Annotated in this window: 35 protein-coding genes, 1 other RNA gene and 1 pseudogene; 14 read left to right on the forward strand and 23 right to left on the reverse strand. The window is 39.4% G+C overall.

The features are described 5' to 3' along the window. Window positions 1-354 precede the first annotated feature (354 nt). Window positions 355-1,506: a diaminopimelate decarboxylase gene (gene lysA, locus ABIB30_RS26300; protein WP_354305998.1), complete on the reverse strand. Its 1,152-nt coding sequence runs from the start codon at window positions 1,504-1,506 to the stop codon at window positions 355-357. A gap of 187 nt (window positions 1,507-1,693) precedes the next feature. Further along, window positions 1,694-3,007 carry an aspartate kinase gene (locus ABIB30_RS26305; RefSeq protein WP_354305999.1) on the reverse strand — a complete coding sequence of 438 codons (1,314 nt, stop codon included), beginning with the start codon at window positions 3,005-3,007 and terminating at the stop codon, window positions 1,694-1,696. Between the two features lie 248 nt (window positions 3,008-3,255). Between ABIB30_RS26305 and ABIB30_RS26310 the strand changes: the two genes are divergently transcribed. Beyond that, window positions 3,256-4,989, forward strand: a complete 1,734-nt coding sequence (locus ABIB30_RS26310) for a phospho-sugar mutase (protein ID WP_354306000.1) — start codon at window positions 3,256-3,258, stop codon at window positions 4,987-4,989. Window positions 4,990-5,038: 49 nt separating this feature from the next. Here the strand turns inward: ABIB30_RS26310 and ABIB30_RS26315 are convergent, their stop codons facing one another. Together ABIB30_RS26315 and ABIB30_RS26320 are read right to left on the reverse strand one after the other, a co-directional pair. Further along, on the reverse strand, window positions 5,039-6,052 hold the full coding sequence (locus ABIB30_RS26315) for a LacI family DNA-binding transcriptional regulator (RefSeq protein ID WP_354306001.1): 1,014 nt from the start codon (window positions 6,050-6,052) through the stop codon (window positions 5,039-5,041). A gap of 96 nt (window positions 6,053-6,148) precedes the next feature. After that, entirely contained in the window at window positions 6,149-6,979 is an 831-nt protein-coding gene (locus ABIB30_RS26320) for a hypothetical protein (protein ID WP_354306002.1), read from the reverse strand. A gap of 152 nt (window positions 6,980-7,131) precedes the next feature. Here ABIB30_RS26320 and ABIB30_RS26325 point away from each other — a divergent pair, with 152 nt between their 5' ends. Both ABIB30_RS26325 and ABIB30_RS26330 read left to right on the forward strand, forming a co-directional pair. Beyond that, window positions 7,132-8,043 (forward strand): DnaJ C-terminal domain-containing protein, encoded by a 912-nt coding sequence (locus ABIB30_RS26325; RefSeq protein ID WP_354306003.1) that lies wholly within the window; start codon window positions 7,132-7,134, stop codon window positions 8,041-8,043. 19 nt (window positions 8,044-8,062) lie between these two features. Further along, window positions 8,063-8,380, forward strand: coding sequence for a chaperone modulator CbpM (locus tag ABIB30_RS26330; RefSeq protein WP_354306004.1), 318 nt, complete (start codon window positions 8,063-8,065; stop codon window positions 8,378-8,380). Here ABIB30_RS26330 and ABIB30_RS26335 read toward each other — a convergent pair. From ABIB30_RS26335 to ABIB30_RS26370, 8 genes are all read right to left on the reverse strand, one after another. Then, entirely contained in the window at window positions 8,352-9,329 is a 978-nt protein-coding gene (locus tag ABIB30_RS26335; RefSeq protein ID WP_354306005.1) for a 2-hydroxyacid dehydrogenase, read from the reverse strand. The genes ABIB30_RS26330 and ABIB30_RS26335 overlap by 29 nt on opposite strands. 5 nt (window positions 9,330-9,334) lie before the next feature. Further along, a complete protein-coding gene (poxB, locus tag ABIB30_RS26340; protein WP_354306006.1) occupies window positions 9,335-11,059 on the reverse strand; it encodes a ubiquinone-dependent pyruvate dehydrogenase in 1,725 nt (574 codons plus the stop codon). Window positions 11,060-11,112: 53 nt separating this feature from the next. Next, window positions 11,113-11,784: a superoxide dismutase gene (locus ABIB30_RS26345; protein ID WP_354306007.1), complete on the reverse strand. Its 672-nt coding sequence runs from the start codon at window positions 11,782-11,784 to the stop codon at window positions 11,113-11,115. Window positions 11,785-11,889: 105 nt separating this feature from the next. Beyond that, window positions 11,890-13,467 carry a PepSY-associated TM helix domain-containing protein gene (locus tag ABIB30_RS26350; protein WP_354306008.1) on the reverse strand — a complete coding sequence of 526 codons (1,578 nt, stop codon included), beginning with the start codon at window positions 13,465-13,467 and terminating at the stop codon, window positions 11,890-11,892. A 1-nt stretch (window position 13,468) separates the two neighbouring features. Next, window positions 13,469-14,083: an SCO family protein gene (locus ABIB30_RS26355; RefSeq protein ID WP_354306009.1), complete on the reverse strand. Its 615-nt coding sequence runs from the start codon at window positions 14,081-14,083 to the stop codon at window positions 13,469-13,471. Further along, window positions 14,083-14,517, reverse strand: a complete 435-nt coding sequence (locus ABIB30_RS26360) for a hypothetical protein (protein WP_354306010.1) — start codon at window positions 14,515-14,517, stop codon at window positions 14,083-14,085. The genes ABIB30_RS26355 and ABIB30_RS26360 overlap by 1 nt, the downstream gene beginning before the upstream one ends. A 150-nt stretch (window positions 14,518-14,667) precedes the next feature. Further along, complete coding sequence (locus ABIB30_RS26365; RefSeq protein WP_354306011.1) at window positions 14,668-15,042, reverse strand: hypothetical protein; 375 nt, start codon at window positions 15,040-15,042, stop codon at window positions 14,668-14,670. A gap of 6 nt (window positions 15,043-15,048) precedes the next feature. Continuing rightward, window positions 15,049-16,050: a beta-ketoacyl-ACP synthase III gene (locus ABIB30_RS26370; protein WP_354306012.1), complete on the reverse strand. Its 1,002-nt coding sequence runs from the start codon at window positions 16,048-16,050 to the stop codon at window positions 15,049-15,051. A gap of 100 nt (window positions 16,051-16,150) precedes the next feature. On the opposite strand from ABIB30_RS26370, the gene ABIB30_RS26375 reads away from it, so the two are divergent. The 4 genes from ABIB30_RS26375 (at window position 16,151) to ABIB30_RS26390 (ending at window position 19,127) form a co-directional block, all read left to right on the forward strand. Further along, a complete protein-coding gene (locus ABIB30_RS26375; RefSeq protein WP_354306013.1) occupies window positions 16,151-16,804 on the forward strand; it encodes an SCO family protein in 654 nt (217 codons plus the stop codon). A 2-nt stretch (window positions 16,805-16,806) separates the two neighbouring features. Beyond that, the gene (locus ABIB30_RS26380; RefSeq protein WP_354306014.1) at window positions 16,807-17,226 is read left to right on the forward strand and encodes a c-type cytochrome; all 420 of its coding nucleotides are present in this window, start codon (window positions 16,807-16,809) and stop codon (window positions 17,224-17,226) included. Window positions 17,227-17,260: 34 nt separating this feature from the next. Beyond that, window positions 17,261-17,650: RNase P RNA component class A (gene rnpB / locus ABIB30_RS26385), an RNA gene on the forward strand. A 67-nt stretch (window positions 17,651-17,717) separates the two neighbouring features. Further along, window positions 17,718-19,127, forward strand: a complete 1,410-nt coding sequence (locus tag ABIB30_RS26390; RefSeq protein ID WP_354306015.1) for a sigma-54-dependent transcriptional regulator — start codon at window positions 17,718-17,720, stop codon at window positions 19,125-19,127. A gap of 60 nt (window positions 19,128-19,187) precedes the next feature. Here the strand turns inward: ABIB30_RS26390 and ABIB30_RS26395 are convergent, their stop codons facing one another. Next, a complete protein-coding gene (locus tag ABIB30_RS26395) occupies window positions 19,188-20,882 on the reverse strand; it encodes a serine hydrolase domain-containing protein (protein WP_354306016.1) in 1,695 nt (564 codons plus the stop codon). 183 nt (window positions 20,883-21,065) lie between these two features. Further along, on the reverse strand, window positions 21,066-21,548 hold the full coding sequence (locus tag ABIB30_RS26400) for a copper resistance protein NlpE (protein ID WP_354306017.1): 483 nt from the start codon (window positions 21,546-21,548) through the stop codon (window positions 21,066-21,068). Window positions 21,549-21,672: 124 nt separating this feature from the next. Here ABIB30_RS26400 and ABIB30_RS26405 point away from each other — a divergent pair, with 124 nt between their 5' ends. Both ABIB30_RS26405 and ABIB30_RS26410 read left to right on the forward strand, forming a co-directional pair. Then, a complete protein-coding gene (locus ABIB30_RS26405; protein WP_354306018.1) occupies window positions 21,673-21,891 on the forward strand; it encodes a hypothetical protein in 219 nt (72 codons plus the stop codon). Window positions 21,892-22,024: 133 nt separating this feature from the next. Continuing rightward, window positions 22,025-22,705 (forward strand): hypothetical protein, encoded by a 681-nt coding sequence (locus tag ABIB30_RS26410; protein ID WP_354306019.1) that lies wholly within the window; start codon window positions 22,025-22,027, stop codon window positions 22,703-22,705. Between the two features lie 62 nt (window positions 22,706-22,767). Here the strand turns inward: ABIB30_RS26410 and ABIB30_RS26415 are convergent, their stop codons facing one another. Together ABIB30_RS26415 and ABIB30_RS26420 are read right to left on the reverse strand one after the other, a co-directional pair. Beyond that, complete coding sequence (locus tag ABIB30_RS26415; protein WP_354306020.1) at window positions 22,768-24,264, reverse strand: gluconokinase; 1,497 nt, start codon at window positions 24,262-24,264, stop codon at window positions 22,768-22,770. A gap of 169 nt (window positions 24,265-24,433) precedes the next feature. Further along, window positions 24,434-25,666, reverse strand: a complete 1,233-nt coding sequence (locus ABIB30_RS26420; RefSeq protein WP_354306021.1) for an MFS transporter — start codon at window positions 25,664-25,666, stop codon at window positions 24,434-24,436. 173 nt (window positions 25,667-25,839) lie between these two features. Here ABIB30_RS26420 and ABIB30_RS26425 point away from each other — a divergent pair, with 173 nt between their 5' ends. Then, complete coding sequence (locus ABIB30_RS26425; RefSeq protein WP_354306022.1) at window positions 25,840-27,582, forward strand: hypothetical protein; 1,743 nt, start codon at window positions 25,840-25,842, stop codon at window positions 27,580-27,582. A 1-nt stretch (window position 27,583) separates the two neighbouring features. Here ABIB30_RS26425 and ABIB30_RS26430 read toward each other — a convergent pair. Further along, window positions 27,584-27,685 (reverse strand): annotated as a pseudogene (locus ABIB30_RS26430) (ecotin family protein); the annotation flags it as partial. 314 nt (window positions 27,686-27,999) lie between these two features. Here ABIB30_RS26430 and ABIB30_RS26435 point away from each other — a divergent pair. After that, window positions 28,000-28,410 (forward strand): MerC domain-containing protein, encoded by a 411-nt coding sequence (locus ABIB30_RS26435; protein ID WP_354306023.1) that lies wholly within the window; start codon window positions 28,000-28,002, stop codon window positions 28,408-28,410. 54 nt (window positions 28,411-28,464) lie between these two features. Then, a complete protein-coding gene (locus ABIB30_RS26440; RefSeq protein WP_354306024.1) occupies window positions 28,465-30,363 on the forward strand; it encodes a CocE/NonD family hydrolase in 1,899 nt (632 codons plus the stop codon). On the opposite strand, the gene ABIB30_RS26445 is transcribed toward ABIB30_RS26440, so the two are convergent. The 4 genes from ABIB30_RS26445 to ABIB30_RS26460 all read right to left on the reverse strand — a co-directional run bounded on the left by ABIB30_RS26445 (window position 30,360) and on the right by ABIB30_RS26460 (window position 34,992). Then, window positions 30,360-31,229, reverse strand: coding sequence for an aldose 1-epimerase family protein (locus ABIB30_RS26445; RefSeq protein WP_354306025.1), 870 nt, complete (start codon window positions 31,227-31,229; stop codon window positions 30,360-30,362). The two genes, ABIB30_RS26440 and ABIB30_RS26445, sit on opposite strands and share 4 nt — an antisense overlap. Window positions 31,230-31,265: 36 nt before the next feature. Then, window positions 31,266-31,628 (reverse strand): response regulator transcription factor, encoded by a 363-nt coding sequence (locus ABIB30_RS26450; protein ID WP_068400803.1) that lies wholly within the window; start codon window positions 31,626-31,628, stop codon window positions 31,266-31,268. 81 nt (window positions 31,629-31,709) lie between these two features. Further along, window positions 31,710-34,310, reverse strand: a complete 2,601-nt coding sequence (locus ABIB30_RS26455) for an ABC transporter permease (RefSeq protein WP_354306026.1) — start codon at window positions 34,308-34,310, stop codon at window positions 31,710-31,712. Then, window positions 34,303-34,992, reverse strand: a complete 690-nt coding sequence (locus ABIB30_RS26460) for an ABC transporter ATP-binding protein (protein WP_354306027.1) — start codon at window positions 34,990-34,992, stop codon at window positions 34,303-34,305. The genes ABIB30_RS26455 and ABIB30_RS26460 overlap by 8 nt, the downstream gene beginning before the upstream one ends. 94 nt (window positions 34,993-35,086) lie before the next feature. Here ABIB30_RS26460 and ABIB30_RS26465 point away from each other — a divergent pair, with 94 nt between their 5' ends. Further along, the gene (locus tag ABIB30_RS26465) at window positions 35,087-35,791 is read left to right on the forward strand and encodes an arylesterase (protein ID WP_354306028.1); all 705 of its coding nucleotides are present in this window, start codon (window positions 35,087-35,089) and stop codon (window positions 35,789-35,791) included. 12 nt (window positions 35,792-35,803) lie between these two features. Beyond that, the gene (locus ABIB30_RS26470) at window positions 35,804-36,331 is read left to right on the forward strand and encodes a hypothetical protein (protein ID WP_354306029.1); all 528 of its coding nucleotides are present in this window, start codon (window positions 35,804-35,806) and stop codon (window positions 36,329-36,331) included. 155 nt (window positions 36,332-36,486) lie between these two features. Here the strand turns inward: ABIB30_RS26470 and ABIB30_RS26475 are convergent, their stop codons facing one another. Both ABIB30_RS26475 and ABIB30_RS26480 read right to left on the reverse strand, forming a co-directional pair. Beyond that, window positions 36,487-37,491, reverse strand: a complete 1,005-nt coding sequence (locus ABIB30_RS26475; RefSeq protein WP_354306030.1) for a PorP/SprF family type IX secretion system membrane protein — start codon at window positions 37,489-37,491, stop codon at window positions 36,487-36,489. Then, on the reverse strand, window positions 37,491-42,232 hold a 4,742-nt coding region (locus tag ABIB30_RS26480), incomplete at its 5' end, for a CLIPPER-2 domain-containing protein (protein ID WP_354306031.1). The genes ABIB30_RS26475 and ABIB30_RS26480, both read right to left, overlap by 1 nt.

A 42,232-nucleotide genomic window follows, 5' to 3' on the forward strand; every position in this document is an offset into this window, starting at 1 on the left:
CATAACGTTTTCCATTTCTTGGAAGAGCTAATCCTCCACCTTTTTTATTCTCCATACACTGTTTTTAGTGTATAGCTTTTTTAGGAAGTGACAATCTAAACCTTTCCTATCCTTAATCAACAACGCTGCTCCTCAAAGCCAATCTAAACCTTTCCCCTCCTTGACCAACAACTCACCCCTTCACAATTATCATACTGACTTAAATGAAAGTGTGTCCTTTTAGTTATGTAAAGGGTAATTCTGAAAAATTAAGGTATAAAAAAAGCAACAAGCCATATTTCTGACCTTATTCCTAATTCAGGAATGCCGGCAGAAATATGGCCTGTTGCTTTTTTTATATACTATATGGAGAAACTACTCACTAAAAGCCACCCTTACATTTTCCCTCAGATTATAATGTGAACTCATCACCTCACCATAAGCCCCAGTACTCCTGATCGCCACTAAATCGCCCCTTTCCGTTTCCTGTAACAAAACCTCTTTCCCAAAACAATCTGTACTCTCGCAAATCGGGCCCACCACATCATACTTCACACCCAATTCTCCATCCTGTTTACTCAGATTCTCGATCTGGTGATAAGCCTGATAAAGAGCCGGTCTCATTAACTCCGTCATTCCCGCATCCAGAATTATAAAATTCTTGCTCTTGCCATTCTTCACATAAAGCACTCTGCTAATCAACGAAGAACACTGACCAACAATCGCTCTTCCCAGCTCAAAATGAACCTCCTGATTCGGTCTTTTCTCTAAAAAGTCATTGAAAATCTTAAAATAGGCTGCAAAATCAGGAATCTGTTGCTCAGGATTCTGATAGTCAATACCCAGTCCACCGCCAACATTTAACACCTTTACCAGGAAACCACGATCTTCGAACCATTTCGCGAACTCGTTGATCCTTACACAAAGATTCTTAAAAACATCTAAATTTGTGATCTGTGAACCAATATGGAAATGTATACCTATAAACTCTAAATTGGCAGAAACCTTTAGAACCTCCGCACAATCAGGAAGATCCCATGAATTCACGCCGAACTTATTCTCATCCAGTCCGGTTGTAATATTATGGTGCGTATGCGCATCCACATTAGGATTGATACGAATCGCAACTTTGGCTACCTTACCCCTCTTTACAGCAAGCTCATTGATCACCGCTAACTCCTGAACAGACTCTACATTAAAGCAGAAAATATCCAGGTCCAGTGCCTCATTAATCTCTCTATCCGATTTACCGACGCCAGCAAATACGACCTGTTTCTTGTCAAAACCTATTTCAATGGCCTTCTTCACCTCATTGCCACTTACACAATCAGCGCCTAAACCAGCTTCTTTAATTTTTTTCAGCAGCGTATCATTAAAATTCGCCTTCATTGCATAATGCACATGAAAATCATAAACCTTAGCCGCTTCAGCACAAGCACTTAAGCTATGCTGTAATAAACTCAGGTCATAATAATAAAAAGGCGTTTCTAAATCTGCAAACTGTGCTATATCTTTGTTAGAAAACATAATGTTTAAATATCTTATTGTATTTTGTCTAATTGGAATGCTGTTGATTTACCTGGGCAACTATTTCGATCTTCAACGTCAGAAAATCAACAAAAATGAATACGACAGAAGAGTCAGACTCTTTATCGTACTCATTTTCATTATTATAGCAGTCCTTACCTATCTCAAAAAGAGATAAACCGATTTTTTATTCGAAAATGCGGTTGTGTAAACTTCTCAGTACCTCTGTTTTATCTCCTGTATTAACTAATAAAGAGATATTATAATTACTGCCTCCATAAGAGATCATTCTGATCGGGATATGTTTGATAGAATCAAGCACTCTTGACGCAAAACCATGTTTGCTCGCACCAAAATCACCCACTACACAAACAATCGTTTGTTCCCTGTCAATCTCTACAGAACCAAAAGCATGTAGCTCTTCTACAATTTTATCCAGGTTGTCCGTGAAATCAATCGTCAAAGATACAGCAACCTCCGAAGTAGTAATCATATCAATCGGTGTCTTATAACGCTCAAAAATCTCGAATACCCTTCTCAAGAAACCATAAGCCAAAAGCATGCGGCTCGACTGCACCCGGATCGCAATCAAACCATCCTTAGCAGCGATAGACTTGATTTTGCCCTTTTCACTCTCCGCAGAAATCAATGTTCCCGCAGCAGAAGGCTCCATCGTATTTAATAACCTCACCGGAATCTTATATTTCTGTGCCGGAAATACCGACTGGGGATGAAGGATTTTAGCTCCAAAATAAGCAAGCTCCGCAGCCTCATCAAAAGAAAGATGAGAAATTGGTTTCGTACCCTTTACAATTCTTGGATCATTATTATGCATCCCATCAATATCCGTCCAGATCTGTACTTCTTCCGCTAAAATAGCAGCACCAATCAGAGAAGCCGTATAATCACTTCCACCACGGCGAAGATTATCTACCTCACCAAAACTATTTCTGCAAATAAAACCCTGTGTGATAAATAACTTATTGCCTTTATGTTTTTCCAGCAAAGGCGTAAGATTTGCCGTTGCAAAAGGAATATCAGGTTCATTATCTTCGTCAATTTTCATAAAATCAAGCGCAGGTAATAATACCGAAGGCACGCCAATAGATTTCAGATAAATATGGTAAAGTGTAGTGGACAATAATTCGCCTTGCGCCAAAACTACCTTCTCTTCAACCGGGGTAAAAATATCGTTGACCAGGGTAGATAAGAATTGAAAATGGTAATTCACCACTTCCTGCCCCTGCTCCCGGAAATCACCCTCAGGAAGAAGTTCAATAACGAATTCATTATATTTTTGATTTAGGGCGTTAATTAAAATTAACGCCCCCTGTTTATCTTCCTTTAAAAGTTTGCCTGAAATTTCTACTAAACCATTGGTTGTACCAGACACTGCTGATAAAACTACAATTTGCTCTTCTGCCGGATTAATAATATCCAGCAATTTCGTCATCCGCTCGGGGCTTCCGACAGAAGTTCCGCCAAACTTTAATATCTTCATGTTTCTAAATTGGGTTAATAATTAAACTAAAAACTCCATCTACAGTTAATTTATTTGTAACAGATATTTTTAATTCAATTAATTTGGTATATAATTGCATTAGGGCGTGAAATTAATAAAACGCCCTTAATAATCATGCTATAAACAAAATTAAATTTGGAGCATTTAGAATTTAAAAACAGTTCTTAAAAACATCCATACCCTTTCTTTTGTTTATAGACCAGAATAATCAAATATTAACGGAGAACATGCAATTAGAAGCAGCAATACAAAACACCATTAACGAGTGGCTTAATGGCAATTATGACCAACAAACAAAAGAAGAAATCCAAAAACTAATAGACAGTGAAGCATCCACAGAATTAGTAGATGCCTTTTACAGAAGTCTTGAATTTGGTACAGGTGGACTCCGCGGTATTATGGGAGCTGGTTCTAACAGGATTAATAAATATACCATTGGTACAGCCACACAAGGTCTGAGCAATTATCTGCTGAAAAAGTATCCGGGAGAGCAAATTAAAGTTGCTATTGCCCATGACAGCAGGAACCAATCAGACTTTTTCGCCAAAATCACTGCTGATGTATTTTCCGCTAATGGAATCCATGTATACTTCTTTAAAGAATTACGCCCTACTCCTGAACTTTCATTCGCGATCAGACACTTAGGATGCCGCAGTGGTGTAATGCTTACCGCTTCACACAATCCTAAAGAATATAACGGATATAAAGCTTATGGTGCTGACGGAGGCCAATTTACCTCTCCTGATGACAACATGGTGATGGATGAGGTTGCTAATATTAAAAGCATCGATGAAGTTAAATTTGAACGCAACGATAAACTTGTCGAACTGATCGGCGAGGAAATCGATACCTTATACCTTGATCAGATCACTGCACTTTCAGTTTCTCCGGAAGCAATCGCCAGACAAAAAGACCTTAAAATAGTTTACTCTCCGATTCACGGTACTGGAATCACTTTAGTTCCTAAAGCATTAGCTCAATTTGGATTTACCAATTTGACTTTGGTTAAAGAACAAAGTACACCAGATGGAAACTTCCCTACTGTGGTTTATCCTAATCCGGAAGAAAAAGAGGCAATGACTTTAGCTTTAAATAAAGCGAAAGAAATTGACGCAGACCTTGTTCTGGCAACTGATCCTGATGCTGACCGTGTTGGTATCGCTGTTAAAAATAACGATGGAGAATTTGTATTGCTGAACGGAAACCAGACTGGTAGTTTATTAATCAACTACCTGCTTACTGCATGGCAGGAAAAAGGTAAATTAGATGGTAACCAGTATATCGTTAAAACTATCGTGACCACTAACCTGGTTGAAGAAATTGCCAAAGCTAAAAACGTTGAATATTTTAATACGCTGACCGGATTTAAACATATCGGCCATCTGATCACTAGCCTGCAAGGCAAAAAAACCTTTATTGGCGGTGGTGAAGAAAGTTATGGCTATTTGATCGGTGAGCTGGTAAGAGATAAAGATGCGATTATTTCCTGTGCTTTCATCGCTGAGATGACTGCTTTCTATAAAGATAAAGGCAGCAGCTTATATGATGCGATGCTGGATATGTATGTAGAATATGGTTTATATAAAGAAGAACTGGTTTCTCTGACTAAAAAAGGAAAAACTGGTGCTGAAGAAATCAAGGCCATGATGGAGAAATTCAGAAATAATCCGCCATTGGAACTTGGAGGCTCTAAAGTAAAAACTTTAAAAGACTACGAATTAGGTGTGGAAACTAATTTAGATACGAAAGAGAAAACGAAACTTGATTTCCCTGTCTCTGATGTACTGCAATTTATTACAGAGGATGGAAGTATTGTTTCTGCCCGTCCTTCAGGTACAGAGCCTAAAATCAAGTTCTATTGCAGTGTTAATGCACCGCTTGCAGATAAAGCTCAATTCAAAACAGTTGATGCGGCACTGGGAGCTAAAATCAAATCATTGATGGACGATTTACAAGCGTAAATATCCTTTTAAATAAAAAAAGCGGAAGATGATCTTCCGCTTTTTTTATTTATCTTTCTATCAATCTGGAAGATAACACTACGTTATTCAACTCCTTTTTCTCAAAAGAATCTACCGAAGCCAGCTCTTTTAAAATAAAGTTGATTACGTTTTCAGCAATTTCCTCTATCGGCTGATCCACCGCACTGATTGTAGGAGAATGCAGTTTAAAAATGTCATGATCATCATAAGCAATGACCTTAAATGCGCCATTCAGCTTTTTATTCATCTCCCTGAAACTAAACAAGCCTCTTACCGCCAGATAATTTGTGGCAAAAAGTACAGCATCAATCTCTGGGTTATCTGTAAAAAACCGGGTCAGTTCGGCGGTGGTCTCATCTGCAGTATTATTAAAAGAAATCAGTTTGCAAAGTTTTGGATTTATCTTAATCTTATTTGCTTTTAATGCCTGCTCATAACCTTTATAACGGTCCTTGATCTGTTCCACATCCACATCGACAGTAACGAAGGCGATGTTCTTCATTCCTTTCACAATTAAGGAATCAGTAGCCATATAAGTTCCTTTAATATTGTCTACCAAAACACTGCTCACTTCCAATCCTGGTAAATGACGGTCAAATACGACTACTGGAGTACGGTCAGACAGCAATTCGCGGATATCTTCTTCCATACCCACCATTGGTGCGATGATATAACCGTCGACCTGTCTGGACTTAAACATCCTGATCAAGCCTTTCGCCTTTTCCAGGTTATTTTCGGTGCTGGAATAGATAATCTTATAACCATGTTTGTAAGCCTTATCCTCAATCAACCTTGCGATGGCAGCGAAAAACGGATTAGAAATATCTTCTACAATTAAACCAATTGTATTGGTATTTCCTGTACGCAGACTTCTCGCGACCTGGTTTGGCCGGAAGCCTACTTCCTTAATAATTGCCTCGACTTTTGTAATCATGTCCTGGCTAATACGCATTTTCTCTGCCTTACCATTCAATATGAAAGAGACAGTAGTAATAGATACATTAGCCTTCTTTGCGATATCCTTTATAGAGAGGGGTTTCATTTTGTTTTTTTGTTTAGAAAGCCAAGCTAGAAAAATAAAAACTATTAATGAAACAGTCTCAACTGTCTCCCCGATATTTTATTTCATCGCAGCTAATTAAAACTTAACGCTTATGTTGTAAACGGTACTTTTATCGCGATAAAATATGCTAAAATGATCTTTGCTCACCCCAACTAGTCTGTATTGATTCACTTTGTTCAATCCTTCCAGTTCGCCATCAATTGTAATAATACCGTTATCATCATGGACACTACCGATAAAAAAGTTTTTCATTAATTCTTTATAGCTGTAATCACTTGAACTTCCTGCTAAACGGTATTCCTCATAAGCAGCAAAATCTGTACGGCCATTAAGTAACTTTTTAAAATCTGCCAGAGCCGGCACCACATTACTGTAAGAAATTCCGGTAAGGTTAGTCTCTGCTGCCGAAGCCGCAGTATATTCAGTACCTCCCTTATTCCCCTCTGTACGCTGATTTGTCAGATAAACAATATTAGCACCCATCATAGCTGCTTGTATTTTGATTTTACGGTAAGCACGGTTTTTAACTCTTTCCTGGTTAGAAAGCGCTGTTGTTCCTACAGATTTAGAACTTACATCGCCAATCTTAAACAATCCTTTGATCTCACTTTCAACAGCCGTCACTGTTACCTTATCAAAATCCGATACCCCATTTACTGTTTTATAAGAAGAAGCCTCCGTAAAAATCTGTTCACGACCATTCTTAAAGACAATCCGTTGTATGCTGTTTTTATAAACCGTATTGACCAGATCTTCATTCGGGTAGGAATATTTAACAGCGCTCTCTGTTACCTCTTTAACTGTACAGGATATTTTTTGATTGTTTGAGTAAAGTGTGTCTGTCTGCCCGGCCGCGTTCAAAGAGAGAACGAGCAAAAAGCCTCCTGATAATATAATTTTTTTCATAAGAATATTGTTTAACCTAATCCATAAGCAATTTATAATAAATAAATCAGTTTGTGTTAGCTTTGAGTAGATTTTAACAAAAATGTTATTCAAAATCAATTTAACGTTGTTATCTATATAAAGCGTAAATTTGCATTACTGATATTTTTACTATGGCATACATTGATTATTACAAAGTCCTGGGCGTGGATAAAAAAGCAACGCAGGATGAGATAAAGAAGGCGTACAGGAAACTTGCACGTAAATATCATCCCGATTTAAATCCTAAAGACAAAGAAGCAAATAAGCTGTTTCAACAGATCAATGAAGCGAATGAAGCATTGAGTGATCCTGATAAACGCAAGAAATATGACGAGTACGGTGAGAACTGGAAACATGCAGATCAGGCCCAGCAGCAAGGTAACCCTTTTGGTGGCGGTGGCAGACGCGGTGGTTCTGGTGGTTTCGGTGGCGGATTTGGTGGTGGTTCAGACTTTGGCGGTGGCGATTTCTCAGATTTCTTTGAATCGATGTTTGGCGGTGGTGGCAGGCAGCAAAGAAATGCAGCAAAATTCAGAGGCCAGGATTTACAAGCCTCTTTGCAAATTTCTTTCAGAGAAGCAGCAGAAACCCATAAACCTACCATTACCGTAAACGGCAAAAACTTAAGAATTTCTATTCCAGCTGGTATCGCCAATGGCCAGGTCATTAAACTAAAGGGCCAGGGCAGTCCGGGCGCAAACAGCGGACCTGCAGGAGATCTTTTTATCACGATAACAATCACTGATGACCCTATTTTCAAAAGATTGGGAGACGATCTTTATTTAACAAAGGAAATAGAACTGTATACTGCTTTACTGGGCGGAGAAGCTACGATTGACACCTTGAGTGGCAAAGTAAAACTAAAAGTACCAGAGGGTACTCAAAATGGAACAAAAATAAGATTGAAAGGCAAAGGTTTCCCTGTTTACAAGAAAGAAGGAGAATTTGGAAACCTTTTTATAACTTATACAGTTAATATACCAACAGGCCTGACAGAGAAACAAAAAGAACTATTTAAAGAGCTGCAGGAACTATCGAAATAATGGAATAATTCAATATCCTATGGAAAACGAATTAATAACTATAAGAGATTACTGTGTTAATTATGCCATTGACCCTTCTTTTATTCAAAAACTGGAAGAGTCTGGATTAATCGTACTGACCATAATTGACGGGAACAAATTCTTACATTTTGAACAATTAATGGAAATGGACCGTTATGTCCATTTCCATTATGATTTAGAGATCAACATCGAGGGTATAGATGCGATCATGAATCTGTTGCAAAAAGTGAAACACCTGCAACATGAAATTGAGCACTTAAAAACTCATATCCATATCCACGAAGGGATTAACCTTCCTCATAAACTTCAGGATTAACCAGAAAAGGAGGCTTTTCCCCTTTTGATACAGCAATAATATTTTCCGCAGCGAGTCTCGCCATGGCATTCCTTGTACCTTCAGTAGCCGAGCCGATATGAGGCAATACTGCTACATTGGGCATAAACAGCAAGCGGTTATCGGGGTGCATTGGCTCTGGATTAGTTACATCCAAACCAGCTCCCCAAATCGTTTTACTTTCCAATGCCTCAATTAAATCTGCCTCGTTATGAATCGATCCTCTTGCAGTATTAATAAAAATTGAACCCGGTTTCATCTGTTTAAAGGCTGCATGATCAAACTTACCCTCAGTTTCTGAGGTTAATGCAGTATGCACAGTCAGCACGTCGCTTTGCGCCAATAACTCCTCAAAAGAAACCAGTTCTGCATCCAGCAAATCTTCAGCCTCTTCGTTTCTGCTGCGATTATGATAAATTACTTTCATACCGAATGCCCCTGCACAACGTTTAGCCATTTCTGTTCCAATCTTTCCGAGACCAAAAACGCCCAAAGTACAACCATTCAGCTCTTTTCCTAAATTAGCCGTTGGTTCAAAAAAGCCCCATTCCCCACTGGTAATCTTGCGGTTCATATAAAAAGCATTCCGTGCCGCTGCCATCATCAGCAGAAAAGCGGTATCGGCAGTTGCACCGCTTAAAACACCAGGCGTATTACCTACTGGTATTTTAAGTCGTGTTGCCGTTTCAATGTCTACATTATCATAGCCTACAGAATGCAATGCAATTACTTTCAAATGTGCGCTTGCCTCCAGAAACTCCTGATCCAGCCGCTGCCCTGCACTGAGCAATGCATCTGCCCAGGAGCATTCTGCAATTAACTCGTCACGGGTCATATTCCGCTGCTGTGTCCATTGTTTGATTTTCAACCCTGCCTCTTCCAGCAAGCGCAAACCTGATTCGGGAATTACTCTGGTTATAAATACATTCATGGGTGCTATTTACCTAAAAAATTTGAACTGATTGTATCCCATACTTCTTTTCCATCACCATTCAGTGTTTGTTTCAGCATGTAAATTCCAAATCCTTTAGCCTGTTCAAAATCTATTTTAGGTGGCATCGACAGTTCTGCCTGATTCACCACAACATCCACTAATACCGGTCCTGGATGGGCTAATGCCGCAGCAATCGCCGCTTCCACTCCTTCTGCTTCTTCTACCCTGATTCCTCTGATCCCAATAGCTTGCGCCATTTTAGCGAAATCCGGATTTTTAAGGTCTGTACCAAAAGGAGGCATGCCAATTACCTTCATTTCCATCGCGACAAAACCAAGAGAACTGTTGTTATAAACAATGATTTTTACAGGCAGATCATATTGATAGATCGTTAAAATATCACCCATCAGCATTGCAAAGCCACCATCTCCGGATAAAGAAATTACTTGCCTTTCGGGAAAGGCTACCTGTGCACCAATTGCCTGTGGCATTGCACTTGCCATTGATCCATGGTTAAAAGAGCCAATCAGCTTTCTGCCTTTTTTCATATCCACATAACGTGCAGCCCATACTGTTGGCGTACCAACATCCGCTGTAAATATCGCATTATCAGCTGCTTGCTCACTTAAGATACGGGTTAAATATTCCGGATGAATAGCTTTACCTGAGACCATTTGTGCATGTCCCATCAGGTTTTTCCGGTTTTCTTTATAACGTTGTTGACATTTCTCTAAAAATGCGATATCCGTTACTTCTTCTACAAAAGGCAGTAAAGATTTAATCGTTTCTTTGACATCTCCGGTCAGACCAAGGTCCAGTTTACACCTGCGCCCTAATCTTTCCGGCCTGATATCTATTTGTATGATTTTGGCTTTTGACGGAAACCATTCTTTATAAGGAAAATCAGTACCCAGCATCAGCAGCAAATCGCTTTCTTCTACCGCATGATAACCTGAAGAAATACCAATCAGACCAGTCATTCCTACATCATAAGGATTGTCATACTGAACATGCTCTTTTCCTCTTAGTGCATGTACAATTGGTGACTTGATTTTACCAGCAAATGCCAATAATTCATCATGTGCATCTCTGCAACCCGCACCACATAATAACGTAACTTTTTTAGCCTCATTAATAAATTGTGCCAGCTTTTGCAATTCTTCATCGGCAGGACGGATCGCCGGACGACTAACAAACAAAGGATGATCTAATTCCTCATTCTCCATTTTCTCCATCGCCACATCACCAGATAAACTGATAACTGCTACCCCATTCTGCCCTATAGCATGCTGCATGGCAATTTGTAAAACTCTCGGCATTTGTCTTGCCGAAGCTATTGTTTCACAATAATAGCTACATTCACGGAACAAAGATTCCGGACGCGTTTCCTGAAAATAAGAAGTACCTACCTGCTCACTTGGAATATGTGCCGCAATAGCCAATACCGGCGCATTACTTTTATGCGCATCATATAAACCATTGATCAGATGCATATTTCCAGGGCCACAACTTCCCGCACATACCGCTAGTTTACCTGTTAACTGCGCTTCGGCGCCAGCAGCAAATGCTGCCGCTTCTTCATGCCGGTAATGAATCCATTCGATGTCTTTAGAATTACGGATCTCATCTACAATTCCATTCAGAGAATCGCCAACTAAACCATGTACACGCTTAACTCCTGCTTGAATAAGTATCTCTACTAATTTCGCTGCTACTGTTTTTGCCATAATATTTTTGATAAAATAAAAGCCGTCCTATTGGGACAGCTTTCACAGGATGATTATTTTTTCACAACTTCGTTATATCTGCGTTCCACTTCTGGCCAGTTCACCACTGTCCACCAAGCAGTAATATAGTCTGCACGTTTGTTTTGATATTTCAGGTAATAAGCATGTTCCCAAACATCCAATGCTAAAATTGGACGTCCTTTTTCAGCAACCGCATCCATTAATGGATTATCCTGGTTAGGAGTTGTTGTGATTTTCAACTTGCCATTCTGCACAATCAACCAAGCCCAGCCTGAACCGAAACGTTTGGCAGCACTATCTGCAAAAGCAGCTTTAAATTTCTCCATGGTACCGAAGTTTGCATCAATTTCCTTCAAAAATACAGGTGATGCAGCTTTTGGTTTAGGAGCCATAATCTGCCAGAATAAAGAGTGGTTATAATGTCCGCCGGCATTGTTGCGGATAGCAGCCGGGTAAGTAGAAGCGACAGCTAATATCTGCGCCAGACTTTTACCTTCTGCTGCAGTACCTTTTATAGCAGCATTCAGATTGGTTACATAAGCCTGATGATGTTTAGTGTAATGTATTTCCATGGTCTGCTTATCAATAGCAGGTTCCAATGCGTTGTAAGCATAAGGTAATGGCGCAAGTTTGAATTGTGCGCTCAGGGTCTGTGTGCCTGCAAATAACAGAACGATAGGTAAAAAGCTCTTGAATAATTTCATCGTAATCAATAGGGTTATTTAAAAAAGCTGTTTAAACCTTGCAAATGATTACGCAGGTTTAAACAGCTGTCTATTTAAAACGATTATTAAATTAATTTGTTTTCCCTATTTGGTTTTAATGAAGAGTATTAATCCTAAAACACTTACCACCAGCACACCAAATGCAGAAAAAGCAGTTAGAAAATCCCGGAAGTTTTTCCCCGCAAAGTCCACGAGTAAAAATTTATGGAATACAGCAAAGCTTAAGCCCTCCCTTCTGTCCGAATCCTGGACTTTCGCCGCTAATCTTCCAGTAGCAGTTTCCAGATAATAAGTAAGATGCTGCGGTGTACTTAAAGCTATTTTCACAACTGGTAAACGCTTATTGACAAAGCCATAATCATTATCAAATTTGGTCAGGTAGTCTGAAGACGAGATAATCAGCGGAGCCGATTCATCTGCTGCCGCATTGGCCATCATTTCACAGCAAGCGGCTTCTCCATCAGCAGCTCCCTGAGCTACAAAATGTTTGACCAGACTATAACTATATTCCATAATCCCATCTGGCAAGAGCTGCCCGTTAGCGGCATAATAATAAGCGATGTCGGGTTTTGTCTTTTTATCTTTCTCTCCAAACATGGTTTCGGCTTTTGCAACCTGCTGCTTTTTCCAGCTATCGTTTTCTTTTTTAACCAGGTAAACCTGATAATAAGTCTTATCATTAAACCTGGCCAGAGAAACATTGCTCACTTGTTCCCAATTGACAGGTAAAGCAGAAGAAGCGACAACCAGATCGCGCGCTTTTACTTCAGGCTCAAACACATAATTAATCCGGTCATCTGGTGTAAATTTGTGTGTTGCATGATAAAAACCTGACCCCATAAAGGTTAAAGTTACCAGTGAAGTCCAGATGCCAATAGCCCGGTGATATTTCCTTAAGAAACCTATCTTTTGCCCGGTTACCGGCTTTTTAAACTTCTTCCAAAGAAAGCCATAAATCAATAACCCACTTAAAGTAGAAAAGATAACGATCGAAGCCAGCAAAAGAATCAACACATATCTAGCGGTATTATTCGTGATTTTTGCAATAAACTCATAGCTATGAAAATTACTGAATACCCATAAAAAAACCTTTCTGTTGGTATCATTGTAATTAGCCAGCCTGCTTTGTGAAGTTTCCACATACACATCCATCTGATCTTTACGGTCGAAACTGACCTTCCACACCGGAAGCAGGCGGTTGATATACTTATACTCATCAGTAAAATCGGTGATCTGTGTAACAGATGAGATTTTGGAAGTGCTATCGCCCAGAAAGTACCGGCTCAGATATTCCGCATATAAACGTTCTCCATCTAACAGCTTTACCCCGTCGGCAGCAGAAAAATACTGTATCTGGTTCTTACGGTCCTTTACCTGGTAATAGGTCTTACCTTGAAAATCTATCAGCCTGAAATTCTTGAATAAATTAATCCCGTTTTTTTGCAGTACCTCATTAACAGAAAGTTTGACCTGTCCGGTATTGATAGCTTTGGGTTTAATATATTCATGCGCAATCTGCAATTTGAACCAGTGGGCAATAATGGGATGGCTTAAACCAGAGCACGTCCAGAAAATCACTGGAATGATGGTTATAATTCCCAGGATACGGTGCCAGGAATACATGTTCCTTTTCAACGTCCGGCTAAGATTTGCGGTGCTCATCTTAGTGTTTATATTCTGCCAGCAGGATATCCATATCCTTCATGAGCTGTTCAACCTGGGCATCTACTGTTCCATCGTAAGCGCCTCTGATCCTTTTATCCTTATCTACCAGCACAAGATAACCCTGATGGATAAATCCACCGGGTGCGGCTTTATCCTGTCCTACAGAAACCAGGTAATTACGTTCTGCCAAAGCATAAATTTGCTCTTTTGTGCCCCATAAAAACTCCCATTGTGTACCTTTAATCCCAAGTTTAGTGGCATAAGCTTTCATTCTTGAAGGCGTATCATATTTCACATCAATAGTATGTGAAGCTAGTTTGACTTCTGGATTGTTTAAGTACTTATGATATACTTTCAACAAGTTGCGGTGCATGGTCGGGCAGATTGTAGGGCAGGAAGTAAAAAAGAAATCAGCGACATAAATAGCGCCGTCAAAATCCTTATTGGTCACCACAGCACTATCCTGATTCAGAAACTTGAAAGCCGGAATAGTCCGGTAGGTCGTATCCGTACCGGTGATATCCTGTTGCAGGAAAGGCAGCCTTTTCGTTTTATCTTTGCAGCCTGTTACTACTGCCAGCAGCAAAAACAGGTAAATTAATCTTTTTCCCATTATTTCTTGAATTGTTTCAGGTAAGCATCAGACGATTGAATTTCAGCTTTATACAAACTGTCGATCTTTCCGATTTTAATCCGTTCTGCTTTAAAATACTTAACCGCGTCTTCATTGGATTTACCGGTAACATCAGGTTCAAACTTGTGCATCCAGTCGTTCATCAATTCTTCAGCGACATTTAATCTGTCCAAAGTCGCTTTCATCACTACTTTTTCTTTTAAAGTATCGGTAGAAGGAAACCTGGTTTTCAGTGCTGGCATCTCTTTCAGCATAGAATCCAATCTCATCTGATTATTGACTAATATGCCATGATCTTCCATCACCACATCATGAAATTTCATGACATCATCTCTCTCTGTCTTATAATTTGGAGTTTGTGTACAGGCAACTGCTCCTGTAGCTAATACGAGTACGGCTAAAAATAATTTCATATTGTATTGTTTTAATAGCGATATATACACGTTTCCCGCAGCATCCGGAGCTGTAAAAACAACCCTGATGCCTGCAAAAACACATTACATCATTTGATAGCCTGTTTAATAACAAACAGACTTATAAAAAAATTGAATTAAAAAGAGGTATTAGCAGGCCAGCTGCGGAGGATGGAAAATAGCGTTCAGACGCGCAACTGGTACTCCCGTTGTGAAGGGAATACGCAGATTTATCGCAATAAAAGAATATTGTTTAAATACAAAAGGGATATAGGCTATAGCTTCCTGCAATTGGATTTTCTGGAACTGATGATCTTGTTTTTGTTCCTTTTCCTCCGCCTGTTTAAGCTTTTTCATCAGGTAACATTTGCCATTGCAATGCAATTGTGGCTTATCCTTATTCACGCAAAGCTCTTTCGCGATATACCCTTGGTTCATTTCGAAACCCGCAACGACAAAAAGTCCCGACAGGCTTACAGAAGCCGAACACAATAAAAGTAATATAGCTATAAAGCGTGTGAACATGGATTTTTACCCCCTTAATTTACCCCATTTTAAATAGGTTGCACCCCAGGAGAATCCTGCGCCAAAAGCGGTTAGCAACAAGTTATCATTTTCTTTGAAATCGTTTTTAAATTCCCACATACACAATGGGATCGTTGCAGCAGTTGTATTACCGTAAAGCTGAATGTTAACTTTTACCTGGTCTTCTTTCAAACCTAATTTATCACCTACAGCCTGAATAATCCTAAGGTTAGCCTGATGAGGAATTAACCAGTTGATATCTTTGATCTCCAGGTGATTTCTCTCCATGATCTCATTACAAGTCTGCGTCATGCCTTCAATTGCAGCTTTAAAAACTATCCTTCCATTTTGAGAAATGTAATTCTGTTTCTTGCCAAGCGTATCCAGTGAAGATGGATTTAATGAACCACCAGCGGTCACAATCAAATGTTCTTTACCAACACCATCGGTTCTGAACACATTATCTACTAAGCCTGTTTCGGCTTCGGTCTGCTCCAGCAAAACTGCTCCTGCACCATCACCAAAAAGAATACAGGTATTTCTGTCTTCGTAATTTACTATAGAACTGTTTGCATCCGCACCAATAACAATTACATTCTTGTAACGGTTACTCTCAATTAAGCTTGCACCCAAAGTCAGCGCGTAGAGAAAGCCACTACAGGCCGCATTGGAATCCACCCCCCACGCATTTTTCAATCCTGCTTTTTCACAGACAATACTTGCGGTCGAAACCATAATATAGTCAGGAGTAGCTGTAGCTACAATTACGCATTCGATTTCATCCGGGTTGATGTGACTATCTTCCAACAGTCTTTTGACTGCCATGGTAGCTAAGTCGGAGGTTGCAAGTGAATCATCATTAAGGATTCTTCTCTCATGGATACCAGTTCTTGAAATAATCCAGTCACTATTTGTATCCACCATTTTCTCCAGATCGTGATTGGTTAAAATGGTTTCCGGTACATATCCTCCCAAAGCTGTTATGGCAGCATTATATCTCTTTCTCATTAAGCATTACAATTCTTGGCGCAAAACTAATAAATATTTACAGCTGTGTTACACTTTATTTTTACAGTAGTGTACCTTTGCCGGATCAACAAATTATATTATGAGACATCAATACACACTTATCTGCGCTATTTTACTGACTGCCACAGTGTTTGCTTCTTCCTGCAAGAATGAAAGAAAACTTCCAATATATGGCTTAAGAGACACTAAAACAGTTAAAAACAGCGATGGGACGACTGGTGTTGATACCATATATCAAACAATACCAGCTTTTAAATTCCTGAATCAGGATAGTGTATATATTACAAACGACCATTTTAAAGATAAAATCTATATTGCAGATTTCTTTTTTACTTCTTGCACAAGTATCTGCCCTATTATGCATAGAAACTTGAAAATGATCTCAGAAAAGTTCAAAAATAATCCTGATGTCATGTTTTTATCACATACGATAGATTTTAAGTATGACACACCTTCAGTGCTTAAAAAGTATGCAGAAAAACTTGGTGTAGATGGCCCGAAATGGCAATTTGTATACGGCCCGAAAGACAGTGTATATACTTTAGCAGAGAAAAGTTACCTTGTTGCTGTTAATGTAGATAGTGCAAACAGAGACGGATACGTTCACCAGGGCTTTTTGGTCTTAATTGATAAAGACAGAAGGATCCGTGGCGCTTACGACGGAACAAATCCTGAACAAGTAGCACAATTAGAAAAAGATATTCCTGTTTTACTAGCGGAGGATAAAAAATAGACATGAGGAAATTTATCGTAATCAGTCTGGTTTCGCTAACGCTGATCAGCATGTTTTATTCTTGCCAGACAGCCGAGACTGTCCAACAGGATGCGTATTATGTAAACGGAAGAGATCTTTATATTAAACATTGTCAGAATTGCCATGGTGCAAAAGGTGAAGGACTCGGTACTTTAACCCCTCCCCTCACTGATAGTGTTTTTATGAAAGCGAACAAAGAAAAACTTGCTTGTATTATTAAAAATGGAATTTCAACGCCGGTTACGGTACATGGACAGGTTTATGAAGGCAAGATGCCGGAATTTAACCTGGCCAATATAGATATCGCACAATTAGTAGTCTATATCACCAATGGCTTTGGGCATAAACAAGGGATGTACAGTACTCAGCAGGTAGAAAATGATCTAAAGAACTGCAAGTAGTATTTTTTAAATCGGTTTCTGTACCTTTGCGCAAAATGCAAGCTGTTCTATCGCTGTAAGTAATGCTCCGGCATCTTAAAGAGGAAAGTCCGGGCAACACAGAGCATCTCGCTTCCTAACGGGAAGAGGTTTAGGATTGAAAACCTGAATTATGGAAAGTGCCGCAGAAAATATACCGCCGATGGCTTGAAAGAGCACAGGTAAGGTTGAAATCGTGAGGTAAGAGCTCACGAATTTTCCGGGTGACCGGAAGGGCTGGCAAACCCCGGGAGTTGAAAGACCAAATAGGCTGACGCATGTAGGGCTGCTCGTCCGATGTCAGTGGGTAGGTCGTTAGAGATAAATGGCGACGTTTATAGTAGATTAATGGTAGAAGCCTTGATTTATCAAGGTACAGAACCCGGCTTACAGGCTTGCATTTTTTTATTTTATCTGTATTATTTGATAATTAGTAAATATATTCGTATCCGATAAAAGACTAACAACCCCCTATGGCTAAATTATTAATTATTGATGATGAACGTGCGATAAGAAGCACATTACGTGAGATCTTAGAGTACGAAAATTACGAGGTAGAGGATATTGATAATGGAGTTGACGGATTAGATCTGATCAAAAAAAAGAAATACGACCTGGTTTTATGTGATATAAAAATGAATAAAATGGATGGTATGGAAGTGCTTGAACAAGCATTGGCCTACAGTCCTGATTTACCATTTATTATGATCTCTGGCCATGGTACTGTAGAGACGGCCATTGAAGCAAGCAAAAAAGGCGCCTTTGACTTTATCTCAAAACCACCTGATTTAAACCGTTTACTGATTACTGTCAGAAATGCACTGGACAGAGGTAACCTGGTTACTGAAACCAAAGTTTTAAAACGCAGAGTAAGTAAAACAAGAGATATTCTGGGTAGTTCAGAGAATATCAATAAAATCAAAGAAACTATTGAGCGTGTTGCCCCAACCGAAGCCCGTGTATTGATTACAGGTGCTAATGGTAGCGGTAAAGAACTAGTAGCCCGTTGGTTACATGAAAAATCACACCGTTCAGAGAATCCTTTAATTGAAGTGAACTGTGCTGCGATTCCATCTGAATTGATTGAGAGTGAACTTTTCGGTCATGAAAAAGGATCATTTACCTCTGCTGTTAAACAACGTATTGGTAAATTCGAACTGGCTAACGGGGGTACTTTATTCCTGGATGAAATCGGGGATATGAGTCTTTCTGCACAGGCAAAAGTACTTCGCGCTTTACAAGAACATAAAATTACACGTGTTGGTGGTGAAAAGGAATTAGAAGTTAATGTACGTGTGCTTGCCGCTACGAACAAAGACCTGATGAAAGAAATTGAAGATGGTAATTTCAGAATGGATTTATACCACCGTTTAAATGTCATCAACATCCATGTCCCTCATTTAACAGAACGCCGCGAAGATATTCCTGAAATTGCCATGAGCTTTTTGGAAGATATCTGTAAAGACTACGGCATGCCGGTTAAAAAGATCAGTGAGGCGGGAATGGTTGCGTTACAAAATTTACCATGGACAGGAAACGTTCGTGAGTTACATAATATGATTGAACGTCTGATCATTCTAAGTGATAAAATAATCTCTGAACATGAGGTTACTGCATTTGCAAATCCAGGTGGTGGAACTAATATTGGTGCTGCTAACCATGGTTTTAGCGGTAATGTCAACGGTTCATCTGCTGGGTCAACCAATTATGATAAATTCACAAATTTCCAGGATTATAAAGATCATGCTGAAAGAGAATTTATCAAGTTTAAACTGGAAAAGAACAACTGGAACGTTTCTAAAACTGCAGACGATATTGATATTCAACGCAGTCACCTTTACAGTAAGATTGAGAAATTCGGCTTAAAAAGAGTTACTGAATAATATTTTTATTCGCTTGAATAGCAAAAAGGGATTAGCATTGCTTATCCCTTTTTTTTGCATTTAGGAAATCTTCCTAAAGCGCATATTCACTATTTTACTTCCGGATAATTTGAAACCTGCTATTTGAAGACCTTTATCTCTATAAAAGTCAATGATTCCAATAGCTGCTTTAAATTGATTTTCGAGATCTTTATTAGGTATCAGCTTAAATTCTCCTCTTCGAAAATGACTGATCTGAAGTTCTCCTTTAACAAAATCAACTTTATACGTCGCTTGCAGTTCTTCACTATAATAGTTCCCAGTATATAATTTTAACTGTTCTGCCCCCGGTAAAAAAGGTTTTAATTTCTTCTTTGAAACAGCCACTCTATTACCCTTTATTGAGGTAGTAGAATTCCGATAGGTCAATACATGACTAAGTCCATCTGCACTATTGCCGAAGATTATTGCTGCCTGTTCCTTAGCGATATAAAAGGTAGAATCAGATTTGGCTTCCAATATAGTGCTTCCAAAAATATTATTATTGACCAATCTTCCGCTATCTATTGTAAAGCTGAGTGGGACACCACCGTCAATATCCAGCATAAAGTCACCGGTATATTTTTTCAATAATGATATGTTCAGAGTTTGGGTGGGTATGTTTTTGATCAGTTCTACCCGGTTTTCATTTAAAATCTTATTGTTTTTAAAGAAAAGATTAATTAATTCATTTGCATATATTCCACCCACTTGATTGTCGCCAGCATTATTTAAAATAACCAAGGAGAGATTTTGCTCAGGAAAATTTATGATGTTAGTACGGTAGCCAATCCACGCACCTGTATGCTCAATAGTTTTCAGGCCTAATCTTTCCTCTAATCTTAACCCATATCCATAATTCACTTTTTCGCCATTATTCAAACTTGCTCCTTCAATCATCCGCATATAAACTGGATTCTTCGAATGTACCATAGCCTGAAAATGAATAACCCATTTACTCAAGTCATCTAAAGATGAATACATGGAGCTTGATCCATAAGCAGTCAATACATCATGATACTTTCCATAATCATTATTTTCACCGTAATAAGAAGTTGCCAGATTTGGAATGATTATATTGCTATAATTAATAAACTGAGAGGAATTCATTCCTAAAGGTTTGAAAATATTTATACCAGTCCATTCAACGAAAGATTTTCCAGTTACCTTTTCTACAATTGCAGCCAGCAGATTATAACCGGTATTGCTATATGATTCTTTGGTTCCAGGTTCAAAATCCAGCTCCTTTTGATGTTTCACTAATTTCATTACCTCTTCAAAAGAACATACTTCACTGTAATTCCACCCCGCGGCCATAAGAGCTTCCGGAAAATCTCTAAGGCCACTGGTATGATGTAAAAGATTACCTATGGTTATAGTCTTCCCGAAATCAGGAACATCAGGCAAATATTTACGGATGTCATCATTCACAGCAAGCTTTCTTTCCTGAATCAAGGTTGAAATAGCTAACCCCGTAAATTGCTTGGCTAAGGAGGCAATATCAAATACACTAGTGGAAGTAATAGGCATATTATATTCCAGATTAGCCATACCATAGCTTCTTTTTAAAATAACCTGACCATCACGAATAATAGCTACTGCAGCGCCAGGACCTTTGGTATGGTTATAAAGCTTAAAAATTGTGTCAATTTTAGTGGCTAAAGAGTCATTTGTCTGGGCAGACAAAAGTTGTGGGTTACAAACCCAGGTTAGTAAAAGTAAAATATATGTTTTCATAATTTAACGAGCCGGTTAAGATATTCATAAGACTCCGGATTATATTTTATGTTTCATTATTTCTCAATTAATTAAAAAACTATAAAATTATAACTATAGAAATACATCTTCAAAAAAAAGAGGTTGCATCCAGATTAAAATCTGGATGCAACCTCTTTTCTAGTTTGGCAGCTATATTGAATCTTATTTTTTCAAAATATAAAGATCTGCTTGTTCTCCGGTAATCTCTTTACCATCCATATCCAGTTGAATGATTTTATTTTCCCCTACAAAATATTTATTTGGTGCGTCTTTGATACCATCCAATGTGATAACCTGACCACTTTTATCCCAGTTGAATTTTCCCTTTTCCTCGAAAACCTTCGCATCGCTTTTACCCAGATATTTAGTTTTCATTATATAGGTCAATTCTTTACCCAAAACCAAAGTAGTTTCAATTCCCTCGCAATCTGCACAAGGAACAACCCCTTTGTAAGTGCCGTCCCAATCTACAGCGTTCATGGAGTTATGTTCATCAGTAACCTTCAGGCCGTCAGGTTTTACAGCGCCCATAGTTAAGCTGTCTTTAGTCAGACTATCTGCATTTAGTTTTTCAGAAGTTTTTGAATTCCCGCATCCCCATATGGTGCAGGCAGTAATCGCAATTGCCAGAATTTGTTTTGTCATGGTACGTTATTTGTATGTTATGTCTTAAAGAAGCAAGAAATACGCCAGATTATAATTCGGCTGGATATACTAGCGAATCTGGAAAATGTTTTATAGCTTCATGTAAATTAAAAAAAACCGCAATATGAAAAAGTTAATCGTTATGATGCTGTTGGCTGTAATGGCTTTTACAACCACGCAAACATTTGCTCAAACAAAAAAGGATGGTTCAAAAGATATGCGCTATAAAAAGAATAAGCAGCCTATGAAAAAAGACGGAACACCGGATAAACGTTTTAAAACTAACAAAGAACTAAAAAAAACTACAGTTAAGACGACAACACCTGTAAAAAAAGCAGCTTAAGTTTCCTGACTGAACAGCATAAAATGAATGCCCTGGATAATTTTCAGGGCATTTTACATATCTGAGCTGCTTATGACAACAATTAGTAAATAATTCACGTTATTTGAATTGATAAGAAGTTATTTGAATCGATATGAAGTTAATAAAATATGTGAGTACGCTGGTACTCTTCTCTTTACTTGCACTGGCTGCTTCAGCACAAGATGCTGTAGTGATTGATACTGGTAATTTTGTCCGGGGAACAATACAAGGAACTGATTTCCTGACTGTTGGTCTGAAAAAAGACGATGGAACAATGGCACAGTATAGCGCTAAAGATATCAAAGAGTTTTTATGGAATGGGGAAACCTATGTCAGCAAACCTTTTATAGCGAATAAAAAGAATGGTTACCGCTTCTTTAAATTAGTAGAAGCGGGCAAACTGAACTTATATTCAATGGGAGGCAGCACAGGCGTTGTTGAAAAGCCAAGAAGACGGGTGCGTTTCTCCCCTTCTATAGGTTTGGGTATTGGAACCGGAGGCTATAGTGGTGTTGGAATTGGCGGTGGCGTAAGCTTTGGCGGCCGTGGAGATGACGATGACCGTCCCAGAAGAGAACGACGTGCATTATATTACATAGAAAAGCCAGGTTCTGGCGATATGATGGAGATTACTCCGGATAATTCAGATACCAATACACAGTATATTAAAAATATCTTAATGGAGAAAATGTCGGATGATCAGGATCTGACCGAACGCATTAAAGGAATAGAATATTTTGATGCGAAATCTCTGACCTCTTTGGTAAAGAGTTACAACTCCGTTCATCAATAAGACTATGATATGAAAAGAAAAGCTGTTAATCTCATGAGATTAACAGCTTTTCTTTTTTAAGGCTAACCCTTATTCTGCAAATCATACATTTCATGCATGACTCCTTTTAACTGCTCGTATATCGTTTTATAAAAACCAAAGCTGGTTTGATAATTCAAATGATTCTCTTCATCAGGCTCGATATAAGTAATGTCCTGCTGATCTGGGAGCGGATAAGCTGCTGACAAACCAAGCGTCTTAAAAGCAAGATAAGCCGCCCCTACTGCCGAAGCATCTTCTACACTATAGCGTAAAAGTCTTTTACCTGTAATATCAGCCATAATTTGTAACCAGATGGCCGAAGTCACAAAACCCCCACTCACGTTTAACTGCTTTATTTCCTGTCCGGAAGCCGTCAATGCCAATAAAACATCGTTCAACGCAAAACAAATCCCTTCAATCACTGCCCGGGTGAAATGGGCAGTCTGATGATTCAAATGTATCCCGAAAAATGTACCACAACTTTTGGAATCCCAGATCGGAGCACGTTCTCCTTGCAAATAGGGAAGAAAAATTAGTCCCTCAGCACCAGGTTTTACAGTCTCAATTTTACGGAGTATTTCATTGTAATCACTTTCGTTGAGTTCGGTTTTTTGAAGTACATTCTTCATATGCCACTTTAAAGCAATCCCTCCATTATTTACAGGGCCTCCGTTGATAAAAGTCTCTTCATCCAAACGGTAACTGAAAGTCATTGCCTTTTCATTCAGTACAGCAGTATTCCCCGCTACCCTCAGCGCACCGCTTGTTCCTATAGTCAAAGCTGCAATCCCTGATTTTACTGCCCCTGTACCTAAATTGGCGAGACAACCGTCCGTTGCTCCAATCACAAAAGGTGTATCCTTGTCCAAACAAGCTAAAGCCGGTGCAACATCAAAATCTCTTCTTAAATAATGCGTGCTGACCAGATCAGAAAGCTGCTCTGGCTTAATTCCAGCAGCAGCCAATGCTTCCGGGTGCCAGATCAGTTGCTGAACATCCATTAGCCCGGTACAGGAAGCAACAGCATGGTCTACTTCAAAACTGTGAAACAAACGATACCAGATATATTCTTTGATAGAAATGAATTTATGAACGTTTTTAAAAAATTCAGGTTGATTCTCCCTGATCCAGATGATTTTGCACAAAGGGGACATCGAATGAACTGGTGTACCCGTTGCTTTATATAAAGCTGCACCCAGCGGAGTGGCCAGTAAAGATGTAGCAACAGGAGTACTTCTGCTATCTGCCCAGGTCATCATTGGCGCTAATGCTTTTCCATTTTCATCTACAGCAATCAAACTGTGCATCGCACAACTTAAACTGATTGCCTGCGGGCCAGACTTCAATCTGGAAACTACAGCAGTTATACTTTGCTGAAAGGCTTGCCAGATCAGCTCAGGATCCTGTTCACTATAACCAGGTTGTGTAACCTCAGTTGGATAAAAATATTGACTGCTCTCGAAAGCTTTATGGTCAGCCCCTACGGCTACCGCTTTAGTACTTCCGGTTCCAATGTCTATTCCAAGGATATATTGCATGATGATCGTTTAAGCTGCAATTTAGACTTTAACCTTTCTGCTGCAAAACTTTATTCCAAAAGATGGATTTGATATGTCATAATCAAAAAAGGGCTTGCTTTGATCTTTATCATCACAGCAAGCCTCACACAAAGACACCTTGATATCTTTATATATAGATAAACAAGCGCTAAAATTCTTCTACATAATCCAGATCCTTAGAGAAAGTCTCTTTCATTCTGCTTAAGGCATAAAATGCAACAGCAAAACTGATAATCGCGACTGTAATTCCTGAATGGATAATATTTCCGCCGAAAGCCCCTTTTAACAATTGAAAAAGTAAGGTCAATGGAACAACAGCCCCACGTACAAAGTTAGGGACAGTCGTAGTGACAGTTGCCCTGATATTTGTCCCAAACTGTTCTGTGGCGATGGTCATAAAGATCACCCAGTAACCAACAGTTAAACCTATACCGCCACATAACCAGTAAAAATGCTGTAGACTGAGGTCATATAGCGTAAAATAGGCAGTAATGCCAATAGTGGCCATTCCCAGAAAAATATAAACAACTTTAATCCTGCTTTTCAGCCATTGACTGATTAGTCCACCAGCGATATCGCCAATCACAATTCCACCGTAACACCAGGCAACTGCTGCACCTGCGCTTACTTCTCCCTGTACACGTAATACTTTACCGAATTCAGGAGATAATGTAATTAAGATTCCTACCACAAACCATAGGGGAATGCCAATCAAAATACACCGGATATATTTAGCAAACTGAACTTTATTCTTAAATAGGGCGAAGAAATCCCCCCGGTTACTCGCTTCTTTGGATTGACTGAACATACCCGACTCTGCTACCCCGATACGAAGTAAAAGCAGGAATAAACCTAGTCCTCCTCCAATAAAAAAAGAAGTACGCCAATCAAACATTTGCGCGATAAAATAGGCTACTACAGCACCACTAACTCCAACAGAGGCCACAATGGTGGTTGCATACCCCCTCTTTTCTTTAGGCATCAGCTCTGCAACAAGCGTAATCCCCGCCCCTAGTTCCCCTGCAAGCCCAAGCCCCGCAATAAAGCGCCAGAACGCATAAGCATTAACCGAGTGTACTAAACCATTGGCGATATTTGCCAGAGAATAAAGAAATATAGAGCCGAATAATACTGACAAACGGCCTTTTTTATCACCCAGCATCCCCCATAAAATACCTCCGATCAGCATACCGATCATTTGGGTATTTAATAACATAATACCAGTATCGGTTAATTGCGTCCCGCTAAGTCCAAGTGACTTCAGACTCGGGATACGGACAATACTAAACAATAAAAGGTCATAAATATCAACAAAGTAGCCCAGAGAGGCTACTAAAATAGCTGCGCTTAAGGCAGCATTAGAGGCTTTGTTTGGTTGCATCAGGTAGAATATTTTTTTGTGGAACTAATGTAGTAATTTATGCCTCACCTAATTAACTTTCTTTAACAATTGAGTTGTAAAAAATCGAATATATTTGCGGGTAATCATTTATTAATCAATTAAACCCAGATCTATTATAGCCAAAACTCTACTTTAAAAATACGACACTAAGTATGACAGGCGCGAATAACATGATTTGGGAACATCAGCAGCATTGCCAGATTTCATTGCAACTTGCAGCAGAAGAACTTTTTAATTCATTAGATGACAGGCTTTCTCCACGGATTTTTCTGATTGGTGTATTGCTTAAACCTGATATGCACCTTCCTTTTGTGAGTCTGGAATGCCCGGACGCTGAATATGAAATGAAGGATTTTATGTCTTTAAAAGCATTAAGTATACAGCATAGCTTACTAGTTAAACAAGAGAACGAAGTAGAGAAACAGAGCCATACCGGGCTGCTTAATACTGCGTATACGACAGAGATGCAACATATTTTAAGAACACATGTGAATGGAAAAAACAATGCATATTTCTTCTCTGAGCCAGTTTATGTCAATGGATATCTTGTTTATGCGGTTCTGGAATTAAGCAGACAACTACTCAGTACTTTTTATTACCTGACTAAGAACACCCTTGCGAACGGTCAGCACATTAGCCGCTCTTTCCTGGAGAGTATTATCAAAGTATATCTGGATGCTGCTGCAGATGCACTGAAATCAAAGCCACAATCAGATTTTAATGTGCTTGCTAAAAGCCGCGATGAGCTCGTAAGTAAAGCTGGGCATGATTTTCTGACTACAATTTCTCTTGCCGGGCAAAATTCCAGCGGATTGCATGTGTTGTTTGATGCTTGTAATACCATTTCCTCTTTAAAATATGAGGGTGAAGAAGGTTTTGGAAAAATGGTCATTGCAAAGCAAGAGCATCCTAATGTTAAAGTGACGATGTTGCTCGAAAATCCTATTCATATTAAAGATTTCCGCAGGATGAGAAAGTTTTTGGAATTGGCAGACAACAAGCAAATGATGCTCTCGGATTCAGTCTGGATTTATGGTTTAGGCCAGTTAACAGGAAAATATAATTACCATGATGAGTCTTTGTTTATTGTCCATTTCACTAAACATTTTCACTGGGAAGTTTTACACCATAATCATATTATGATGTCTGTTTCGTTCAGAATGCCAGCATTGCATAACGAAAAGATCAATAAAGAAAAATTCTATTCCAGTTTGAAAAGGGTCTTTCACGGAATTGATAAGTCAAAGTTAAATGCGCTTTGGGAAGTCACAATGGAAGCAACCAAACAAAAACACGGAACTATTTTAGCTATTTCTTCAGAAGCAGATCAGGAAGCTATACGACTGAACAGCCAGTGTTTTAAGATTAAACCAATGCGGATTAACAAAGATATCATCCACCAAATCACTTCTATCGATGGTGCAGTATTAATTGATATTGATTGTACCTGCCATGCGATAGGCGTCATTTTAGATGGTATAGCTACAGCAAATGGCGATTCTTCCAGAGGCGCACGCTATAACTCTGCAGTCAGATATTATGAGCATATGATCAATAAAGCGCAGACCGTTTTGGTCGTGATTTCAGAAGATGGCCTGATTGATCTCATTCCTGACCTTAAAGCTCAGGTCAAACATTCAATTATTGTAGCCCATATCAGAGAGCTGACTAAACTTAGTCAATCTGATAAATATTTGAGAAGAAATTTCAATCGTTTAATGGAGTTCTTTCAGGAACACGATTTTTATTTATCTCCAAAGGAATGTGCAACAGTCAATAAATTACGCAGGACAATTGAACTTAAATATAAAGACAGTGAAGATGGCGTCAGGATGATATGGAACAATTTAATACCCAATAGTGCAATGAATATTGGGTATTATGTAAGGGAGTAATTTATTTGACTACTGCGTCCAGTTGCTTTTGGCTCCTTGTCCAGATTTTATATTTAACCTGAAATCCCTTGGGCGCATAAACTACAATGGGTAATTTGCTATTATAGCGTGTTAGCTAGAGCCCGTTGGAATCCTTCTTGAGGTGCCGGATAAATTTTCAGATTTTGTTTATCCTGAGCAAAAGAAAGCGCTGTTGTAGTAATTAATCCGAAAACAAGACCGAGCAATAATTTCATGTGATTATATTTTAATTTATATAATTCCAGCGGCAAGAAAGGTGGCAGAAGGATTCTATTTAAATAGAAATATGACCTGACACAGATTAAATGCAATAAAGTTGCTTCTATATTTGTACCTCATTTATAACAGACGCAATTCTTTAATTGTGTTTGAGATTTTAGCTCAATACTCCATATTATGGCCCTTTCAAAAACTACACAACGCCTCGACCGGCTCGGAATGACTGCATCTGCTTTATGTGCAATTCATTGTGCCTTAGTTCCTATATTTCTGACTACTCTCCCACTTTTAGGGCTTGAATTTTTAAGTAATGAATGGGTGGAAATCTCTATGATCATCGTATCTGTAATATTGGGAACACTCTCTTTAAGTATGTCCTACCGGAAACAACATCGTAAATTATTTCCTTTTATAGTTTTATTCAGCGGCTTCGCATTGATCGCTACTGGTCATTTTTCTGGTATAGAAAGCCTCGAACCAATTTTAATTCCCTTAGGCGGATTTACAGTAGCAGCAGCTCACCTGGTCAACTGGAGATTAAACAGGTCATGTACACATCACGAAATTAACGATTCTGGGCACAAATGATAAAATTTGAAACGCTTTTTATAATTGTATAAACAATATGTCTATTTTGCCAATATGAAATCTTTAGCTACGAAAACCTATATCTTATCAGCTGCAGTCTCTATGTTATCATTTGGGACAATGGCTCAAAGACCAGTGCAAAATCCGGATAATGCAATTTATATCACTACGCATTATACGAAAATTGAAAAACTGGTTCCAATGCGGGATGGTGTAAAACTCTTTACGATCATCTATGTTCCAAAAGATAATTCAAAAAAATATCCTATACTTTATAACCGGACACCTTATTCTGCAGGTCCATATGGAGCAGAGCTGTATAAAACAAGCTTAGGCCCATCTATGGTTTTTGCAAAAGATGGTTATATCTTCGTTTATCAGGACGTAAGAGGCAGATATATGTCTGAAGGGGAATTTGTAGCTACCCGTCCTTATATCCGTAATAAAAAGGGGAAAACAACAGTAGATGAAAGTTCTGACAGTTATGATACGATAGACTGGCTGGTTAAAAATGTAAAAGGAAATAACGGCAAGGTTGGAACCTGGGGGATTTCTGCTCCTGGTTTTTATACGACAATGACTACCATTGATGCACACCCTGCATTGAAAGCTGCTTCTCCCCAAGCTCCGGTAACGGACTGGTTTATGGGAGATGACCGCCATCATAATGGTGCATTCTTTTTAATGGGTACTTTCTCGTTTTTAGCTTATTACGGCGCACCAAGACCTGAACCTACTCCAAATCACGCAGACAGATTCACCGCTTATGGTACACCAGATGCTTATGAGTTCTATAAAAATCTCGGCCCTTTAAAAAATGCTGATGAACGTTATTTTAAAGGAAAAAATCTGATATGGAACGAAATGATGGACAATGAGAACTATACTGATTTCTGGAAGTCGCGTACCCCGGTTCCACATCTCAAAAACATTAAACCAGCAGTAATGACGGTTGGTGGATGGTTTGATCAGGAAGATTTATATGGCCCTTTAAAGACATTTGCAGGTATAGAGAAGAATAAACCTGCCGCACCAAACTATTTAGTAATGGGGCCCTGGACACATGGAAGCTGGACAACAGGTAACAATGCATCGCTTGGCAATGTTCGTTTTAACTCCGAAACCGGTCCTTATTACAGAGAACAGATTGAGCTGGCCTTTTTTAACCACTATCTTAAAGGAACCCCAAACCCTGAACTACCAAAGGCCACCATCTTTGAGACAGGCTCTAATCAATGGAAAAAATATGCGGCCTGGCCTCCAGCTGAAGCAAAAGAAGAACGCCTTTACTTTCACGCTGGCGGAAAACTTTCTTTTGAAGCTCCTTTAAAAGAAGCCAAAGAATATGATGAATTTATCAGTGATCCAGAAAATCCGGTTCCATATACCAATGAAATAAGAATTGACAGAGGAAGTGATTATATGTACGAAGATCAGCGCTTTGCGGCAAAAAGACCAGATGTATTGGTTTATCAGACCCCAGTATTGGAAAATGATGTAGTAATATCCGGACATCTTTTAGCCGACTTATTTGTTTCTACAACAGGTACAGATGCCGATTTCGTGGTAAAACTGATCGATGTATATCCCGGTGATGCACCTGACGACAGTCCGTTGCCTGGTACAAAAATGGGCGGTTTCCAGCAATTGGTTCGTGCTGAAGTGATGCGTTCTAAATTTAGAAATAGCTTTTCAGCACCAGAAGCAATGGTTCCCGGCGCAGTAACAGAAGTCAAATTCGATATGCAGGATGCAGCACATTGCTTTAAGAAAGGCCATAAAATTATGGTTCAGGTTCAAAGCTCCTGGTTCCCACTGGTAGACCTCAATCCTCAAAAGTTTGTGAATATATATAAAGCAACGGAGGCTGACTTTCAAAAAGCAACGCACCGTGTATATTTTAAAAACGGACAGGCATCAAGCCTGAAAGTTAGTGTGTTGAAGACTGATTAAAAGACTTCGACTTCCCAGCTCCTTTTCCAGTCAAGCCCTGGCGATAAAGATTGTATTCCTTCTTTATCGCTAAGTTGCTGGTTATGGTGGATGCTATCAGCAATTCCACACCAAGGTTCCAGACACACAAAATCTGCATCCTTCGCTGACCAGATTCCAAAGAAAGGAAAATCTATGAAACGGAAATTAAGACCATGCTGATTTTTTATATTCTTTAATTGAATAGACTTGCTGTTTAAATCTTTCATGACCAGTGCATCATTATAAAATAATTCATGCTGCAAGTTTAGCTTACGATCGCTAAGCTGTAAGATAGCAACCTGATCACCAATCAGGTTATCTTCAATCTGGTGAATATTCAGAGATTCATCTTGAGAAAATTCAAGATAATAATCCTCATAAACTGTATCTGCAGTTAATGGAACGGCAAAAGCCGGGTGAGCACCTACGGAAAATAAAAGATCTTTTGTTCCTGGATTATTCACTTCATAAGTACAGGAAACTGCAGATCCGGAAAGCCTGTATCTTAAACTGAGTTTAAACTCAAAAGGATAAACCTCTAAAGTTTTCGCATTATGCGAAAGCGTAAATAAAGCTTCCTCCTCATTAATTTGCTGAACCTCAAAATCAAGGTCCCTTGCAAACCCATGACGGGGAAGCTGATATGATTGATCACCAATACAATAGGTATTATTTTTAAGCGCCCCTACAATTGGAAAAAGTACCGGACTGAATTTGCCCCAAAAAGCAGGATCACCTTTCCATAAATATTCCAGGTTATCTTTTTTGCTTTTGATACTTTGTAACTCCGCTCCTTTTGCCGAAATAGTTACTTTGATATTTTCGTTTTCCAGTAAAATCATCATTTTATAAATTTAGGCAAACAGGGGTTCTTTAGTACCTTATTTTACCAATAGTCTTTCTATTCTTTTAACTACATAATCCAGATCAAACGGTTTACTGATATAAGCATCGGCTTGTGCAGTAACACTTTTCTCTTTACTTTCAGGATTAGCTGACATCACAATTACAGGAATATGTTTAGTAAACATATCAGTTTTTAAATCATCACAGATCTCAATTCCATTTCCATCAGGCAACATCACATCGATAATAAACAAATCTGGCAATGCATCGTTCAATTTGCTTTTTAATTCTGCAAAAGTCGAGGATAATTGTAATTCATATCCTTCATCTTTTAATAAAAATTCAATAATATATCTGATATCCTGGTCGTCTTCTAAAACGTGTATTCTTTTCTTCATAATTTATTTTGGTGTGAATCTAAATTTTCCACACAATATGCAAACATTGTTCCGAATTTCCCGTTTTAGAAACATTTTCTCTTAACTATCTTTTCTTAAGACTTCTAAAGGTGGATGCTTCAATATTCCTCCGCTGCTGCTCATTCCTGTGATCACTACAATCAAGGTCACTGCACTAAATAATGACACTACAGGTAAAAGCTCAGGTGTAAAAACTGCGTCGAAAATATAGGTTGCCAGTGCCCAGCTTCCTGCCAGGGCAATGACCATTCCTGCGGCTGCAGCAAGCACACCAAGAAACAGGTATTCAATGGCTGTAATGGAAAGAATTTGTGTTCCTTTTGCACCAATAGTTCTTAAGAGTACAATTTCACGAAGCCTCTGATTTTTACTGCTTCGCACAGCAGAGATTAATACAATCCAGCCTGTAATAATGCTGAATGAAGCCATAAAGCGAATCACAAAACTGATTTTACCTAATAAAGTGTCCAAAACTTGCAGCACCAGCCCGAGATCAATAACTGAAATATTTGGGAAACTCCGCACTATGGCGGCCTGGAATTTCGCAGAAGTTTGAGCATCAGGAATTTTAGTCATCAGTACATGGAATTTAGGGGCTTCTTCTAAAACACCAGCAGGAAATAAGACGCGAAAATTAGTTTGGACTTTCCCCCACTCCACTTTCCGGAAACTTCCAATAACTGTTGGAATCATCATTCCCTGAACATTAAAGAGCATTTTGTCTCCTACTTTTACTCCAATTCTTTCTGCATAACGCTCATCAAGAGAGATATAGACTATATCCTTTGGATAATTAACTTTCCCAACCCAGCTTCCAGCTGTGATTTTTTCTGCACTGGTTAATTGTGTTTGAAAAGTAGCTCTAATCTCATTTTTAAAGGCAGACGAAGAGCTTTCCCGCTTTTGATTCTCCTCATTTCCAGGCTCCTTCTTTTTCAAACTATCAGCCTCAGCCAATTGTGTAGCCGTTTTGCCGTTAATTTCTTCCAGACGCATCGTTACAACGGCAACCTGATTCATTAAAGGTAAATTATATTGCTTAGTGAGTGCGTTTACAGCCTTAACCTGATCGTCCTGAATATCAAAAAGGGCCATATTTGGCTGATCTTTCCCAGACGATATCGTGACCTTATTAATGAGTATTCCCTGAACGAAATATAGAGTAGCGATCAATGTAGTTGATAAACCTATAGCTACAATGAGCATCAGCGTCAGGTTGTTTGGCCGGTAAAGGTTGGAAAATCCTTGTCTCCAGGTATAAGCAATCCCCTTAGGTATCGTTTTTTTAACCAGTGCTAATAATAAAACTGATAGCCCGTAAAATATCAATATAGTCATTAACAGTGCTCCTGAAAAGATAAGGGCCTGCAACCAGCTATTCATCTGGAGATAAGTAAAGCCCAGTACGAATAAGAAAATGATTAGATAAACTATAATTTTCAGTGGATCTGCTTTGAGTTTAACCTGCTCAAAAGATAGTCTTATTGCATTAAGGGGAGATATCCGGCGAACCGATAAAAGAGAAGGTAAAGCAAAAAGTATAGCAATCACCACCCCGGTTATAATGCCCTGAAAAATAGCTCCCCAGGAAAGCTGCATATTAAAATCTACCGGTAAAAAATCCTTCAGTACGTATGGTAATAAAAATTGCAGCCCAGAGCCGATTATGGCACCTGCAACCGCACCTGCAAACCCGATAAAAGTCAATTGAATGAGATAAATAAAGAAAGCTTCCCAAGCACTTACTCCCAGGCAGCGTAAGGTCGCAATTGCTGCCAGCTTCTCACTGATATATACGTGAATTGCACTTCCAACTCCAATACAGCCTAATAATAAGGCGATAAACCCTGCAAGAGAAAGAAATTGAGTCAGATCCTGAAAGGCACGCCCTGTACTTTGTTTTTTAGAAGCAATGGTTTCGTGGTCAAGTCCTTCTTTATCTAAAACAGGCTTGATCGTTTTCAATAAAAGAGGAATTGTCGCCGGTTGATTGAACTTATAATAAAAAGAATAGTGAATCCGGCTGCCAAACTGCGCCAGTCCAGTCTGTTTTAAATATTTAAAAGGAATATAAACCACCGGCGAAATGGAGGCCATAATCCCTGATTGTCCAGGTGCCTGTTCTAAATAACCTGCAATGGCAAAGTTAACTTTACCAATTTGAACAGAGTCTCCGGGCTTAGCATTAAATTGTAGCATTACAGTTTTGTCCACAAGTGCATTTCTTCCCTGGTCAAATTGTTTAGCGGCCAATTTGGGTGTTGTTTCAATCGTTCCGTAAAAAGGATACTGACCTTCCAGGGCTTTGATTTGAACCAGGCGGCTCCCCTCCCCTTTGATAAAATAAAGCATCGAAGGAAAACTCTGTTCTTTTGCGCGTTGATCGCCTAGAGTGTCCAACATATCCAATACAGGTTTACTGATCTCTTTACGGCTATCAATAATCAAGTCTGCTCCGGTTAATGTTTTGGCTTGTTCATCGATATCACGCTGCAGATTATCACTAAAAGAATAAACAGCCACCAAAGCTGCAATCCCTAAAATAATAGAAGAAGTAAAAAGAAATAACCTGGACCGGTTTTTACGGCTATCCCGCCATGCCATTTTAAACAACCAGGAAACAGGAACAGTTTTTCGGAAAACAGGTGGTTGATCAGGCATAAGTTTTTTGTTCGTCAGCTATAATTACTCCACTTTTCAACTTGATAATCCTGTCAGTCCTTGAAGCCAATTCCAGATCATGAGTAACGATTACAAGAGTTGTTCCTGCTTCTTTATTTAAATCGAAAAGAAGACGGATTACTTTTTCACTGGTTTCTCCATCCAGATTCCCTGTAGGTTCATCAGCAAATAAAATTGCAGGAGTATTAGAAAATGCTCTTGCTAAAGATACCCGTTGTTGTTCACCACCTGAAAGCTGCACAGGATAGTGATTAGCGCGATTTGTTAATCCTACCTTGTCTAATAATTCCAATGCTCGTGGACGGATATTTTTTTCGCCTCTCAATTCAAGCGGAACCATGATGTTTTCTATAGCAGTTAAGGTTGGCAGCAATTGAAAGTTTTGAAAAATAAAGCCTACATAGCGGTTACGGACCGCCGCTCTTTCATCTTCGGAGAGCTGATCTAATACCACATGGTTTAATTCTACACTTCCTGAAGTAGCCCGGTCTAATCCGGCACATAAACCCAAAAGCGTAGTTTTTCCACTACCTGAAGGTCCTGTAATTGATACAGTAGAGCCTTTCTCTATAGAGAAATTGATATGATCAAGTATAGTCAGTGAGGAAGACGCGCTTTTATATTGTTTACTGACTTCTTTTATATTTAGGATGGTTTCCAAAGAAATAAGGTTAAATGATGATATTTATTGATATTTGACGCAACAGATGATATTTTGTTACCGTTAATATATCAAAAACCAATCCTTTTATAAGATGAAGAGCATTAAGTTACGTTATAATTACATCGTTTTAATAATGGCAGCCGTGATGTTGTCCAGTTGTGGTGATATGGATAAAAAGACTGACCAGACAACTACAGCTACAGTCAAAGATTCTGTTCACGTAGCACATTCACAAAAACAAGATCCGGTTAAACATATTCTGTTTTTCGGAACTAGTTTAACAGCTGGTTTAGGTATAAATCCAGAACAAGCTTTTCCTGCGCTAATCCAGCAAAAAATTGATTCTTTACATTTACCCTATAAAGTAATTAATGGTGGTTTAAGCGGAGAGACTTCTGCAGCAGGAAAAAGCCGTATTAACTGGTTATTGAAACAGCCAATAGATATTTTTGTACTGGAATTAGGTGCTAATGATGGCTTAAGAGGTGTCCCTATAGAAGAAACAGCAGCGAATTTACAAGCCGTAGTAGATCAGGTAAAAAAGAAATATCCAAAAGCGAAGTTAATGCTTACCGGGATGCAGATGCCCCCAAGTATGGGCGAAAAATATACTAAAGCTTTTGCGGCGATCTTCCCTGCTCTTGCCAAAAAAAATAATATGGACTTTCTGCCTTTCTTGTTAAAGAATGTTGGCGGCATTCCTCGTTTAAATCAAAAAGACGGGATTCATCCAACCCCAGAAGGCCATAAAATAGTTGCAGAGAATGTATGGGCGAAGCTAAAGCCTGAGTTGTAATTTCCTTGCCTTATGAATCCTGAACAAATGATCAGCCAGCTGGCCGGATTTTATAACCATGATCAGTTTGCTGAAATCTATCTTCTGCATGCTGATGAATTTAAGCAGCATGTTGCTGAAAAGACGGTTATGGATTTCTATCATTATGATTTAAAGCGAAGCCTTGGAGAAATCATTTCCTGGGAATTTATAAAGGCTGAAGAAGAAGTATCGGAGTACCTGGTAAATTTCAAGTATGGAGAACTCTCTTTAAAGATAGCTTTAACAGCAGATGATTTACTTGCTTTAGTAAATTGGGAACCAGTCCATCAGGAAGAGGAAATCTTAAATATCAGAGATCCACTGACCATTCTGTCTACTAATAAATTAACAACTCCACTAGAGCGCTTTATTGATCAGCAGGCTATTAAATATCTTCAGAACCCCAATAACCGGAGCCTGAGTATTGGTTTGATCCGGGAACGCATACTGAAACATTCTTTTATGGCGAACCACAATTGGAAAATCATATTTTGCCTGGGTTACTCAGTTTTTCAATGATGATACTATTATCTGGCATAACGGAGGAAACGCCGGGTTCAGAAATTATTGTGCTTTTGTAAAAGAAAAGCAAACCGGTCTTGTTGTCTTAAGTAATTCAAGCAAAGATGTGGATGATATTATTATGTAGTATTCAGTACCATTAGCAATCTGATCTAGAATACTCTCGGGCAAATAGATGATTTAGGTGCTTTTCCAAAAGCTATTCCAACAGTAATTTCATGTGTTCCTGACTGGTACCCGTTGAGTTTTGAGATTGCATAGTCGTAGGAATAACCTATCCTGAAGCGTTCATTTACATAAAACTGGGCAATTCCGATCAAAGCGGCCTGACTGGTTACATCAGTATTTTGATATTCTTTTTTAAATGCTTTAACGCTTGTCCGGTACCCTCCGCCAAGCCAGACTTTATCATTAAATATAGCCATAATATTAAAATCTGCATTGGTAGGGCCTTTAAAATCTTCTCTGATCATCACACTAGGTCTGAACCTCAGATCTGTAGAGGCATTGATCAATGCACCTGCCACAAAGTACATATGCCTGGTCCGGACAATGTTATCAGCAATATTCGTACTTCTTCTGTAATCATCAACAGATTTACTATTTGATAACAGGTTAAGAGCTGAGATACCGGCATACCAATAAGGGGTAGTATAATAAATACCTGCACGGAAGTCTGGGGAAATTTTACTGGAACCTCCCGTTGGAACTGAGCCATCTCCTCCGTCAACTGTGGTCAACGCACTTCCATCCAACCCGTATTGCGCTGCTCCTACCCCTAAACCGAAACTCAAACGGCGCGTATCTGCTCCATCGAGTTGTATCCGGAAGGCATAGTTAAGTGTGATGGAGTTAGAGGTTTGAGGGCCTAATTTATCGGAAGTGATCTGCACACCAACTCCATGTTTGGTGGTTTGCGGATCTAAAATTCCGTCAATAGAGATTTGTCCGGTCTTAGGTGCCCCTTGAATTCCTACCCATTGGTTACGCAGGGCCATTTGAGCAAACCATTCTTCTTTGTACCCTGCGTATGCTGGATTTACACTCAGGGTATTAAATATATACTGAGAGAACTGAATATTTTGCTGCGCAGAAGCATGACCGGTAAATAAACCGATTGAGCAAATAAGCAGTAATATTTTATACAGTTTCTTCATTATCTTTTTATAAGTATCCAGCCATTTTTATTGACCTTGCTTCCAGCTTTTTTCAAGGTGATGACGTAGTAATAAGTTCCTTCTGTTAACCCGGAACCATCCCATTCATCCAGGTAATTGTTATTTCTGTAAACTTCATTCCCCCAACGGTTGAATACCATCAATTCAATACCATCAAAGCTTTCTCTTCCAATAATTTTGAAAGTATCATTTTTACCATCTCCGTTTGGAGTGATCGTATTTGGAATAAATAAGTCAATTGGGATAACAGTAATGGTTACAGTAGCTCTGTTGCTTCTATTCGGCGCCCCGGTTTTATAATCATAGATATAATAAGTGAACTCATCTTTCCCTGAATAACCCCTGTTTGGAGTATAAGTAACAGTTCCATCCATGTGTATATCAACTTTTCCGTTTGATGGTTGTGTATTTTCTATACTAGCTTTATTCAGGCCACTAAGTGAGGCTATATCATTTCCTGCAATATTGATCACAACGGTCTGATTAATCTGAACTTCTGCTTTATCATCTATCGCCTGTGGTGCATCTACTATAATGTGAACAGTTGGCTCATCATTATTTGCCTGTGTACCTGAGATGTCGGAAACTGGGTCGCCAGATGGTGTATAACCTTTAACAGTCGCAGTATTGACCACTCTTCCATCTCTTTTTTCTTCATCTGATATTTTATAAGTTGAGGTAACTGTGATCGATGCTCCTGCGGCAAGTTCATTGGTTCCAAGGTTGAGTTGTCCACCAATTTTGGTATCCATCAGGTTCAGGTTATAGAGTTTCACTCTTCCGTTATTTGTTATTTTAAAGGTATAAACGATAGTAGAAAAATCACTGCTGATCACACCTGTTTTCACCAGTACGATTGATCCATTAGTCACAATATCAACTGTAGCAACTGCTGTTAAAGGGGTGGGCATTTCAGCTGTGGTTAAACTTACCGTGTTAATGATTTTACCCGATTTCGCATTTGGTTTCCCGTTTTCGTCGATGTCTGTTTGAGTAACACGGTAAGTTCCTGTATATACCCATGATTCATTAGCTTCAAGGATACCGTTTCCATTATCTCCATAAGCAGGACCTCTTAATACACCACCTAAGAACGGATCTGATACCTGAACGTTGGTATGGTTGGCTGTACCTGTATTTTTTACTGTGATGGTATATTGAATCTGATCTCCCGCTGTTGAAACTAAGGTTACATTCGCAGTTTTTGTAATGGCCAGGTTACTGCATACAGGTACATTGACGGTAACAGTAAAAGTATTTCCAGGACAGCCTCCTGTAACTGAAGTTGGGACAATGGTATAGATGACTTGCTGAGGGGTATGACTTAAGTTAATCAGTGTGGCGTTAATGTTGTTTCCAGAACCATTGTTCAGACCTTTTACGTTATTATTTGGAGCAACTATCCATGTAAATGTAGCAGGAACTGAATTCCCTCCATTTGCTGTATTGTTTACGTTGTCTTGCAGGTTGTACTGAATGCTGTTATTTGTGCAAGTCAGACCACTGATGACGTCATTAAATCCAATTGGATTGGGAGTAATGATTATTGTTCCGCTAAGTTGCTGAGTTTGACATAAACCGGTGGTATTAATGGTATAATTGAATGTTCCTGATTGTGTTGGAACTCCGTTTATTTTAAGCTGATTATTGTTGTATGACCAAATTATTCCTGTTGGCAGGCCAGTTACTGTTGCATCTATCGCATTTGTAGTTTGATAGGTAATGGTTTGCAGATTATTACTATTTATACATAAGGTTTGATTCGCTGTCGAGGATGCGGAGGTTAATTGTAAGGTTGTATTTGGATTTACTTTGATTGTACCGGTGAGTGTTACTGATGCGCACCCTCCGGTAGTAGTTATGGTGTAAGGGAAAGTTCCCGATATTGAAGGGGCACCGGTAATAGTAAATTGTTTAGTAGCAGCATCATAGTTTGATATCAAACCCGCTGGCAAGGCTGATATTGTTGCGCCTGTCGCGTTTGTTATTTTGTAAGTTATTGGATTAAGTGCTGCATTGATACATAAGACTGGCTGATCGCTTCCTACTGGAGAGGTAAGCTCCATAATTGCATTTGGATACACGTCGATTTGTGCGTGAAGTTCTTTAGTACCACAGTCTCCTTTCGCTGTTACCGTGTAGAGGAACGTCCCTGATTGCGTAGGAGTTCCACTGATGGTTAATAAGCCGTTTGTATAGTTTTGATTTAATCCCGGTGGAAGATTAGTTACAGCTACAGTTCCATTGCTTACGGTGTAAGTGGTGTTTGAGATTGGCGTATTAATGCAGGATGATTGATTGTCGCTGCCAGTTGTTAATACAAGTTCAACGTTTGGTTTGACGAAGATTGTCCCGGTTACGTTTGCTTCTTTACAGTCACCTTTTGCTGTGATCGTATAAGTGATTAATCCAGTTGTGGAAGGTGTACCGGTAATGGTGAATTTGCCGGTTGTATTGTTATAGACTCCTGTCAGCTCTGCTGGTAACCCAGAAACTGTTGCAGCATTGCCATTGGTAATTTGGTATTCGATCTGATCAATCGCTTTATTCACGCACAGTTCCTGACGGTCAGTATTCACTGCTGAAGTTAAAGCAATCGTTACGTCTGGTTTCACATTGATTGTACCGGTAATATCGGCCAGCTTACAATCGCCGGTGGCTGTGATCGTATAAGTAATCAGACCGGCTCTAGCAGGCGAACCGCTAATGGTGAATTTGCCGGTTGTATTGTTATAAACTCCTGTCAGCTCTGCCGGTAACCCAGAAACTGTTGCAGCATTGCCATTGGTAATTTGGTATTCGATCTGATCAATCGCTTTATTCACGCACAGTTCCTGACGGTCAGTATTCACTGCTGAAGTTAAAGCAATCGTTACGTCTGGTTTCACATTGATTGTACCGGTAATATCGGCCAGTTTACAATCGCCGGTGGCTGTGATCGTATAAGTAATCAGACCAGCTCTAGCAGGCGTACCGCTAATGGTGAATTTGCCGGTTGTATTGTTATAGACTCCTGTCAGCTCTGCTGGTAACCCAGAAACTGTTGCAGCATTGCCATTGGTAATTTGGTATTCGATCTGATCAATCGCTTTATTCACGCACAATTCCTGACGGTCAGTATTTACTGCTGAAGTTAAAGCAATCGTTACATCTGGTTTCACATTGATCGTTCCGGTAATACTTGCCAGTTTACAATCTCCTGTGGCTGTGATCGTATAAGTAATCAGACCAGCTCTAGCAGGCGAACCGCTAATGGTGAATTTGCCGGTTGTACCATTATAAACTCCTGTCAGCTCTGCCGGTAAACCAACCACAGTAGCACTGTTGCCGTTCGTTACCTGGTATTCAATTTGTGTAATTGGTTTGTTTACGCACAATTCCTGCTGATCAGTTTTTACTGCCGAAGTCAAGGCAATCATTACATCTGGTTTCACATTGATTGTACCGGTAATATCGGCCAGTTTACAATCGCCGGTGGCTGTGATCGTATAAGTAATCAGACCAGCTCTAACAGGCGTACCGCTAATGGTGAATTTGCCGGTTGCAGCATTATAAACTCCTGTCAGCTCTGCCGGTAAACCAGTCACCGTAGCAGCATTGCCATTGGTAATTTGGTATTCGATTTGTGTGATTGGTTTATTCACGCACAGTTCCTGCTGATCGGTATTCACTGCTGAAATTAAAGCAATCGTTACGTCTGGTTTCACGTTGATTGTACCTGTAATATCGGCCAGTTTACAGTCACCGGTGGCTGTGATCGTATAAGTAATCAGACCGGCTCTGGCAGGCGAACCGCTGATGGTGAATTTGCCGGTTGTATTGTTATAAACTCCTGTCAGCTCTGCCGGTAACCCAGAAACTGTTGCAGCATTGCCATTGGTAATTTGGTATTCGATCTGATCAATCGCTTTATTCACGCACAGTTCCTGATGGTCAGTATTCACTGCTGAAGTTAAAGCAATCGTTACATCTGGTTTCACATCGATTGTACCGGTAATACCGGCCAGTTTACAATCTCCGGTGGCTGTGATCGTATAAGTAATCAGACCGGCTCTGGCAGGCGTACCGCTAATAGTAAATTTGCCGGTTGTACCATTATAAACTCCTGTCAGCTCTGCCGGTAAACCAGTCACCGTAGCAGCATTGCCATTGGTAATTTGGTATTCGATTTGTGTGATTGGTTTATTCACGCACAGTTCCTGACGGTCAGTATTTACAGCCGAAGTCAATACAATGTTTACATCTGGTTTCACATTGATTGTACCGGTAATACCGGCCAGCTTACAGTCGCCGGTGGCTGTGATCGTATAAGTAATCAGACCAGCTGTGGAAGGTGTACCGGTGATGGTAAATTTGCCGGTTGTACCATTATAAACTCCTGTCAGCTCTGCCGGTAAACCAGTCACCGTAGCAGCATTGCCATTGGTCACCTGGTATTCAATTTGTGTGATTGGTTTATTCACGCACAGTTCCTGACGGTCAGTATTCACTGCTGAAGTTAAAGCAATCGTTACATCTGGTTTCACATTGATTGTACCGGTAATACCGGCCAGTTTACAATCTCCTGTGGCAGTGATTGTATAAGTAATCAAACCGGCTGTAGCAGGCGTACCGTTAATGGTGAATTTGCCGGTTGCACCATTATAAACTCCTGTCAGCTCTGCCGGTAAACCAACCACGGTTACGGCATTGCCATTGGCCACCTGGTATTCAATTTGTG

The sequence above is a fragment of the Pedobacter sp. UYP1 genome (assembly GCF_040547305.1).
Taxonomy (GTDB): domain Bacteria; phylum Bacteroidota; class Bacteroidia; order Sphingobacteriales; family Sphingobacteriaceae; genus Pedobacter.

Excerpts from the sequence above, each read along its gene's own strand:
- lysA (WP_354305998.1), bottom strand. The coding sequence starts at position 1,506 with ATGTTTTCTAACAAAGATATAGCACAGTTTGCAGATTTAGAAACGCCT.
- ABIB30_RS26305 (WP_354305999.1), bottom strand. The coding sequence starts at position 3,007 with ATGAAGATATTAAAGTTTGGCGGAACTTCTGTCGGAAGCCCCGAGCGG.
- ABIB30_RS26310 (WP_354306000.1), top strand. The coding sequence starts at position 3,256 with ATGCAATTAGAAGCAGCAATACAAAACACCATTAACGAGTGGCTTAAT.
- ABIB30_RS26315 (WP_354306001.1), bottom strand. The coding sequence starts at position 6,052 with ATGAAACCCCTCTCTATAAAGGATATCGCAAAGAAGGCTAATGTATCT.
- ABIB30_RS26320 (WP_354306002.1), bottom strand. The coding sequence starts at position 6,979 with ATGAAAAAAATTATATTATCAGGAGGCTTTTTGCTCGTTCTCTCTTTG.
- ABIB30_RS26325 (WP_354306003.1), top strand. The coding sequence starts at position 7,132 with ATGGCATACATTGATTATTACAAAGTCCTGGGCGTGGATAAAAAAGCA.
- ABIB30_RS26330 (WP_354306004.1), top strand. The coding sequence starts at position 8,063 with ATGGAAAACGAATTAATAACTATAAGAGATTACTGTGTTAATTATGCC.
- ABIB30_RS26335 (WP_354306005.1), bottom strand. The coding sequence starts at position 9,329 with ATGAATGTATTTATAACCAGAGTAATTCCCGAATCAGGTTTGCGCTTG.
- poxB (WP_354306006.1), bottom strand. The coding sequence starts at position 11,059 with ATGGCAAAAACAGTAGCAGCGAAATTAGTAGAGATACTTATTCAAGCA.
- ABIB30_RS26345 (WP_354306007.1), bottom strand. The coding sequence starts at position 11,784 with ATGAAATTATTCAAGAGCTTTTTACCTATCGTTCTGTTATTTGCAGGC.
- ABIB30_RS26350 (WP_354306008.1), bottom strand. The coding sequence starts at position 13,467 with ATGAGCACCGCAAATCTTAGCCGGACGTTGAAAAGGAACATGTATTCC.
- ABIB30_RS26355 (WP_354306009.1), bottom strand. The coding sequence starts at position 14,083 with ATGGGAAAAAGATTAATTTACCTGTTTTTGCTGCTGGCAGTAGTAACA.
- ABIB30_RS26360 (WP_354306010.1), bottom strand. The coding sequence starts at position 14,517 with ATGAAATTATTTTTAGCCGTACTCGTATTAGCTACAGGAGCAGTTGCC.
- ABIB30_RS26365 (WP_354306011.1), bottom strand. The coding sequence starts at position 15,042 with ATGTTCACACGCTTTATAGCTATATTACTTTTATTGTGTTCGGCTTCT.
- ABIB30_RS26370 (WP_354306012.1), bottom strand. The coding sequence starts at position 16,050 with ATGAGAAAGAGATATAATGCTGCCATAACAGCTTTGGGAGGATATGTA.
- ABIB30_RS26375 (WP_354306013.1), top strand. The coding sequence starts at position 16,151 with ATGAGACATCAATACACACTTATCTGCGCTATTTTACTGACTGCCACA.
- ABIB30_RS26380 (WP_354306014.1), top strand. The coding sequence starts at position 16,807 with ATGAGGAAATTTATCGTAATCAGTCTGGTTTCGCTAACGCTGATCAGC.
- ABIB30_RS26390 (WP_354306015.1), top strand. The coding sequence starts at position 17,718 with ATGGCTAAATTATTAATTATTGATGATGAACGTGCGATAAGAAGCACA.
- ABIB30_RS26395 (WP_354306016.1), bottom strand. The coding sequence starts at position 20,882 with ATGAAAACATATATTTTACTTTTACTAACCTGGGTTTGTAACCCACAA.
- ABIB30_RS26400 (WP_354306017.1), bottom strand. The coding sequence starts at position 21,548 with ATGACAAAACAAATTCTGGCAATTGCGATTACTGCCTGCACCATATGG.
- ABIB30_RS26405 (WP_354306018.1), top strand. The coding sequence starts at position 21,673 with ATGAAAAAGTTAATCGTTATGATGCTGTTGGCTGTAATGGCTTTTACA.
- ABIB30_RS26410 (WP_354306019.1), top strand. The coding sequence starts at position 22,025 with ATGAAGTTAATAAAATATGTGAGTACGCTGGTACTCTTCTCTTTACTT.
- ABIB30_RS26415 (WP_354306020.1), bottom strand. The coding sequence starts at position 24,264 with ATGCAATATATCCTTGGAATAGACATTGGAACCGGAAGTACTAAAGCG.
- ABIB30_RS26420 (WP_354306021.1), bottom strand. The coding sequence starts at position 25,666 with ATGCAACCAAACAAAGCCTCTAATGCTGCCTTAAGCGCAGCTATTTTA.
- ABIB30_RS26425 (WP_354306022.1), top strand. The coding sequence starts at position 25,840 with ATGACAGGCGCGAATAACATGATTTGGGAACATCAGCAGCATTGCCAG.
- ABIB30_RS26435 (WP_354306023.1), top strand. The coding sequence starts at position 28,000 with ATGGCCCTTTCAAAAACTACACAACGCCTCGACCGGCTCGGAATGACT.
- ABIB30_RS26440 (WP_354306024.1), top strand. The coding sequence starts at position 28,465 with ATGAAATCTTTAGCTACGAAAACCTATATCTTATCAGCTGCAGTCTCT.
- ABIB30_RS26445 (WP_354306025.1), bottom strand. The coding sequence starts at position 31,229 with ATGATGATTTTACTGGAAAACGAAAATATCAAAGTAACTATTTCGGCA.
- ABIB30_RS26450 (WP_068400803.1), bottom strand. The coding sequence starts at position 31,628 with ATGAAGAAAAGAATACACGTTTTAGAAGACGACCAGGATATCAGATAT.
- ABIB30_RS26455 (WP_354306026.1), bottom strand. The coding sequence starts at position 34,310 with ATGCCTGATCAACCACCTGTTTTCCGAAAAACTGTTCCTGTTTCCTGG.
- ABIB30_RS26465 (WP_354306028.1), top strand. The coding sequence starts at position 35,087 with ATGAAGAGCATTAAGTTACGTTATAATTACATCGTTTTAATAATGGCA.
- ABIB30_RS26470 (WP_354306029.1), top strand. The coding sequence starts at position 35,804 with ATGAATCCTGAACAAATGATCAGCCAGCTGGCCGGATTTTATAACCAT.
- ABIB30_RS26475 (WP_354306030.1), bottom strand. The coding sequence starts at position 37,491 with ATGAAGAAACTGTATAAAATATTACTGCTTATTTGCTCAATCGGTTTA.